This is a genomic window from Amycolatopsis sp. NPDC059021 (assembly GCF_042739895.1).
GTDB lineage: Bacteria > Actinomycetota > Actinomycetes > Mycobacteriales > Pseudonocardiaceae > Amycolatopsis.
Map to the genome: position 1 here is coordinate 42506 of NZ_JBHYIQ010000007.1, position 56455 is coordinate 98960.

Annotated in this window: 58 protein-coding genes and 2 pseudogenes (1 of these 60 only partly in view); 17 read left to right on the top strand and 43 right to left on the bottom strand. The window is 67.1% G+C overall.

Features of this window, described 5'->3' with window-relative positions; genetic code table 11:
- Positions 1–402 precede the first annotated feature (402 nt).
- From ACFWX1_RS05690 to ACFWX1_RS05710, 5 genes are read left to right on the top strand one after another with little or no spacing between them, the layout of a single operon-like run.
- Positions 403–2034, top strand: a complete 1632-nt coding sequence (locus ACFWX1_RS05690; protein WP_378384213.1) for an ABC transporter substrate-binding protein — start codon at positions 403–405, stop codon at positions 2032–2034.
- The gene (locus ACFWX1_RS05695) at positions 2031–2990 is read left to right on the top strand and encodes an ABC transporter permease (RefSeq protein WP_378384214.1); all 960 of its coding nucleotides are present in this window, start codon (positions 2031–2033) and stop codon (positions 2988–2990) included. Before ACFWX1_RS05690 ends, ACFWX1_RS05695 begins: the two co-directional genes overlap by 4 nt.
- On the top strand, positions 2983–3810 hold the full coding sequence (locus tag ACFWX1_RS05700; protein ID WP_378384216.1) for an ABC transporter permease: 828 nt from the start codon (positions 2983–2985) through the stop codon (positions 3808–3810). Before ACFWX1_RS05695 ends, ACFWX1_RS05700 begins: the two co-directional genes overlap by 8 nt.
- Entirely contained in the window at positions 3807–5411 is a 1605-nt protein-coding gene (locus ACFWX1_RS05705; RefSeq protein WP_378384218.1) for a dipeptide ABC transporter ATP-binding protein, read from the top strand. Before ACFWX1_RS05700 ends, ACFWX1_RS05705 begins: the two co-directional genes overlap by 4 nt.
- Positions 5408–6439: an LLM class flavin-dependent oxidoreductase gene (locus ACFWX1_RS05710; protein WP_378384219.1), complete on the top strand. Its 1032-nt coding sequence runs from the start codon at positions 5408–5410 to the stop codon at positions 6437–6439. The genes ACFWX1_RS05705 and ACFWX1_RS05710 overlap by 4 nt, the downstream gene beginning before the upstream one ends.
- A gap of 855 nt (positions 6440–7294) precedes the next feature.
- Here ACFWX1_RS05710 and ACFWX1_RS05715 read toward each other — a convergent pair.
- On the bottom strand, positions 7295–9193 hold the full coding sequence (locus ACFWX1_RS05715; protein WP_378384221.1) for an FAD/NAD(P)-binding protein: 1899 nt from the start codon (positions 9191–9193) through the stop codon (positions 7295–7297).
- A 195-nt stretch (positions 9194–9388) separates the two neighbouring features.
- On the opposite strand from ACFWX1_RS05715, the gene ACFWX1_RS05720 reads away from it, so the two are divergent.
- Complete coding sequence (locus ACFWX1_RS05720) at positions 9389–9691, top strand: hypothetical protein (protein WP_378384223.1); 303 nt, start codon at positions 9389–9391, stop codon at positions 9689–9691.
- Between the two features lie 82 nt (positions 9692–9773).
- A pseudogene (locus ACFWX1_RS05725) lies at positions 9774–10169 on the top strand (LLM class flavin-dependent oxidoreductase); the annotation flags it as partial.
- Positions 10170–10313: 144 nt separating this feature from the next.
- On the opposite strand, the gene ACFWX1_RS05730 reads toward ACFWX1_RS05725, so the two are convergent.
- The 4 genes from ACFWX1_RS05730 to ACFWX1_RS05745 form a co-directional block, all read right to left on the bottom strand.
- Positions 10314–10724: an Imm1 family immunity protein gene (locus ACFWX1_RS05730; RefSeq protein ID WP_378384224.1), complete on the bottom strand. Its 411-nt coding sequence runs from the start codon at positions 10722–10724 to the stop codon at positions 10314–10316.
- Positions 10721–11512, bottom strand: coding sequence for a DddA-like double-stranded DNA deaminase toxin (locus tag ACFWX1_RS05735; RefSeq protein WP_378384226.1), 792 nt, complete (start codon positions 11510–11512; stop codon positions 10721–10723). The genes ACFWX1_RS05730 and ACFWX1_RS05735 overlap by 4 nt, the downstream gene beginning before the upstream one ends.
- A gap of 225 nt (positions 11513–11737) precedes the next feature.
- Positions 11738–11941 (bottom strand): DUF397 domain-containing protein, encoded by a 204-nt coding sequence (locus ACFWX1_RS05740; RefSeq protein WP_378384228.1) that lies wholly within the window; start codon positions 11939–11941, stop codon positions 11738–11740.
- Complete coding sequence (locus ACFWX1_RS05745) at positions 11938–12795, bottom strand: helix-turn-helix domain-containing protein (RefSeq protein ID WP_378384229.1); 858 nt, start codon at positions 12793–12795, stop codon at positions 11938–11940. Before ACFWX1_RS05745 ends, ACFWX1_RS05740 begins: the two co-directional genes overlap by 4 nt.
- An 802-nt stretch (positions 12796–13597) precedes the next feature.
- Between ACFWX1_RS05745 and ACFWX1_RS05750 the strand changes: the two genes are divergently transcribed.
- From ACFWX1_RS05750 to ACFWX1_RS05765, 4 genes are read left to right on the top strand one after another with little or no spacing between them, the layout of a single operon-like run.
- Positions 13598–13975, top strand: coding sequence for a hypothetical protein (locus tag ACFWX1_RS05750; RefSeq protein ID WP_378384231.1), 378 nt, complete (start codon positions 13598–13600; stop codon positions 13973–13975).
- Positions 13976–13979: 4 nt separating this feature from the next.
- Positions 13980–14225, top strand: coding sequence for an AMED_5909 family protein (locus ACFWX1_RS05755; protein WP_378384233.1), 246 nt, complete (start codon positions 13980–13982; stop codon positions 14223–14225).
- Positions 14222–14821 (top strand): hypothetical protein, encoded by a 600-nt coding sequence (locus ACFWX1_RS05760; protein WP_378384234.1) that lies wholly within the window; start codon positions 14222–14224, stop codon positions 14819–14821. The genes ACFWX1_RS05755 and ACFWX1_RS05760 overlap by 4 nt, the downstream gene beginning before the upstream one ends.
- Position 14822: 1 nt before the next feature.
- Positions 14823–14981 (top strand): hypothetical protein, encoded by a 159-nt coding sequence (locus ACFWX1_RS05765; RefSeq protein WP_378384236.1) that lies wholly within the window; start codon positions 14823–14825, stop codon positions 14979–14981.
- Between the two features lie 53 nt (positions 14982–15034).
- Here ACFWX1_RS05765 and ACFWX1_RS05770 read toward each other — a convergent pair whose 3' ends face one another.
- From ACFWX1_RS05770 to ACFWX1_RS05920, 31 genes are all read right to left on the bottom strand, one after another.
- Positions 15035–15448 carry a hypothetical protein gene (locus ACFWX1_RS05770; protein ID WP_378384238.1) on the bottom strand — a complete coding sequence of 138 codons (414 nt, stop codon included), beginning with the start codon at positions 15446–15448 and terminating at the stop codon, positions 15035–15037.
- A gap of 364 nt (positions 15449–15812) precedes the next feature.
- Positions 15813–16322: a hypothetical protein gene (locus tag ACFWX1_RS05775; RefSeq protein ID WP_378384239.1), complete on the bottom strand. Its 510-nt coding sequence runs from the start codon at positions 16320–16322 to the stop codon at positions 15813–15815.
- Positions 16301–17272, bottom strand: coding sequence for an RNA polymerase sigma factor (locus tag ACFWX1_RS05780; protein WP_378384241.1), 972 nt, complete (start codon positions 17270–17272; stop codon positions 16301–16303). The genes ACFWX1_RS05775 and ACFWX1_RS05780 overlap by 22 nt, the downstream gene beginning before the upstream one ends.
- Before the next feature lie 286 nt (positions 17273–17558).
- Positions 17559–17930 (bottom strand): hypothetical protein, encoded by a 372-nt coding sequence (locus tag ACFWX1_RS05785; protein ID WP_378384243.1) that lies wholly within the window; start codon positions 17928–17930, stop codon positions 17559–17561.
- The gene (locus ACFWX1_RS05790; protein WP_378384244.1) at positions 17927–18376 is read right to left on the bottom strand and encodes an endonuclease domain-containing protein; all 450 of its coding nucleotides are present in this window, start codon (positions 18374–18376) and stop codon (positions 17927–17929) included. The genes ACFWX1_RS05785 and ACFWX1_RS05790 overlap by 4 nt, the downstream gene beginning before the upstream one ends.
- A complete protein-coding gene (locus ACFWX1_RS05795) occupies positions 18373–19089 on the bottom strand; it encodes an HNH endonuclease (RefSeq protein ID WP_378384246.1) in 717 nt (238 codons plus the stop codon). The genes ACFWX1_RS05790 and ACFWX1_RS05795 overlap by 4 nt, the downstream gene beginning before the upstream one ends.
- 12 nt (positions 19090–19101) lie before the next feature.
- Entirely contained in the window at positions 19102–20961 is a 1860-nt protein-coding gene (locus tag ACFWX1_RS05800) for a DNA polymerase (RefSeq protein ID WP_378384248.1), read from the bottom strand.
- An 81-nt stretch (positions 20962–21042) separates the two neighbouring features.
- Complete coding sequence (locus tag ACFWX1_RS05805) at positions 21043–23436, bottom strand: phage/plasmid primase, P4 family (protein WP_378384249.1); 2394 nt, start codon at positions 23434–23436, stop codon at positions 21043–21045.
- 169 nt (positions 23437–23605) lie between these two features.
- Positions 23606–24289, bottom strand: a complete 684-nt coding sequence (locus tag ACFWX1_RS05810; protein WP_378384251.1) for a hypothetical protein — start codon at positions 24287–24289, stop codon at positions 23606–23608.
- A gap of 55 nt (positions 24290–24344) precedes the next feature.
- Positions 24345–24737 carry a hypothetical protein gene (locus tag ACFWX1_RS05815; RefSeq protein WP_378384253.1) on the bottom strand — a complete coding sequence of 131 codons (393 nt, stop codon included), beginning with the start codon at positions 24735–24737 and terminating at the stop codon, positions 24345–24347.
- A gap of 17 nt (positions 24738–24754) precedes the next feature.
- On the bottom strand, positions 24755–25549 hold the full coding sequence (locus ACFWX1_RS05820; RefSeq protein WP_378384254.1) for a hypothetical protein: 795 nt from the start codon (positions 25547–25549) through the stop codon (positions 24755–24757).
- A 151-nt stretch (positions 25550–25700) separates the two neighbouring features.
- Entirely contained in the window at positions 25701–26273 is a 573-nt protein-coding gene (locus ACFWX1_RS05825) for a hypothetical protein (RefSeq protein WP_378384256.1), read from the bottom strand.
- 85 nt (positions 26274–26358) lie between these two features.
- Positions 26359–27147 (bottom strand): hypothetical protein, encoded by a 789-nt coding sequence (locus ACFWX1_RS05830; RefSeq protein WP_378384257.1) that lies wholly within the window; start codon positions 27145–27147, stop codon positions 26359–26361.
- A gap of 187 nt (positions 27148–27334) precedes the next feature.
- A complete protein-coding gene (locus ACFWX1_RS05835) occupies positions 27335–27592 on the bottom strand; it encodes a hypothetical protein (RefSeq protein ID WP_378384259.1) in 258 nt (85 codons plus the stop codon).
- A complete protein-coding gene (locus ACFWX1_RS05840; RefSeq protein ID WP_378384260.1) occupies positions 27589–28137 on the bottom strand; it encodes a hypothetical protein in 549 nt (182 codons plus the stop codon). Before ACFWX1_RS05840 ends, ACFWX1_RS05835 begins: the two co-directional genes overlap by 4 nt.
- Before the next feature lie 153 nt (positions 28138–28290).
- A complete protein-coding gene (locus ACFWX1_RS05845; protein ID WP_378384262.1) occupies positions 28291–29184 on the bottom strand; it encodes a hypothetical protein in 894 nt (297 codons plus the stop codon).
- Entirely contained in the window at positions 29177–30241 is a 1065-nt protein-coding gene (locus tag ACFWX1_RS05850) for a hypothetical protein (RefSeq protein WP_378384264.1), read from the bottom strand. Before ACFWX1_RS05850 ends, ACFWX1_RS05845 begins: the two co-directional genes overlap by 8 nt.
- 14 nt (positions 30242–30255) lie before the next feature.
- Positions 30256–31356: a hypothetical protein gene (locus ACFWX1_RS05855; RefSeq protein WP_378384265.1), complete on the bottom strand. Its 1101-nt coding sequence runs from the start codon at positions 31354–31356 to the stop codon at positions 30256–30258.
- The gene (locus tag ACFWX1_RS05860) at positions 31310–32224 is read right to left on the bottom strand and encodes a phage distal tail protein (RefSeq protein ID WP_378384267.1); all 915 of its coding nucleotides are present in this window, start codon (positions 32222–32224) and stop codon (positions 31310–31312) included. The genes ACFWX1_RS05855 and ACFWX1_RS05860 overlap by 47 nt, the downstream gene beginning before the upstream one ends.
- Positions 32225–32246: 22 nt before the next feature.
- Positions 32247–34574 carry a phage tail tape measure protein gene (locus ACFWX1_RS05865; RefSeq protein ID WP_378384268.1) on the bottom strand — a complete coding sequence of 776 codons (2328 nt, stop codon included), beginning with the start codon at positions 34572–34574 and terminating at the stop codon, positions 32247–32249.
- Positions 34575–34584: 10 nt separating this feature from the next.
- Positions 34585–34740, bottom strand: coding sequence for a hypothetical protein (locus ACFWX1_RS05870; protein ID WP_378384269.1), 156 nt, complete (start codon positions 34738–34740; stop codon positions 34585–34587).
- A gap of 14 nt (positions 34741–34754) precedes the next feature.
- Positions 34755–35006, bottom strand: a complete 252-nt coding sequence (locus ACFWX1_RS05875) for a hypothetical protein (protein WP_378384271.1) — start codon at positions 35004–35006, stop codon at positions 34755–34757.
- Positions 35007–35023: 17 nt separating this feature from the next.
- Positions 35024–35416: a hypothetical protein gene (locus ACFWX1_RS05880; RefSeq protein WP_378384273.1), complete on the bottom strand. Its 393-nt coding sequence runs from the start codon at positions 35414–35416 to the stop codon at positions 35024–35026.
- Between the two features lie 579 nt (positions 35417–35995).
- Positions 35996–37003: a phage tail tube protein gene (locus ACFWX1_RS05885; RefSeq protein ID WP_378384275.1), complete on the bottom strand. Its 1008-nt coding sequence runs from the start codon at positions 37001–37003 to the stop codon at positions 35996–35998.
- A 12-nt stretch (positions 37004–37015) separates the two neighbouring features.
- Positions 37016–37453 (bottom strand): hypothetical protein, encoded by a 438-nt coding sequence (locus ACFWX1_RS05890; RefSeq protein ID WP_378384277.1) that lies wholly within the window; start codon positions 37451–37453, stop codon positions 37016–37018.
- Between the two features lie 4 nt (positions 37454–37457).
- Positions 37458–37823: a hypothetical protein gene (locus tag ACFWX1_RS05895; RefSeq protein ID WP_378384279.1), complete on the bottom strand. Its 366-nt coding sequence runs from the start codon at positions 37821–37823 to the stop codon at positions 37458–37460.
- Between the two features lie 117 nt (positions 37824–37940).
- The gene (locus ACFWX1_RS05900) at positions 37941–39704 is read right to left on the bottom strand and encodes a phage major capsid protein (RefSeq protein ID WP_378384281.1); all 1764 of its coding nucleotides are present in this window, start codon (positions 39702–39704) and stop codon (positions 37941–37943) included.
- Complete coding sequence (locus ACFWX1_RS05905; RefSeq protein WP_378384475.1) at positions 39694–40986, bottom strand: phage portal protein; 1293 nt, start codon at positions 40984–40986, stop codon at positions 39694–39696. Before ACFWX1_RS05905 ends, ACFWX1_RS05900 begins: the two co-directional genes overlap by 11 nt.
- Positions 40987–41066: 80 nt before the next feature.
- Positions 41067–41291 carry a hypothetical protein gene (locus tag ACFWX1_RS05910; protein ID WP_378384283.1) on the bottom strand — a complete coding sequence of 75 codons (225 nt, stop codon included), beginning with the start codon at positions 41289–41291 and terminating at the stop codon, positions 41067–41069.
- Between the two features lie 12 nt (positions 41292–41303).
- Positions 41304–42692, bottom strand: coding sequence for a terminase large subunit domain-containing protein (locus tag ACFWX1_RS05915; protein ID WP_378384285.1), 1389 nt, complete (start codon positions 42690–42692; stop codon positions 41304–41306).
- Positions 42693–42791: 99 nt separating this feature from the next.
- Positions 42792–43250, bottom strand: coding sequence for a phage terminase small subunit P27 family (locus ACFWX1_RS05920; RefSeq protein ID WP_378384287.1), 459 nt, complete (start codon positions 43248–43250; stop codon positions 42792–42794).
- A 79-nt stretch (positions 43251–43329) separates the two neighbouring features.
- On the opposite strand from ACFWX1_RS05920, the gene ACFWX1_RS05925 reads away from it, so the two are divergent.
- Entirely contained in the window at positions 43330–44004 is a 675-nt protein-coding gene (locus ACFWX1_RS05925) for a hypothetical protein (protein WP_378384289.1), read from the top strand.
- 6 nt (positions 44005–44010) lie between these two features.
- Here ACFWX1_RS05925 and ACFWX1_RS05930 read toward each other — a convergent pair whose 3' ends face one another.
- Complete coding sequence (locus ACFWX1_RS05930; RefSeq protein WP_378384291.1) at positions 44011–44649, bottom strand: transglycosylase SLT domain-containing protein; 639 nt, start codon at positions 44647–44649, stop codon at positions 44011–44013.
- 130 nt (positions 44650–44779) lie between these two features.
- Here ACFWX1_RS05930 and ACFWX1_RS05935 point away from each other — a divergent pair, with 130 nt between their 5' ends.
- Positions 44780–45352, top strand: coding sequence for a hypothetical protein (locus ACFWX1_RS05935; protein WP_378384293.1), 573 nt, complete (start codon positions 44780–44782; stop codon positions 45350–45352).
- Between the two features lie 100 nt (positions 45353–45452).
- Here ACFWX1_RS05935 and ACFWX1_RS05940 read toward each other — a convergent pair whose 3' ends face one another.
- The 3 genes from ACFWX1_RS05940 to ACFWX1_RS05950 form a co-directional block, all read right to left on the bottom strand.
- Positions 45453–46382 carry a DNA-methyltransferase gene (locus ACFWX1_RS05940; RefSeq protein ID WP_378384295.1) on the bottom strand — a complete coding sequence of 310 codons (930 nt, stop codon included), beginning with the start codon at positions 46380–46382 and terminating at the stop codon, positions 45453–45455.
- A gap of 642 nt (positions 46383–47024) precedes the next feature.
- Positions 47025–47324, bottom strand: a complete 300-nt coding sequence (locus ACFWX1_RS05945) for an HNH endonuclease (protein WP_378384297.1) — start codon at positions 47322–47324, stop codon at positions 47025–47027.
- A 217-nt stretch (positions 47325–47541) separates the two neighbouring features.
- Entirely contained in the window at positions 47542–49266 is a 1725-nt protein-coding gene (locus tag ACFWX1_RS05950) for a recombinase family protein (RefSeq protein WP_378384299.1), read from the bottom strand.
- A gap of 67 nt (positions 49267–49333) precedes the next feature.
- Here ACFWX1_RS05950 and ACFWX1_RS05955 point away from each other — a divergent pair.
- The 3 genes and pseudogenes from ACFWX1_RS05955 to ACFWX1_RS05965 all read left to right on the top strand — a co-directional run.
- Positions 49334–50098 (top strand): annotated as a pseudogene (locus ACFWX1_RS05955) (LLM class flavin-dependent oxidoreductase); the annotation flags it as partial.
- Between the two features lie 218 nt (positions 50099–50316).
- A complete protein-coding gene (locus ACFWX1_RS05960) occupies positions 50317–51579 on the top strand; it encodes an MFS transporter (protein WP_378384301.1) in 1263 nt (420 codons plus the stop codon).
- 205 nt (positions 51580–51784) lie between these two features.
- Entirely contained in the window at positions 51785–53074 is a 1290-nt protein-coding gene (locus ACFWX1_RS05965) for a GGDEF domain-containing protein (RefSeq protein ID WP_378384303.1), read from the top strand.
- 79 nt (positions 53075–53153) lie between these two features.
- Here ACFWX1_RS05965 and ACFWX1_RS05970 read toward each other — a convergent pair whose 3' ends face one another.
- Complete coding sequence (locus tag ACFWX1_RS05970; RefSeq protein ID WP_378326224.1) at positions 53154–53567, bottom strand: DUF3151 domain-containing protein; 414 nt, start codon at positions 53565–53567, stop codon at positions 53154–53156.
- 245 nt (positions 53568–53812) lie between these two features.
- On the opposite strand from ACFWX1_RS05970, the gene ACFWX1_RS05975 reads away from it, so the two are divergent.
- Entirely contained in the window at positions 53813–54991 is a 1179-nt protein-coding gene (locus ACFWX1_RS05975; RefSeq protein WP_378384305.1) for a hypothetical protein, read from the top strand.
- 73 nt (positions 54992–55064) lie between these two features.
- On the opposite strand, the gene fbaA is transcribed toward ACFWX1_RS05975, so the two are convergent.
- Positions 55065–56096, bottom strand: a complete 1032-nt coding sequence (gene fbaA / locus ACFWX1_RS05980; RefSeq protein ID WP_378326227.1) for a class II fructose-bisphosphate aldolase — start codon at positions 56094–56096, stop codon at positions 55065–55067.
- Positions 56097–56184: 88 nt separating this feature from the next.
- A protein-coding gene (locus ACFWX1_RS05985) for a class I adenylate-forming enzyme family protein (protein WP_378384307.1) crosses the window boundary here: on the bottom strand, positions 56185–56455 show its 3' end. Its footprint extends 1208 nt past the window's final position; only the last 271 of its 1479 coding nucleotides appear in the window; its start codon lies beyond the right edge, outside the window; its stop codon occupies positions 56185–56187.

Below are 56455 nucleotides of genomic sequence, written 5' to 3' on the forward strand. Positions count from 1 at the left end.
GCGGGGTTCGCCCCCGGGGGCTGCCCCGCCCGCCCCCGCCCACACACCCCCCCCCCGCCCCGGGTGGCGCAACCGTCAATTGGCCTCGGTTGACGTCCCGAACGGAGCGTTCGCGACACGCACCCCGGACCCACCACATGCCGCGAAGGGGTCCTTCACAGCGCTCAACGCCGCGAAGGACCCCTTCACCAAGCCCCCGGGAAAGCACCCACCAGCAAAACCGCACCCCCGCACCTACTGACAAAACCTCATTGGGGCGCATTCACGGATCGTCAAGCGGGTCCGGGGAAGTTTTCAGGGAGTGGGACCCCGGCTCGGGAAGTGGGACGGGCTCAAGGGCGTGATTAGCGTGAAACGGGTCGGCGCAAGCGAAAGCGCCCCGTTCCCCGCTGGAGCCGCCCGGTGCCTGGATCACCCCTGTCCCGCGTGCGCGTCGTCACCGCCGCGCTCGCCCTGCCCCTGCTGCTGACCACGGTGGCCGCCTGTTCGGCCGCGGGCGGTGATCCCGCGGCCGACGCGGGCCCGCCCCGCCCCGGCGGCACGCTGCGGCTGGGCATTTCGTCCAATCCCGACTGCATCGATCCCCAGCAGTTCGGGACGAACGCCGCGCTCAACGTCGGCCGTCAGCTCGTCGACTCGCTCACCGATCAGGACCCGAAAACCGGTGAGATCAAGCCGTGGCTGGCCCAGAAGTGGGAGGTCAGCGCCGATTCGACGGCGTTCACCTTTCACCTGCGCGACGGCGCGACGTTCTCCGACGGCACGCCGGTCGACGCGGCCGCGGTGAAGGCGAACTTCGACGGGATCAAGGCACTCGGCGCGAAAGCCCAGCTGGCCTCCGGATATTTGGCCGCGTACAAGGCAAGCACGGTGGTGGACCCGCACACCGTGCGCGTCGAGTTCAGCGCGCCGAGCGCGCAGTTCCTCCAGGCCAGCTCGACGATGTCGCTCGGTCTTCTCGCCCCGTCCGCGTACAAGAAAACCCCGGACCAGCGCTGCCAGGGCGACGGGCTCATCGGCTCGGGCCCGTTCGTGTTCCAGAGTTTCCGGCAGAACCAGGAAATCGTGCTCGCGAAGCGCAAGGGCTACGCGTGGGGTTCGTCGCTGTTCCGCCACCAGGGCGAGGCGTATCTCGACAAGGTGAACTACAAGATCGTGCCCGAGCCGGGCGTCCGCACCGGCAGTCTCGCCTCCGGCCAGCTCGACGCGATCACCGACGTCCAGCCGGTCGACGAACCACAGTTCGCGGGCAACGGCTTCACCGAACCGGTCCGGCCGAATCCGGGCGTCGTGTTCAACCTGCACGCGAACACCACGCGCGGGGTACTCACCGACGAGAAGGTGCGCCAGGCCGTCGTCAAGGGCATCAACCGCCAGGAGGTCACCAGCACCGTCCTGACCGGGAACTACAAGCCCGCCACCAGTATTCTCGGCTCGGCGACGCCACTGCACGCGGACCTCTCCGCGCAGCTCGCCTACGATCCCAGCGGCGCGTCCGCGCTGCTCGAGGGCGACGGCTGGAAGCCGGGGCCGGACGGGATCCGTGCGAAGGACGGACAGCGCCTCACCGCGGCCGTGCAGTTCTCCCCGGTGTTCAACCAGAACCGCAGCGTGCTCGAACTCGTCCAGCAGCAGCTGCGCAAGATCGGCTTCGAGCTGCGCATCGACCAGCGCACCACCGCGGAAACCGTGCAGGCGCAGCAAAGCGGCGACTACGAGTACCTCTGGTACAACGTGACCAGGGCGGATCCGGACATCCTGCGCGGCATCTTCTCCACCAAGGCGAGCAACCGCAGCAAGCTCCCCGCCGGCAATCCGCTCGACGCCGCGCTCGACGACCAGGCGTCCACAGTGGACTCTGGAAAACGCAAGCCCGCCGCCGAGCTGGCCCAGAAACTCATCGTAGAGCACGGGTACACGGCTCCGGTGTTCGAGCTGACCCAGGTACTCGCCGTCGGCACGACCGCCCATTCGGTCGACTTCGAGGCGTCCTCCCGGCTCCAGCTGTTCGACACCTGGGTTTCCGGCTCATGAGAGCGTATCTGCTCCGCCGTGTCGGGCAGGCGGTATTCGTACTGTGGGCGGCGTTCACGCTGTCTTTCGTGATCCTCTACCTGTTGCCCGGCGACGCCGTTTCGGCGAAGCTCGGCGGCGGCGAAGGCGGCATCACCGCGAGTCCCGAACAGCTCGCGCAGGCTCGCGCGGAGTACGGGCTGGACGACCCGCTTCCCGTGCAGTACGGAAAGCGCTTGCTGTCCGCGCTGCACGGGGATTTCGGGCGCAGCATCACGACCGGCGACGACGCGGCGCACATGGTCGTCTCGGCACTGCCACCGACGCTCGCGGTGACCGGGATCGCCGTGCTGCTGGCAATCCTCGGTGGTGGCGGGATCGCCATCGCCGGGACCTACACCCGGCGGCCATGCCTGCGTCAGCTGCTGCTTTCCTTGCCACCATTGGGAATTTCCCTGCCGACGTTCTGGGTCGGGCTGCTGCTCATCCAGTTCTTCTCGTTCCGCCTGCGGCTGTTTCCCGCCCTGGGCACGCAGGGCTTCGCCTCGCTGATCCTGCCCGCGATCACGCTCGCGCTGCCGACGGGAGCGATCATCGGCCAGGTGCTCGCCAGGAGCCTGACCGCTCAACTCGCCGAACCGTACGTCGAAACCGCGTCCGCCAAGGGTGCCAGCCGCCTGAGAGTCCACTTCGGACATATTTTGCGCAACGCCGCCGTACCGGCGCTTACCGTGGCCGGGGTGGTGGCGGGCAATCTGCTCGCCGGGTCCGTGATCACCGAGACGGTGTTCTCCCGTGACGGCGTCGGCCGGGTCACCGCGGCCGCGGTGACGAACCAGGACATCCCGGTGGTACAGGCCGTGATCGTGCTGGCGGCGCTGGTGTTCGTGGTGCTGAACCTCGTCGTCGACCTGCTCTACCCGCTTCTCGACCCGCGGATCGCCGCGACGAAGGCACCGGAGGTGGCCCGTGGTTGACCTGGCACAACGCACCGGGGTCGTGGTACGCAGGCCGGGCCTCGCACTGGCCGTCGTGATCCTCGTGCTCGCGCTGCTCGCCGCGGTCGCGCCGTCGTTGTTCACCGGCTACGACCCGATCAGCGGTGTCCCGGCCCAGAAACTGCGCGGGCCGTCCCTGGCACACCTGTTCGGCACGGACGAGACGGGGCGCGACATCTTCGCCCGCGTCGTGCACGGCGCGTCGTTGTCCTTACGCGCCACCGTCATCGCCGTGCTCGTCGCGCTCATCGCCGGAGCCGCGCTCGGCCTGATCGCCGGGTTCCGAGGCGGCGTACTGGACACCGTGGTGATGCGGGTGGTGGACGTTCTGCTGGCGATCCCGCCGATCCTGCTCTCGCTCGCGCTGGTCACCGCGCTGGGCTTCGGCACGACGAATGTCGCGATCGCAGTCGGTATCGCCAATCTCGCCGCGTTCGCCCGGCTGATGCGCGCGGAGGTGCTCCGCGTGCGCAGCACCGTGTACGTCGAGGCCGCGCGGGCGAGCGGGGTGCGCTGGTCCGGCGTCCTCGGCAGGCATGTGCTGCCGAACGCGCTCGGCCCGGTGCTCGCGCTGGCGACGCTCACCCTGGGCACAGCGGTGCTGGAAGTGTCGGCGCTGAGCTTCCTCGGTTTCGGCGCGACGCCACCGACGCCGGAATGGGGCGCGCTCGTCGCGGGCGGCCGCAACTTCCTGGCCACCGCGTGGTGGATGACGACGTTCCCGGGTCTGACGGTCGCCGCGATGGTCCTTGCCGCGAACCGGCTTTCCCGCGCGCTGGACGGAGGCGACGGACGATGACCGACGAACTGCTGCGGATCCGCGATCTCGCGGTGTCCTACCGGACGAGATCCGGCGTGGTCCCGGCGGTGCGGGGCGTGGATCTGACCGTCCACACCGGACAGGTCGTCGCGGTGGTCGGCGAGTCCGGTTCGGGGAAGAGTACAACGGCGCACGCCGCGATCGGGCTGTTCCCCCGTGGCGGACGGATCGACGACGGCGAGATCACCTTCGCCGGGCGTGATCTCACGCGGCTGTCGGATCGGCAATGGCGTGGAATACGGGGCAGGGAAATCGCTCTGGTGCCGCAAGATCCCGCCGTGTCACTCAATCCCGTACACCGGATCGGCGATCAGGTCGCCGAAGTACTGCGGATCCACGGCTTCGCCGATCGGCGTACCGCGGGGGTCGAAGCGGTGGAGCTGTTGCGCAAAGCCGGGATTCCCGAACCCGAAGCCCGCGCGCGGCAGTACCCGCACGAGCTTTCCGGTGGGATGCGGCAACGGGCGCTGATCGCCGCCGCACTGGCGGGGCGGCCGAAGCTGATCATCGCGGACGAGCCGACCAGCGCACTCGACGTCACCGTGCAGAAGCGGATCCTCGATCACCTCGAGGAACTGGCCGGCGAGTCGGGGACGGCGATCCTGCTCATCACGCACGACCTCGGTGTCGCCGCGGATCGCGCGTCTCGGATCGCGGTGCTGTCCGGCGGCGAGGTCGTCGAAGAAGGCACTGCGGGTGAGGTCATCGGAGCGCCTTCGCAGGCATACACGCGGCAGTTGCTCGCCGCGGCACCGAGCATGTCCGCCGAACCACTGCGGCCGCCTCGCCCGCCGAGCGAACCGATCGTGTCGGTGCGAGGACTGTCGAAGACGTTCGCCCTCCCCGGCGGGCGGGTAGTGCGTGCCGTCGACGACGTGTCGTTCGACATTCCGCGCGGTCAGACGCTCGCGCTGGTCGGCGAGTCCGGCTCGGGAAAGACGACGACCGCGCGGATGGTGCTGCGGCTGGAAACGCCGTCGGCCGGGTCGATCACCTTCGACGGCCAGGATGTCACCGAGGTACGCGGCGAAGACCTGCGGCAACTGCGCCGACGGGCCCAGCTCGTGTACCAGAACCCCTACGCTTCGCTGAATCCGAAGTTCACCGTCGAGGAGATCGTCGCGGAACCGTTGCGTGCGTTCGGTGTCGGCACCAGGGCCGAACGGCGTGCGCGGGCGGCGGAACTGCTGGGCCAGGTGGCGTTACCCTCGACGGCGCTGCGCCGTAAGCCCGCCGAACTTTCCGGTGGGCAACGACAGCGCGTCGCGATCGCACGTGCGCTGGCCTTGCGCCCGGAGCTGCTCGTCTGCGACGAGCCAGTGTCCGCTTTGGACGTTTCGGTGCAGGCCCAGATTCTGCGCTTGCTGTCCGATCTTCAAGCGGAACTCGGGCTGAGCTATCTGTTCATCTCGCACGACCTCGCCGTGGTGCGCCAGCTTGCTGACCGGGTCGGGGTGCTGCGTTCGGGTGAACTCGTGGAAATGGGACCGGCCGCCGAAGTGTTGCATCAGCCGAAGGCCGAATACACCCGCGAACTCCTCGCGGCGATTCCCGGCCGATCTGTGCAGGAGGTCCGATGAAGTTCGGTTTGTTCTCCCTCGTGGCCAACCACCCCGACCCGGCGACCGGCAAGGCCCCGAGTCAGCACGAACGACTGCGACAGGTCGTCGATTACGCGAAATTCGCCGAAGATCTCGGTTTCGACGCATACGGCGTCGGCGAACGCCACGGCGAGCCGTTCCTTTCGTCCGCGCCACCGGTGATCCTCGCCGCGATCGCCGAACGCACTTCGCGCGTCCGGCTGCTGACGACGTTGACCGTGATCAGCGTGCTCGACCCGGTCCGCGTCGCCGAGGACTACGCGACGCTCGACCAGCTCTCCGGCGGGCGGCTGGAACTGATGATCGGCAAGGGAAACGATCCGCGGCACTTCCCGTTGTTCGGGCTTTCCGAGGAACGGCAATGGGAATACCAGTCCGAGAATTTCGAACTGCTTCGGCGGCTCTTCTACGAGGAGAACGTGACGTGGTCCGGCGAGTTCCGGACGCCCTTGACAGACGTCACCACCCAACCGCGGCCGTTCCACGAGCGGCCCCGGATCTGGCACGGCAGCGCCTCCAGCACGGAGTCGACCGAACTGGCCGCGCGGTTCGGGGACCCGCTGTTCACCGCGAACGGCTTCCACCCGAAGAAGAAGTACGCCGACCTGATCGATCACTACCGGCAGCGCTGGGCGGACTACGGCCACGACCCGGCGGACGCGCTGGTCGGCTCCGGCGCGGGCGGCCTGTATGTGGCGCGGACCTCGCAGGAGGCGCTGGACGGCTACCGGCCGTACTTCGAGGCGTTGACGAAGACCCCGGCCTACCAGCACAACAAGTCGGAGTTCACCACGCTGGAGGACAAGATCGCGAACGGCTCGGCGCTGGTCGGGAGCCCGCAGCAGGTGATCGACAAGATCGGCGACTACCACGATTCGTTCGGGCACGAGGTGCAGGCGGTCTCGGTGGACGGCCTCACCGACGGTGAGGCGCGTGCCGTGCTGGAACTGTTCGCGTCAGAGGTGATGCCGGTGGTGGCGAACCAGCTACCGTCACGCGATTGGTGAGCTGACTTGGACTCGGCCCGCCCTGCCTCCCCATCCCCTAGGCACCCCCCACCCGCCCTTGGGGGGCGTCCCTGCAACATTCTATCGCCCGGGTACGACGAAACCGGGGCACAGCGGGGAAGGCCGCCGAGTTGTCCACATCCGGGGGTGCCTGTGGACAAGCCTGTTCACAACTCGGCGGCCGAGGCGGCCACCAGCAACGATCCGCGGTGAGACTTCTCGGTATGGGCGAAATGTCTCGCTGAGACGTGCTTGGCGCCGGGCGGCTCCATGTCCGGAACGCGTCGTTGGGGACGTCGACCGTCCTCAACGACGCGTTGAGGACACGGGGACCCTGCCATGGCAGGAGTCGCGAACGGCGCGATCCCGGCGTTGAACGCCGGCAATGTACCGTTCGCGACCCGGCCGACCTGCGCGGAAATCCGTGACGGGGCACTGTGACGGTGTCTCGGACGACGCTTCGTTCGAGACACCGCACCTGACTCCATCGGTGTTCGGATGGCCCGCATAAATGACGTTGCGAACCGCCGGATGTGTCCTTTGTGGATAGTGTCGCCGTGAAGGGGTCCTTACCGGCGCTGAGTGCTGTGAAGGCCCCCTTCAGGGCGTTCGGCGCGGCATCGTCTGTCGCGAACGCTCCGTTCGAGACGTTCATCGTCGCCAACGACGCGTTCGGGACATCGCGCCGGCCCGACGGCTGGACGCAGCCGGGCCGAGGGACGCCCTTGGTGCGTACACCGCACCGAGGGACGCCCTCGCCGCACCCAACGCACCCAGGGACGCCCTTGTCGCAGTCACGCCGCGGCCCCAGCACCGGCCACCGCCACAGCCACCGCCCCGACGACAGCGAGCGCGTCAACGCTCCCCGGTCAACCGCAGAATCTCCCGCGCCACCGCATCGTTCTGCCGGAAGGACGCCGCGTTCGTCCGTGGCCGCGTGAACGCCGCGGCCGAGCGCGCACTCGTGTGCGGGCCGACGGCGAAGCGGCGTGGCCGCGCCTCGCCCGCGCCGTCCAGCATCCTCGAGTCGCTCACCCGCGTGTGGATCCGCCCGGACGACAACCGGTCCCCGGTCGTCGAATCCACAATGGACTCCTCGACGAGTTCCCCGGAATCACGCAGCTGCCGCAGCAACTCGTCCGACGCGCGCCCGACACTGGCGTCCGGCAGCCGCGCTTCGATCAACGTCCGCGCAGTCACCTCGCCGGGAAAGCTCACACCGGAGGCGGCGAACAGGCCACGCGAGGCGTCCGCCCGTACCCGCATTTCCGCGCCCACGAAGGAAACCAGTCCGGCCTCCTGTAGTGCCAGCAGTTCCTCCAGCCGCCGCGGCGGTGGCCCGCTGGCGAAGTACGAGAAGAACCCGTGGAACCATCCGTCCAGATCGGACAACTGCGACGACGCGTCCAGACGGCCGGTACCCACCAGGCCGGCGAGCTGGCCGTACACCGAAAGCAAGGCCATGAACGCGCCGAGATCGGCACTGAACTCACCGTCGGCACGCCGGGCGAGATCCGCTTCGATGTACTCCCGCAGTTCCTTGCCGAACTCCTCCGCGGAACCGGTCCGCAGTCCGGTCAGCGGACGGTCCAAAGCGGACAGATCGAGCCGGTCCTGCTCAGCGGGTACGGCTCGGTCTATCAACGACGTCATTTCCGCGGAATCCCACGGTATATCGGCGAAAGCGTCGGCGAACACGGCGAAGTCGAGCCGGACCCGGTCCGGATGCCCGGTGAACAGTTCACTGTAGTACCCCCAGGCGATCTCCTTCGCGATCACCGGCCAGACGTCGTCGCGGAAGTGAATCGGCCCAGGCGCCTCGCACAGCTTCTCTATCGCGTAGGCGTCGAAGAACTTGGGCAGCTGCAACGGTTTTCCCCGAAGCCGGTAGCCGATTTTCGCGTGATACGGCACGCCGCGCCGCGAGCCGACGTGCAGCACCGGTTCGGCGCCGCTCGGGTGATACCGCAGCCCGCCGCAGGCGAGCTCCTCGAATCGGCCGCCGCGGCCCTCGGTCAGCAGCAACATGAGATCCACGAAAGCGAGCCCGAATCCCCGTACCAGCACCGGTTCCCCGGCGGGAACGGCCCCGTAGTCGACGTCGGCGGTGTACCCGGCCGGGTAATACGCCAAGCCGTGCTGGACGGCGAAATCGGCGAGTTCGCTCTCCCGGCCGTCCGGTTCGGCGTCGAGGTGGCCCACGGTGAACATCACCGCGTCGGCGGCAACAGGCTCGTCGACACCGTCGAGCCACACCCGCTGCGGATCGCCGTCCTCGACCCGCACCGCATGCGCACGGTGCTCGACGACCTCGACACCGCCGGGCAGTTCCGCCAGCACTTTCCGGTAGAACCAGTCAAGATAGGCGCTTTGCAGCCGCCGGGTCGGGAATTCCGTGCCCGCCAGCGCGTCCAGTTCGGCCCGCACGTCGGCGGGCACCTGCGCGTCGAGCGTGCCGTCACGCACCTGACGCGCCCACTCGATGAGGGAGGGACCCGGCCGGATCGGCCCGTCGATCCGCACCGAGTCGTCGGTGAACACCGTGACGTCCTCGGCCATCGAATTCATGCGCAGCAACGGGGACTGCGCATGACGCCAGACCCGGCCCGGTCCCGGCGGGAACGGGTCGATCAGATGCACGACGAGCCGCCCGGAGAGCAGTTCCGGAGCGTTCGCGGCAAGCCTTTCGAGGACGCCGACCCCACGCGGTCCGGCGCCCACGACGGCGAGTGTGAACGGCGGATCTTCGGCCACACCCCGAAGTTACGCCGGGCAGGCGCCACGCCGGGAAGTTCCCATAGTGCGGACACCGGCGGAAAGATCCCGCAAACCACCGTGCACACGGCACCGAATCCCTGATATCTGTCCCGGCACGGAAAGGATCGCCGATGATCGCGCAGCAGAGTTCCGGCACGCTGTCTTCCGCGCGCGGACGGGAAGGTGGCAGAGGTGTCCGATGACATCGGCGGGCCGGACAAGGCACCGACGGCCAAGGACGTGGTCGACACGCTGCGCCACGGCCGCTGGGCGATCTTCTGTCACGAATGGGCCGACGACCGGATCGATCCCCCGCGCTGGCGCGAAATCGTCGACGCGGCCGCGACCGAAGCCGGGATCGACGCCGAGTTCGTGGTGATCGAGAAACGCTCGCTGACCGTCGTCTTCAACCGCGCCGCGGCGCCGTCGTTCGAGCAGGTCCGGGACTCCGTCGAGGTCATCGAGCGTTACCGCTGGCTCCGGCGTTGCTCCTGATCTTCCCAGCAGCCGGACGTCGTTGCCGTCCCGCGCGCCGAAGGCGTAGCCGTAGAAAAGAGCGACGAAATGGGGTGGCGGTATGCCGGTCGAATTCCTGGGTATCGGGGGAACGCACGACGGTTCGGAAACGCACGCGCGATCCGGCGGCGTCTTCGACAAGGAGTACACGCTGCGGTTGGCCCGCGCGCACGAGGACTTCGGCTGGGACAGGGTGTTATTCGCCTACGGCTCCGGCTCGCCCGACCCCGCGCAGGCGGCGGCGTACGTCGCGACGAAGCTCGACACGCTGCAGATCCTGCTCGCGCATCGGCCGAACGTGTCGTACCCGACCTTCGCGGCGAAGACGTTCGCCAGCCTCGACCAGATTTCCGACGGTCGCCTGACCGTGCACTTCATCACCGGTGGCAACGACCACGAGCAGCAGCGCGAGGGCGACTACCTGACCAAGGACCAGCGCTACGACCGCACGCCTGAGTTACGAACCTACACTACTTCGCAAGTAGCGTGAATTACGCCGCTGACCTGGTCTTTTGTGCTGACGAAGCCATATGTCCCTGGTGCGAAGGGCGCGTAAGCAGGTCATCAGGCCCCGGCCTTCAGCTACGCGAGAGCGCGGCTGTCAGGGCGTAGGCCCTTCCCGGGTCCACTCGACGCATGTGGGCCGCTCGCCCCCGGACGCCAGGTATTCGTGTGCCGCCTTCCGCGCGTCCGCCGCCGGGATCTCGGCGTCGTCGGGGTACTCGAACTCTCCGGTGGCGAAGTAGTACATGACTTCGCCGTACTCGGGAAGCGGGAATGTTCCGCCCTTGCTGTAGAACTCTTCGGCCTTGCCCGCGTACCGCAGCACGCCCCGGTCTCCGTCGAATCCCACCGACAGGTCCGGCTTGGCCATATCGCCATCCTGCAAGAGCTGGACGAGCTGCGGGCCGTCGAGGGCAGCCACGTCGTCTAAGAGGGCGTCCAGTTCCGCCGGGGTAGCCACGATGACAGGTGCGTCCGTGTGGCCTTCGTACCACGCTGAGAGGGTCATTCGGGGGCTCCTGTGTAGCGGTTGACGACGTAGGTTCCGTCCGCCTTGACGCCGTAGACGGTGAGTGTCTTGCCCGGGGGCAGCACAGCGGGCAACACGGTGTCACAGCCGAACGGCCCCGGGCACGGAACGTGGTTGATGGTAACGGTGACCTCACGCAGTTCCGTTCGAGCCATGCGGACAGCGAGCCGGGTTTCAACGTGCGACGCGATGGCCAGGCGGTTGAATCCAAGTCGCGTCAGGTGAGCTTGGGCGGTCTCGTAGGAGACGTCGTCCGGGTCGTCCGGGTTGGCGTCGTGCTTGCCGCTCACGATCTCCCGATCAGGCTCTGTTGACCCGTTGGCGAACCATCGGCCGTGCGTCTTCTGGCCGCGCTCAACCGGTGGCGGCAGCGCCGCGCGAGCGGCCGTGACCCGTTCGGGCTCGTCAGGCGTGGTTTTCCTCGCGGCATCGTCCGCGGCCGGCCTGGTGTGTGCACCACGAGTTGTCTCCGTGCCGGGCTGCCCGTCCGCTGGCGGAGGTGCCCCGGTGAGACTGGCCCGGTAACTCGTCAGGTCTTTCATGGTCTTGCGCACTTGCTCAGCAAGCGCGGTGGCGTCGGCTGGCACGCCCCCGACAAGCTCTTCAGCCTGGATCGCGTCGTCCGCCGTCCGGCCCTGCCACGCCTTCACAAGGTCGCTGTGAGCTTCCTTGGCCTGGTCGTGGGCCTGTTCCAGCGCAGCTACGGCGTTGCCCATCGCGTCGAGCGCAGCGGTGACCAGCCTGGCGACTTCGCCGACGTCGGCCATGGTTACCCCCTTCGCCGGTTGCTGGTGAGGATCGCACCCACCACCGACGAAAACGGCACCCGCGAGCTGTTAGGCAAGCTCCCCGCCGACGCGTAGCCTCAATCAAGGCCCCGGCGCGTACCTCCCCCTCGCGTGCCGGGGCTCTTCGTGTCGTGTTGGGCACTCTGTGCCAACGAAACGGGGCACCCGGTGTGTCCAGGTGCCCCGTTTTCACTGTTACTGCTGCTATGCGCCCTGCTCGTCGGACCTAATCGCCTTGAGCAAAGCTCGGTGAGCATCGGCCGTGATGGTCAGGTGGCCAGCACGGGGGGCTTTGCTGTCACGGATCTTGACCCGTTCACCGCCACCGCCAGTCTGAAGCTCGATGCACTCGTTGTTGCCTGTACCGCCGCTGTAACTGCTCTTTCGCCACGTGGGTTCCTCGGTCATGGTGACTTCAACATCCCTAGCTCTCGACGGAGGCCGTCCGTCGACTCTTCCGGTGACCAAGCGTCTTCGGTGGCTACATCACCGAAGGTGTCTTCGTAACGCTTGACGTCATCTTGATTGTCTATCCACTCGCCTCCGGCTGAGTGTTCGAGGTACACGCACGGCACGTCCTGCGGTCGCGGGAAGCTCAGGACTGTGAAGCTGCCCGCCATGGTTGCGTAGGCCCCGGCGGAGAGCGGGACCAGTTGCACCGTCACGTTGGCTCGCTCGCTCATGGTGAGCAGGTGCTGAATCTGTTCGGCCATGATCACCGGTCCACCGACAGGGCGGCGAATGACGGCTTCGTCAAGCAGCACGTGGAGGTGAAGCGGGTCGTCACCTTCGAGACGCTTCTGTCGCTTCATCCGAGCTGCGACGTACTGAGTGATCCGTGTATTCGGGTCGTGAAACCGGTGACCGGCCTGCATGAGCGCTTCGGCGTACGCGGGAGTCTGCAACAGGCCGGGGACCGCTATGGGCTGGAGCGTTCGGACAGACACGGCTTCGGACTCGGCGCGCACCAACGCTCGGTATTCCTTCGTAGCCCCACCGGGAAGACGGATGCGCGTAGGGCGCTGTCCGGCGTCCTCCCACAACGCGAAACCTTCGGCGGCCGTGTCCCACGACAAGTCGAAGAGCTGGACCAGGACTTGAAACGCCAAGCGCGATGGTCGCGAGCTGCCGGACTCGTATCGGCCCACCGATGTCGCAGTCACCGCCAGTGCTTCGGCAACGTCCTCCAACGACTTCCCGGCACGCAGCCGCTGAGTAGCGAGCCACTCGCCGAACTGGATCTTTCGTTGCGTCGTCGCCATGGACAGGGAGCCTAGCGTCACCGCCGCGACCAGCGATCTCACCCAAAGGGTGTATTTTATCCCTGTAGATACAGCCTTAAATTACAAGGGTCGGCGGTGGCGCTACACCCCGTCGGCGGTAGGGCGGGGGCGCGCGTCATCCCGCACGCGCCACGTGAGTGCGCGCGTCCTCGTCCGTGATCGTTGAGAGGTGACGGCCATGAAGGCTCGCCGAGACTGCCAGCGGGAAGCCGTGGACGGGCGGGGTGCTCGTCATGGGTAATCCGGTAGTCGTTGTGTTCACCGCCTTGGCGGGCCTCGCGTTCGTGGCCTTCCTCTACTTGGGGCGTCTTCGACGGCCTCCCCGCCCCGTCGAGCATGAGTACTCCGTGGACGTGATCCGACGACGCGTCGAGCTTGAGAACCGGCGCCGCGCCGAGCTTGACGGCCAACGTCGCGCCGAGCAGGAGAGGCGAGCCGCGCGCGAGCCAGTGAAAGCGCTATCCGCACAGGTCGCGCAGGTTGCTGCCCCCGCCGAGCCGTCCGCACCCTCTACGCCAGATGTGCACCTGCCGGAATCTGTGCGACGCGCGCCGGTTGAGCCGGGTTTCCTCGCGGAACACGCCCCCACTTCCGTCGACCCGCCCACCGAACGGCGCTGGATCTGCGAAGAACTTCTTCACTCGGGCGACGGTGCGCCGAGTCTTGCCCGGCCGTATGCACCTAGGCCACGCGTTCAAACGCCAGAGCAGGCCCCGGGGCGGCACGCGCTGAGGGTGCCGCAACAGCGGCCGATTGAGAACAGGAAAATTACGGAGGAAACATGCGACTTTCCGACGTCGAGCGGGCAACTGTTGCCGCTTTCATAGGGAAGGTATCCGCTCGCAGTAGCCAAATGATCCACGGTTGGAAAACGTACGGGTCGGGCTTCGACATGCTACAGACCACGGAATTCGAGTATGCGGGCGAGGCGTTCACTGTAGTTCGAGACCATGATCTGAAAGTGCGTGTCTTCAGTCGACATGAATTGTCTGCGTTCGCTGAGGCGCTCCGAAACGGTGAGTGCTCCGACGTCGAAACGGCGGGTGGGAAAATGGTACTTCGCGGCTGCGAGCATCACGGCCAGCGACCCGACAAGATCCCGGTAATTGCGGTGTCGCGGGAAACGTTTGCCGCCTTTGCGGCCGAAATTGCGGCATAGTGCCATGGTGCCCGGTGCTCCACCGGATGATCCCGAAACCCTTGTCCATGCGCACGTGATCGCTGCGGCCACGCTCCCGGCGCCGGGAGCAGGCTTCGAAGCATGGGTAAAGCATCATCGAAAGAATCGGAGTATGTATCTGCGCGTATCTGAGATAGATCACGCAAACAGAGCTGCCGCCTTGTACTGGGCACGCTTCGAGCAAGGGAAGGCAGAAATACTTTTAGATCAACTTGAAGGCGACGGATGAATCAGGAGTGGAGTGCAGCCGAAATCGAGGGCCTCGCCAAAGCGGCAGACGTGTTTCTCTTGCTGGGCGACATCGAAACAGCGATCGGTCTATCTGACGTCGCGAATCACCTTCAGGAAAAGTATGTCAACGAACAAATCAGAAGAGCAGGAATGACTGACAAGATCGGAAACCGGTTCACTGAGCTGCGCGAATCCGGTTGGATGCTCTACTATTTCGGCACGCACGACGACGTCGCAGGTCTCGGAGCCGCGCGTTTGTGGCCAAAGCACCAATATGGAGAGGTCGTCATCGTGCACAATGTGAACTACGCGGTCGCATACCGGACCGTCCTCACTCCGACATTGAAGATCTTTACGCCAGACATGGTTTTCTGGACGACCGTTGGCAGCGCCGCGAAAGTTCTGAATCAGGCGGTTCGCCTGCGTGAGCCGAAAGGCCCGCATTACAAGCAGGAACTGAATTATCAGTACGAGGCGCCGCCGTATTGCGCGGTGCCGAGCGAGTGGCCGGAACCTGTGGAGTTGCCCCCGAGGCTCACCCCGCCCGCTCCGCCCGCAGCCCCCGAATCTAGTGCGAACAACGAGAGTGCGTGACATGGCCCGTGACCGAAAGCTGAACCCGCAAGAACGCCAGTTGCTGGCAAGCGTTCTTGAGAACGTGAATAACAACGATATTGAGGCAGCGGAGGACCATGCCAAGCTGCTCGATTTGACTATCCAGGACAACGATAAGTCGGCTGACAACAATAAATAAGCAATCGAAGAGGCCCCCTCCGAGTGCCGGGAGGGGGCCTCTGCCATGCGTTGCTAGTTTTCGCACCGCTTGGGGCCGTACGCCTCATTCTGGTGTGCAAGGGTGCTGTCGTCGGCGCTGCGGACGGCGACGCTCTGAAAGTCTGTCTTCGTGTCCTTGGCGACCTTGAGCGCGGCCTCACAGATGCTCTTGGACGTCGCCTTGTCGGCTTTAGTGAGCGCGGACGTCACGATGACTCCCCGGCCGTCGAGCTTGATACCCGACACCTTGGAAGCCCATGGTGCGGACTTGCTCGCGGCCGTGAATGCGTCGCGGAGCGCGGTGCCCGTGTTAGCGGGCTGGTCTGCCGGGGCGCTTGGTGGGGTCTGCGCCGGGGCGGAGGTCGGCGACGGTTCGGACGGCTGGTTAGTGCATCCTGCGGCGAGCCCGAGCAGGCAGGCAGCGAGTACGGCCGCCGCAGTCTTCACGGTTCTGTGGGTCACATGGCCTTATCGACGAACCGCGTGACGGAGTTACGTTGTGGTGTGCACGCCAACCACGACGGCCGCGGCCGGCTCGAGTGCGTTTGATGTGCACACCACAAGGGGCATGGCATTGGGAAGGCCCCCGCTGTCGCCAACGGGGGCCTTCCGTTCAGGTTAGAACCGGCGTGTAAGTCCGTCCCGGCCTGAACGTCGAGAACGCTACCAGTGGTCGGCGGCCGTGAGTATCAAACCTTCGTATGGGGTTCAGTCACGCGAACGGGGGTCGCGGTTGTTTGTAGTGCACACACCAAGTTCCAAGAACATGAAAAGCCCCGAGCGTCCAGGCAGACGCTCGGGGCGGGAATTCCTATGCGGCGGGTTCGGCCGCTACCCATTCGGCCGCGTCGTAAAGGTCGACTTCGGCGACGTCGAACGTGGTGGCAGTGATGCGCAGGGCGGCGGCCCGGCGGGCAAGATCGGGAAACTCGCCCGGGTCGGTCGCGGGGGCCGTGTCGGCGGGCAGTTCGGCGCCTGCGAGCGTGAGCCGATCAGCCAGCCCGGCGGCGTCTTCGCGGGAGAGGATCACGCACGCGGTCGCCCCGGTGTCCAGGCCCACGGAGACGAGTAGGCCCGTGGCTTCGCCGGGGCGCAGTCCGACATACATGCCGCAGGTCTCCCCGGCCTTGTCCTCTCCGGCGAGGACGGCCCTGATCTTGTCGGCAAGCGCGCGGGCGTCATCGGCCGAGATCTCGTGTTCGGCGGTGGCGGGCTGCCCTGCGGTGGTGCGGGTCTCGTGCACCGTGAGCAGCACTCCGCCTGCGGTCGTGGCAATGCCGATGTAGTCGTCTTCGTCGGTCAGGCAGCGATAGACGCGCATGTGGTGGCCTCCTTCTGGTGTGTCGGTGGCTGGTCGCGGGTAAGGCCAAGGGCGGCGGCAGCGGCGCTGAGCTTGGCGAGTGCGGCGGAGCGCAGGCGCTTCACGTGGCGGGTCGAGAGGCCGAGCAACTCGGCCGCCTGGTCGTTGGTGACGGCCGGGCCGGTGAATCCGTGCACGGCTTCGATTACCTCGCGTTCACGGTCGTTTAGGTCGGCGTGGTCCAACATGCGGCGGACGTCTTCGGCGTCTTCGACACGGGCAAGCGCGTCGGTCGCGTCGGCGTCCGGGGTGGTGTCGGCGTAGGTGAGGCTCGCCGTGCCCGTGGGTTCGGTCCACTGCACCGACCCGCCGAACATGGAGCCGTGCACGGCCCAAAAGGTCCGCAAGGTCCAGTCGAACCGGCTTTGCGCGTACATGACCGCAGCGAGCACGTTGTATTCGCCGTCTTCGGTGAGTGTGGCGGTCAGGGCTTCGCGCAGCCTGCGCCGTTCGCGACCGGGGATCACCGGGCGGCCGGGGCGCTGCGAATCGGCAAGGTCGACCAGGGAGCGCCGGACAGCACGGCCGATGTATGGGCCGACGTTTCCGCCGAATTTGTCGGAGACCAGCCCGGAACGAATGTCTTCGATCAGTCGAAGCGCACCTTCCTGGTGAAGGTCTTCACGATCCAGCGCAGCGTTTCCGGCCAGTCGCGCGGCGGTACGTTCCAGGTCAGCCGCAACGCGGACGTACAGCGGCAGCTCTGCGGAGCGGTCTCCGGCGGCGGCAGCGGCCACCAGGGCACCGGAGGTGCGGGGGTCTTCGTGCGCCTGTGCGGCGACGGTGCTAGCGGCAAGGCGCTTGAGGTGCGCGGGCAGTGCGGCACCTTGTGCCCGCGCGGGTTTCCCGGCGTCGAGCTGGGCGCGCAGCGTCTTGACAAGCGCGTCCGGACCGGGTCTTCCAAACGACATCGATCTCCCCCCTACTTGGCGGTATTTCCTTCCAGCGGTAGCCCCCTCAGACGAGTGACGCTAGCGGGTCTAGACCACAGGGCGGGACACTGAAAATTTCTCGGATTAATCGTGTAACGCGCAGGCCAGAAGCGCGATGCTCGCGCAAAAGGTCCATTGTGGATGATCCGGATCTAAGCGCCCACCAGCGCATCGTTTATCGATCATTTGTTCGATTGCCACTTAGGGCACCCTGAGTTACCAGCCAGTCAACAGAGTGTGCCCGTCTCGCACATAGTGATAGACGTCACGTTTGACCCTGCGTTGACTTGGGCTGATTGGGTGAATTTTCAACGACTCGCCGGAGCTGCTCGGCGGGGCGGTCGAACGCGTCCGCCGCGCGCCTGGTGAAAGCGCTTGCTGTCTCGGCGTGCAACACGGCCTGTGTCGCGTGGCGGCGGACCGCGTCCAGCGCGGCATAGATGCCGGAGTCCTCGCGTGCGGTCACGACGTCTTCAACCGGCCGCCGCACTCCCTTCACGGGCACGCCCGCGAGGTACTTCGGTGCCTCGGTGGCCACGTGATCGGCGGCGGTCGCGAGACCCGCGAAGGTGTCGGCGGCCATGCGCAACCGCGCAGCGATCACCGTGAAAGGGTCGGTTCTCAGACTCACGTTCAATTCCTTTCGTTGTCGGCAATCGCAAGCAATTCGTCCGCGCGGGCAAGGTAGAAAATTGCCGCGCGCAACAGGTCCGGCGATTCCCGGAAATGGCCGATTCCGGCATTGCACGAATGACACAGCAGGGCGCGGACCGTGCCGGACGGGTGGTGGTGGTCGACCATGAGCCCGAGCGGCAACCGGTCTTCGTGGCGCCCGCACACGGCGCACCGGAAGCGCTGTTCGGCGCGCAGCTCGTCCACGGCGGCGGCCGTGATGCCGTACCGGGCGACGTACCGCCGGTTGCGTGCCGCGTCGCGGGTGGCCTGGTGACGCAGCGCGGCGGCCCGCCGTGAGCACTCGGCGCAGACGCCCCGGCGCCCATCCCTGCTTGACGCCCGCCGGTAGAAGGCCACAAGCGGCTTGACCAGCCCACACCGCGCGCACAGCTTGCCGGGCTGGTTCACGCGGCGGCCCACTCCGCCCACAGTCCCCGCACGGCGGCCCGCTGGTCCTGCGGTAGCTCGTTGAGCCTGCCGGGCAGCCACCCGCCCAGCGTCCGCCCGCCCTTGGACAGGTTGCAGTCCGCGCAGGCCGGAGCGAGGTTCCACGGCGCGTCATCCCCGGCCAGCACTAGCGGCCACACGTGGTCCAGGTGCACGGCCTTCCCGCCGCAGTAGGCGCACCGGTCGCGGTAGAGCCTGCGCAGCCATGGCACGTCATACGCGAGGGCGTACACGGCCCTCTGATCGGCACGCAGGGCGTGACCGCGTGCTCTCTGCCGGTCCCGGTAGGACGGGAAGACCCGATACGCCTGGTCGGCGAAGTCGCGGAAGTACCTTGCTGCCTGCGCGGCGAGTGCGTCCAGGCAGGCCCGGACGTCGTCGGTGACTTGTGGTGCGCACGCCAACCCGGCCCCGCGGCCGGCGAGCGGTGCTCTTGTGGTGCACACGCCAAGGGCGAGACCCTCCGTTTCGGCCCGCAGCGCGACGTGATGAGCCTCCGCGCGGCGGGCGGCCTGGCCCATGTCGCCGTACTGCGCGAGCAGCCGTGCCGTCTCCTGGCGGCGCCGGGCCTTGAAGTGCTCGCCCGCGCACGAGCGGCACAGGAACAGCTTGTGCGGCCACATCGGGTAGACCCGCACACCTTGGGTAGTGCCGCAGCGGCACCGCGCCATCATGTCCCCTTTTCCTCATGCGGCGGCCCCGTAGAGAGATCCCCACGTGCGCCCGCCGATGTCCAAATCAGTGCTGAGCGGCACGCCGTAGAAGTCGTCCACCGTCATTGCCGCCTGGATCTCGCGGCCGACGTCGGGCGCGTCGGCGGCCGGGGCCACGAACACGACTTCGTCATGAACCGGAAGCCGCAAGAATTCCGTTAGCCCGCGTTCGTCGAGCCGCAAGAGCGCTTCGGCGAGCACGTCCCGCGCGCTCGACTGCACCACGTAGTTCGTTGCCGCATAGAGCCGTCGCCGATCGAGCGGCAACCGGCGGCCCGCCGGGGTGATGACTTCCCGTGCGCCCCACTCGGCGCGGTTCTGTAGGCGCGTCGAGTAGCGCCGCACCCCCGCGTATGCCCGGTCATAGGCACGGATGGCGGCTTGGACCTGGTCGAGCGGTGCCCCGGTCTGCCGGGCGAGCGTGTCCGGGCCGCCGCCGTAGACCTTCCCGAACCCGATCCCCTTGCACACCTTGCGGTGGTACTCGGTGAAGTCCGGGCCGTAGATCAGTTCCGCCGTGAAGGCGTGCAAGTCCTTGCCCGCGTGGATCGCTGCGGTCATCTGGACGTCGCCAGACAGCGCGGCGAGTACCCGCAGTTCCACCGCCTGATAGTCGACGGTCCCGACCACGCACCCGGGTTCGGCTTGCATCGCGCGCCGGATCACCCAATCCCCGGACGGCAGTTGTTGAAGGGGCGGCCGGGAAATCGACATCCGCGCGGTACGCGCCGCCAGGCTCGTGATGTCCGGATGAATCCGGCCGTCCACGTCCCGAAGCGCAAGCATCGCGTCCGCATAGGACGTCTTCCATTTCGACGCCCGCTTCGCGCGAAGTACCGCGTCCGCAAGAGGATTCGGCTCGCGCGCGCCGATGCGTTGCCACTTGCGGTCCAGGTCCGCCAACGGCAACAACACTTCCTTGTCCACCTTGAGCGCACCGGGGTCCGTTGTCTCCGTGAGGGTTTCGCCCATGCCTTCGAGCGCGGCGGCAATCTGCGCGGGCGCGTTCACCGACGTCACCCCGAAGCGCCGGGCCGCCGCCGTCCACTCGTCGGCTTCGTCGAGCAACCGCGCCGCAAGGGATTCGGTGTACTCGACGTCCAGCAGGAACCCGCGCGCCTCCATCCGCGCGCACACCAGCGCCACCGCGTGCTCAAACTCGGCGAGCTGCCCGTACCCGCCAAACTCCACCCGCGGCCCCAGTACACCGAACAAGCGGCACGTCAGGATGACGTCGAGCCCGGCGTACAGCGTGTACAGCTCGTTGCCGAGTGGGATAGCGGCCCACCCGGTTTCCTTGGTGTGCCCGAGTTTCCGGAACTCACCGTAGAGCCCGGCTTGTGTGTCCGGCGCGTCCGGGTCGACGTGTCGAGCGGACAACGGTTTGAGCCCTTGCCCGATTCCGCCGGGGTCCTGCGGCCCGCGCGGGTCGAGCAGATGCGCGAGAATCCGGGTATCGGTGATCCGACGCCACAGGCCCACCAGGTCCACCCCGAGATGGGCGGACACGGCGAGCGCGTCGAATTTTGCGTTATGCGCCAACATGAACGGCAAGGATACGAGCGCCTCGCGCGCTGCGGCTTGTGGTGCACACCCCACGCCGGCCGCGGGGTCGACCGGAAGCACCCACGCTTCCCGCTCGGTGCCGAACTGGACCAGGCGCACGCGGAACCCGGGCGCGTAGACGTCGAGCCCGGTGGTCTCCGTGTCGAACGCAACCGGCCGATTGTGGTTGCTACGGCACCATTCGATGAACGCGCGGGCGTCCTCGGAGGTCTCGACGTTCCGGACGATGACCGGTTCCCCAGCAACCCGGTAGTGCTGTTCGTACATGAGCCCCCCTCATTGTGTGTGCAGGAAAGGCCGGGCCGCAGAGAAATCCCCGGCCCGGCCTGCCTGCTTTGGTGGTTGCGGCTACCCCGCGTGAATCTCGTCCGGCCGCGCAGCGCGCACACCGATCAACTTCTTGCCCGCGTTCGCGCGGACGCTCTTCACCTTGCGCGATTCCAGGTTGCGGGCGAATTCCCTTGGCCCCCAACGAAGAACTTGCATGACCTGTTCTTCGTCGCGCCAGTTCTGGAACATGTCCCACGCGGCCTTCTGAAGGATCGAGCCCGCCGGGTCCCGCACGAGCACGCCGGGAAGGAAGCCGTCCATCACGTCGGACTGTTGCCGGTACTCGGCCACGGCCGCGCGCACGGACGCGGGCTCACGCAGGCCCCCGGCGTACCACTCGGCCGCGCCTTGCACGGCCCATGCGAGGATGCCCGGCGTTTCGTCGAGCAAGGCCCGCGAGAGCATCGGGTCCTTGTCTGCTTCCCCGAAACTCCGGGTGAACGGGATAAGCCTTGTCCGGCGCCAAAAGCCGTCATCCTGCCCGCGCACGTCGGGCCGATAGTTCGTGGCCATGAGCATGAGCGCGGTCGGGTGGAACGTAAAGATCCCCTTGTACAACTCGCGCGCGGTGACCGGGTCCCCGGCGGTGAGTTGCTTTAGAAGGGCTTCGTTCAGCCGGAGTCCCTCGGACAGCTCGGACAGCACCGCCAGGCGGACGCCGCGCAGCGCGGCAAGGGCCGGGTTCGCCGCGCCCGGGTCGTAGCTGCGCTGATAGGCCACGGCCGCTTGTGACACGTGCCCTGTGATGCCCCGCAGCACTTCCGCCAAGGTGTTGACGAACACGCTCTTCCCGTTGCTGCCATGCCCGTACAGCAGGGCGAAGGCGTGTTCGCGGGTCTCGCCGGTGATGCCGTAGCCGATGAGCCGCCGCATGTACCCGGGCAACTCCGGGTCATCCGGGAAGACCTCCGCGAGAAACTGTGTCCATCGTGGACACTGCGCGTCCGGGTCGAAGTCGTGCCGAATGATCTTGGTCAGCCGGTCGTCGCGTTCGTGGGCGCGCAGCGTTCCCGTGCGCAGGTCTACCGTGCCGTTGGCGAAGGTCAGCAAGTGCGGGTGTGCGTCGAAGTCTTCGACTTCGTGACCGGTGATCGTGCGCAGGTGTTCCAGCGCGGCCCGGATGCCGGAATCCATGTGCATCCGCCGCGTGGTCTTCAGCGCGGCCTTGTACATATTGGATTCGTCGCCGAACTTCTCGCGGATCTCGGCAAGCTCCGCCGTCATCGCGTCCGCCACCCGGTGCCCGATGGCTCGTTCCCGGGTGGCGCTCATGACCGACCACACCGCGCCCGTCCACGTGAGGAACCCGACCCCGTCCACGTAGGCCGTGTCCTTGCCGACGATGTCCAGCGCGCGGCGGGCGTTGGCAATGTCGGTTCCCTCCATCGGCACCCGCTCGCGGCGTGGCCTGGTGGGCTTCGGCGGTGCCTGCTCCGGCGGCGTCCACGCGGGCGCGTCCGATACGGCTTGGTGCAGCGCGGCGGCGAAGCTGTCCGGCGCGGCGGCTCGCCAGTCGGCAAGGTCCTTGTGCGCGGCCGGAATCGTGAGCACGCGGGCCGTGATTCCCAGCGTGGCGAGTTGCGCCCCAAGGTTCGCGTTGAACTCGCTACCGCTGCGGTCGTTGTCCCCCGCGAGCACCAGCCGCGCGCCCGGGGCCGCTCCGTCGACCAGCTCCCGCGCGGTGCGCTCCGCGCGGGCCACCCCGGCGCCCCGAACGGCTACGGCGGCGTACCCGGCAGCCACGGCGGTGAGCGCATCGCCGGGACCCTCGGTGACAAGGACCGTGTCGAAACTCCCGGAGGTGCGGAACACCCCCGTTGCGGACCACCTCATGCCTTCGGCCGGGCTCGCGAGGTTCACCCAGCGGGCCGGGCACGCGCCCCCGATGTCCCGGCCTTGCAAACCGCGTGGCGTGCCGTGCCAGTCGAGCATCGGCACGACAAGCCGGGGGTGAGCCGTGTACGCCTGCGTCCGGAAGTCCCAGCCCGGCGTGGTCACCGTGCCGTCATCGTGGCCAAGGGACAGTTCCCGGCCCATGTCCTCGGTCACCCCGAAGCGTTCCAGGGCGTACACGGCGCTCTCAGAGCCGGGCAGGCGGCTCGCTGCGGCAGTGACGTACTGCGCGAGCGCGGCAATCGTGCCGGGGTCCAGCTCGACGGGCGGGGCGTCGGACAGCGTCGGCTCACCGGTCACCCGGAACAGGTCGGCTGTGACCAGCCCGGCCGCCGTCAGCACGGCATCGGTCGAGCATCCGGCGCGGCAGTGGACGAGCACCCGGCCGTCCGGCTTGAGCGAGACGAACAGCGACGGGCGCCCGTCCGCGTGCGCGGGACAGGTCACCAGGACTCCGCCCCGGTCGTCGAGCACGGCCCCGCCGCCGCTCAGTTGCTGGAGCAGCGCGTCAATGTGCACAGGTCCCCCTCTCTGTGTTCAGTTGGTGTGTGCACCACAAGCCCCCGACGCCGGCCGCGGTGGTGGTGGTTGGTGTGCACACCACAGGCCGCGCAGCCCGGGGAAACGAGAAAAGGCCCCCGGGACCGTCCATGTGGACAGGCCCCGGGGGCGGGTCGAGCAGGGACGCCTACGCGGCGCCCTTGATGGAGATCTCCGGACGGTGGTACTCGACGTGCCGCCCCGCCTTCGTGTCGTACTCGACGAAGGTCAGCTTCAGGTCGGCCCGCATGGGGCCGTCCGCAGCGGCAAGCGCCCGCTCGATCTCCGCTAGGTCATTGACCAGCGACCACGAGCCGGACGAGAACAGGAACAGACCAAGGTCCGGGTCGTCCCTGAGCCGGAAACGAAGACTGATGTCCGGCTTCGGGCCACGGCCCGACTTCGACATTTCCTTGCGCTTGCTCAGCTCGCGCGGGCAGCCGCACGCCTCGCCGACCTCTTCGTCCTCGGGGTGGCCCTCGATGAAGTAGGCCCCGTCGCAAATGTGGATCGGCCCGGCCTGCCCATACAGCGCCATCCGGGTACGCAGCGCGGACGCGCCCTCGATCACGACGGGCACACTCGCGGCGTCGGTGAGCACCTGAAGGTTGTCGGACTTGTCGGTGTCCCACTCCTCCGGGGTGCCGCCGTACAGCTGTGCCACGCGGTCGGCGACGTCCGGGTCATCGGTCGTCACGCGCCACTCTGACAGCGCCTGCGGGCGGCGACCGATCAGGACGCCCGAGCGGAACCGGCCGACGATGTCATCGGCGAAGGTGTTGCGCGCCTTGGGCTTGGCGTCCGGGTCGGTCTCGAAAATGCGCAGCGACAAACTGTCTCCTTACTGTCGCGTGTGGACCGCTTTCGGTCCGCAGGGGTCGAGAAACTCAGAAGCGGAACGGGTCGGACCGGTACTCGAACGGCGACAGCGGAGCGCGGAGGAACTCCCGTACCTGGCGGTCCACTTCGGCCCGGCGCGCGGTCTTGGCCCGTTCGGTGCGGGCGTCCCGGGCGGCGTCGGCCGCCTTGGTCAGTGCCTGCGCGATCTCACGCGTCTGTGACTCGGTCAGCGCGATTCCCTGGTGTTCGCCCGAGGGCGCGACGAACTTCACCGTTGCCGCGAAAACATCGCTACTGGTGACGTCCTTCACGCGCAGGGTGCGGCCGTGCGCGGTCACGAGCACCGGGAACGGGCTGATCTCTTCGACCTTCGCGCCTGCGGGCAGCGTGGCCGCATCGGGCTTCGCGGTGGTCTCGTGCGTGACTTTGTACGTGGGCATAGCGGGTTTCCCTCTCTCTACTTGGATGCGCGACGTTCGGAGCCGGTCGACTGGACGGACTCGTACAGCGGCTTGCCGATGACGGTTGCCGACTCGGCGGTGACCCAGTCGAAAACCCGCCGCAGGTTCAGGAAGTAGCCGAACACGGTTTCGTCCACACGGGCCGGAACGAGCTTCCAGCCTTCGGGCCGCAGGTGCAGCACCGCGCCCGCGTGGATCTCCGGCAACGGCACTTGTTCACCAGACTGCGTCACGATGTGGTCGGCGTGGGCGTACGCGGAAAGCTGTAGCGACACTTCCTCGTGGACGCCGGACCGCGTCGACTTCGCGTCGAGCATCACGGTTTCGCCTTCGATGTCACAGACCGCGTCGAAGGAACCGGCGTACCGGTGGCGGTCGGACCACACCGCGTCTTCGATGAAGCGATAGCGCGGCTGGTACCGGTCGTGAAACTCGTTGATCCAGCGGACGTAGGGCTCTATGTCCGGGTGCTGCCTGCCGACGCGGTCCCCACGGGCGAGCTTCTCGTACAGCGCATGAACTTCCGTGCCGACGTCGGCCGCCGCGCTGGTCGTGCGCCGATGCGCCCGCTTGAGGTAGTCCACCGCCCCGGTCGGGTCGTTGAGCGCTAGGCCCACGACCGGACCAAGGTTGGACACTGCCGCTTCGGCGGTCTCCTTGGCTGCCCAGAACGTCAAGAACGGCTTAGGCAGCATGGCTACAACGCTCGTCACGCCCGGGACCTTCTCGCGGGTGTCCGGGTGGACGTAGAAGCGCGAGCCGCCGCGCTTGATGGTTTTTACTGCGCTCACTCGGTTTCCCCTCTGCGTTGCTCTCTCCCGCTCACGTCTGCTTCAGTGGCGGCGGAGCCCCGCAGGGGGACATGGTCGGCGAAGAAAGTTCCCGGACATGACGAAGCCCCTTATCCCACAAGGGAAAAGGGGCTCGATCGTGACCGGGCTTCTACGGGGCGAGTCGGGCGCGGAGCTTCTCACACAGCTCGACCGTTTCGGCGAGCGTGGCCCGGAGTGCGGCGGCGGTGTCGCTGTCGAGTGTGGACACATCCGGAGCGTCGGCAAGCGCACGGACCAAAGTGCGCAGCTCGGTCACTCGGGCGGGCAGCGTCGCGGAGTCGTCGACACCATCACTCGCCGGGGCGGACTCGCCCTTGCGGCGCGGAGTGTTGCGGTCGTATGTGTTCAGTCCGTAGTCGGCAAGCTGTTCGGGCGTAAGCCGCTTCCGCAGCTCTAGGCCCACTTGGTGACGGACTGAGGTACGTAGCGCGGCGGTGCGCTTGCGGTCCAGGGTGGACGCTTCGTAGACGGCGTTGGCCGCTTCCCGGTACGCGTAGGACTTGCCCGCGTAGTCCGGCCGCCCCCGGCTGTCCTCGAACAGCTCGCGGAGGTCTACCAGGACCCGGGCAAGGTCCACCTTGGCATCAGCGGAGCCGAGCAGCACCGCGTCACGAACGAGCGTGCCGCCCGAGCTGATCAGCCGCTGTTGCTTGGCGGTGTAGCCCGCCGCCTGCGCATCCATGCTGCCTACCTTCTCACGAGACAGGGTCCTGGCCCGGCAACCCCGGACCAGGACCCGTGAACATGTTCACGCACCACGGAGGCGTTTAAGCCGCTTCGCCTTCATCTCGCGCGCGGAACGCCTCCCCGCAGTCCCCGCACAGGATCGGCGCCCGCTCCAGACGGCCCGGGGTGATCGGGAAGCTATCTGGCTCTTCGCACCCGCAGATGACGTAGATGCGCTTCCCGCCGCGCGTCCCTCCCCGCGCGCCACGGCCCCGGCCCGGCGTGCCCGAGCTACCCTCGCCGCCGCTCCCGCCGTTCTCGCCGGGGAGACCCTTGCCGTTCTCGAAGCGGCGACCGTCCGCGAGGTAGGCGAGCCGGGCGGCCTCCAGTTTTTCGATGGTCTTTTCGTAGCGCTTCGCGGTCTCGTCGGTGATCTCGACGTGAGAGAAGCCGATGGACGGATGCGGCGCCTTGTCTTCGGGCCAGATAAGCCCCAACTCGTTCGCGGCCTTGACGAATACCTTGTTGTGGCGGCCATTGATGTTGGTGTCATGCGCGCCGCGAGCATGGTTGAGACCGTGCGCGGCCTCGTGCAGGAGCGTTTGCATGATCCGGCGGCCTGGCAGGCCGAGCAGCTCGCCCGACACGAACAGCTCCGGCGCACCGGTCAACAGCTCGTCCAGAAGGGTCGGTTCCTTGCCCGTCTCGGACTCCTTGCCTTCCTCGTCGGTCAGCCAGCGGCCCGGCCAGTAGTGAGCCCACTTCGGGGTCTTCCCGTGGAAACCCGAGCCGGTGACCGCGACCACCGTGGGAAGTTCAGGGTGCTTGCGCTGGATAGCGCGCCACGCGGCTTCGATGGCCTTGATGATCTGCGATCCGGTGTTCGTCATGTCGCTGTCCTCCCTGGTCGGTGCGTTGCCACCACGCTAGTGCGTGAACATGTTCACGCACTCCTGTATGTGGTGCACACCACACCCGGACAGCTGCGACGGGTTGGTGTGCACACCACAAGGAAGGCCCCGCGGCCGGCTCGAGTGCGCTTGACGTGCACACCACAAGCCGGACGCGGGCCGTGCGTCAGTCGACGGGAACGGGCTTCGGCACGGGCGCTTCGTAGTCGAACTCGTATTCGTGGCTGCGCAAGCCCCGGTGCGCGGCCGGGACGGCGGTCACCCGGCGGTGGATCTCCACGCCCGCGATGAGCGAGACCAGGGCGGCGGCTACGTCGAGTACGGCACCGCCGGGCAGGCCGGGCACGAAGTGCAGCGCCAAGCCGACCAGGGCGCCCGCGAGCGAGAGCACCAAGGCCGGGTACTTCCGGATGTAAGCGGTCACAGTAGATACCTCTCCACAAGGTCACGGACGCGGTCAGAGAGCACGTCCGGGGTGGAATCGTTGATCAGGGTCACGTCCGCGCGGATGGCGTCGGACTCGGTCTCGGACACGTGCGGGTCGGGATCGGTCAGGCCGGGCCGCCGGATGCGCAGGATCACGAAGCCGCGCCCGCGCAGCTCGTGCGCCTCGTTGAGGAAGCGGACGTCCGGGACCACGACGGGGCCGCCATGGACCAGCCGGGCGCGGTCGGTCAGGGCCTTGATCCACACGTTCGGCCCGAGCATGTCCCGTGCGGCTACGCCGAGCCGCTGAAGGAACCGCCGGGCCTCCGGGTAGGCGTCCTTCGCCCGCTCCCACCCGATTCGGTCGACCACGTCCCCGAGGTACTCGCCGGATCGGACAAGCGGGCTGGTCGCGTGCGCCACGGCCTTGAGCGGGTCGGCGAACGCGAGTCGCGTGTACCCGTGATCCCGCACGAGCACCCGGGCGAGCGTGTCCTTACCCGCGCGCATCCGGCCGACGATGCCGACAGACCTTCGTGTCATCTCCTGCCCCTCTCTGTCGCTGCCACGTACACCGCCTTCAGTGGCGGTAGCCGGAGATAGGGGGACATGGCCGGGCCGGGCGGGACTTGTGGTGTGCACACCAGAGGGGGCGCCGCGGCCGGCGTCGGGCCGGTTGTGGTGTGCACACCAAGGTCAGTAGCCGAAGCCGCGCGGCGGGAGCGGCCACGCGCCCCGCTCGTCCGGGAACGGAGAGGACTCCGCCGGAGAGGGGGCCGGAAGCTGCGGGGTGTCGGACGTGGGGGCCGGGGGCGGCGGGACAGGCTGCGGCAGGACCACACGCCCGGGGGCCGGTTCGCGGCCGGGCTGGTCCGCCGCGTCGGTGGTGAGCGCCTGGCCGTGAGCCGCCACGGTGGCGGGGGTGCCTTGAAGTAGCGTCCCTTCGGCGGTCGCGGTCGGGTAGGTCGACAGCGGCGCCAGGAAGGCGTATTCCGGCTCGAAGGCGTACACCGGGTACGTGTTCTCTGTCGGCGTGACCCACGTGAGCAAGACGTTTGCCTGATCGCCGGTGAACCCGTGCCTGGTGGCGTCCTCCCACACGTCGGCCGGGCGGTTGTAGAGCACGTGGTCCTTGGTGGCCTGGACGTTGTACCGGACAACGCACTTGCGCAGCACCGACACGGCTTCCGTGTCCTGCCACTCGTCGAGCGGCATTCCGTGCAACCACGCGATTTCAAACACCTGGACGTTGAAGGCGTCCGGGTTGCTCAGGCCGTTCACGGTGAAGGTCCGCGTCCGCGTCGTCAGGTTCCCCAGCGTGGCCGAGAAGTTGAACTTCATCGACGCTTGCCCGAATACCTGGATCATGAACCGGGCCACCAAAACCGGGTACTTCGGGTTCACCAAGCCCACGGTGTAGACGGCCAACTCTCCGTCCCTCACCCGCATTTGCCGGGCCTCGGCGCCGTCTACGGTGGCGAGCCGGTCAGCGTAGGTCACCTTCCGTTCGCCACGTTCCAGAGCGCTGATGCGGTCGGACAGTGCGCGGAACTCCGCTTGCAGGGACGGCGGCAGGGCGGGGTTAGGCATGGGTTTCGTTGCCTCCGAAGACGTCGCGGGGCGCTGCGGTGAGTGTGATCTGTTCGGCGCCGGAGTCGTCGACAGACACGGACAGCTCCGTGATTCGCCACATGCCGTCGATGGGCACCAGGCCGTAGCCGCCGCGTACGGTGAGCGCGTCGCCAAGGTCGAAGTCGTCCAAGCCGGGAGAAGCGTCCGGGTACAGCACGATGGACGGCAGGACGACGGGCGCCGCGCCGATGCGGACGCGCTCTTCCGCCTTCGCCCGGAGCGTGCCGTACTCCTTGATGTCCGAAAAGGACTCGACCGACTCCAGACGCGGGAACACCTGCGACGGCGAACCGGCCGACGCCCACACCTGATCCGCTCCGTCGCCGGAACCGAGCGCGAAGGCGTGTGTCACCACGGATTTACCGCCGACGCTGGCCCCGGTGATGTCACAGTTTCGGCCCTGCTCCAGCGTGAGCGCCCGGGAGCGACCTACGACGGGGTAGTGCACGTGGAACGTGGTGATCAGCTCGTCTGCGCGCCATGTGGTGTCAAACGAGAAGTCAAACCCGTTGATCACTGCGGCGAGTTGCTCGACGGCTTCCCCGATGCCTTTGTGTTCGGACCCCTTGTACGTCCGATCCCGCTTGACGCCTGTCCGCTCCGTGCCGTACTCGATCATGCCGAGCCGGGAACCGTCGCCGTACTGCCCGGCGTGCTGAAGCAGCGCGCGGGCTATGTCGGCTTGGTCGACTTGGGTAAAGGCGGTGGTGGCGTGGTAGTGCCGGAGCCGGAAGTAGCTCATCCATCCTTCGCATTGCAGGTCCATCGTTCCGACGGCGAAGTCGGCCTTCCCGTCCCACAGCAGGCCCGACCACACCACGCGGCCGTTTCGCTCGACGTACACGGCGGTAGCGGCGCCCGTCACGATCGTGCGGGGGTTCACGTGCGCGCCCGGCGGGTTCAGTGCCACGGTGAGCGACGCGGAGCCCGGGGCGTTCAAGGTGTTGGTGTAGCTGAACCGCTCCACGGGCAACTCCCCGTGCACTGTGCCGGACAGCACGTCGCGGAACAGCACGCGATACGTCGCCGTCATGCGGCCCCGATGTCTTCGAGCAGGAACACGCGGCCTTCGTTGCCCGGCAACGTGATGTCCGGCGCGCCGTTCGCCGTCGCCGTGGCTGCGAGGGTGTACGTGCCGCTCGCCGTCACGGTGAACGTTCCGGACAGCTCGTACGCCTGCGCGGTCGTGCTGTTCTTCAGGATGCCGGACTGGCGGATGAGGGGGCTATCGGTCGAGATCGAATTTCCCGGCGCGATTCGGATAGCGCCGTTCCCGTTGGGCGGTCCAGGATTGGACGCGTAGTGGTTGGTCGACCAGGACACGCGGTATCGGCGCGAAGCGTCCAAGGGCACCGTGATCCGCTCCAGCAGCGTCCACCCCTCGAAGCGATCCTCCGTCGTGCGCTTGACCTCCGCGACAACGCCACGGGGCAGCGTCGGGTCGGTGACGCGCTGCCACACGGCCCCGGTGCTCACCCAGACTTGCCCCGCCACCGTGTCCGTCCACAGTTGACCCACACGCGCGGCGGCCGGTTTCGTCGCGCCGCTGATCACCGGTCCGGAGATGTACTGTTGTCCGCCGGTGAGTCGACGGTCAAAGCCGGACGGGTTGACGCCCTTGGACGCTGCGGGAACCGCGAAATCCCATACGACGTAGGCATTCGGGACCTCGGGCGGCTGCGGCGTCGCGGACGGCTCTCCCTTGCGGATCTCGAAAAACCACTTCCCGGCATCGGCCGCCGTCGCCGGAGGGACGGCGTAAGCCACCAGGCGGTCTACGCGGTCGCGGGTGGCGTCCGCCGGGTCGAGCGTGAGCATGGTTGCCGACGACGCTTCGACCAAATACACGCCTGTTTCGGTTGCTGCGGCCGGGATTGCTGCCCGGCCGGGCGCGACAGTGACGCCCGACGTAGACAGGGACACGGCGAAATCGGTAGGCGCGAGCACGCCGACCGTGTCCCCGATGAACCCGCCCAGGACGCGGCGGACCAGCCCGGCCGCGTACTCGGTGTTGTCACAGAACAGCGGCGGGCTGTCCATTTGCTTGACCAGAACCAAGGTTGCGGAATCCTCCTTTAAAGGTTCAGACCCACGCGGACGTCCAGCGGACCGACAACTCAGCGCCGTCACCGTCCGGCCCGGCGTCGATGCGGTAGCCACGAAACAGGAATTCGGTCAGCCCCGGCGGGCAGGTCAGCCACGCATTGCCAGGGCCGGGAGTCAGGAACCGGGGCGCGGTGCCGTTCAACAGGACTTCGTGCGTGTAGGTGTCGACGTCGAGCCATTCGCCCCGCTGAAGCACGTACCGGAACGACAGCGATTCGCCCGTCGCCAGGTTGGTTATCTGCGGATCAACCACGGGGCCACGAATAGTGAACTTCGGGTACGTGGTGAACGTGCCCTGATTGAGCACGCGGGCCACGGCCCGGTTTTGTGGTGCGCCGAACCGTAGCGGGAACCGGAACGGCGGTCGTACCCCGCCGCCAGGCGCGTTCGGGTCGAATAGCGACACCGTGCTATTCATCAGTGCGGGGTCAACGATGAGCGGGCTTGCACAATACAGCTCGACCGTGGCCATGGCGACGCCATGCGTGTACTCGACGTTGACGGGAATTTCGCGTTTGCGGACACGGGCCGACACGAACCGAACAGCGCCCCCGGCGATTCCCGGGAACCGGAACACCAGCGGGCTGTCCGGCTGTGCCGGGGCGAAGGCGGCCGTCACGGCGTCGAGTGCGGCGGCCAGCTCGGCGCGCTCGCGGCCGTACACCTCGATAGTGAGGGTCACCGTACGAGCGCCGAGGTAGTCCGACCCGCTCACTTCGCCGTGACGGCTCAATGCGGCCCGATCGGAGGTCCGCACACCCGGAAGGTCCAGCAAGCCGCCCACGGACGCGAGGGACAGCGGAGAGTCGGGGGCGCCGATAACAAGCCCCCGGTACTCCGCCATCCACTCGGCCGTGACGTCCAGGGCGGCACGCTGCGCGGCGGCGAACAAGTCCGGCACGAGTTGCATTCGGCTACCTCCCGCCGGTTCGCATGGCCCACGCGACTTCACGACCAATGGCGTACGGGTCCGCGTTTGTCTGCGCGTAGACATTCACTGTTGCGCCATTTCCTCCCTCGATGCCGGCCGCGGAGTGATTCGGCACCACTTGCGCGCCTTTCGGCAATAGAACTTGCTCCGGCCCCCGCTCGCCGACCGTGTAAACTCCGGTCGTCGAGATCGGGCCGCCCATTGCGCGAAAGGGGTTGATCTTGTCTAGGAAGCCCCGGACGTCGTTAATGCGGTCCTGGACCCAATTTAGGATGCCGCGCACCTTGTTTACGACCCAGTCGAAAGCGGCGCCGATAGCGTCGCGAATTCCACGCCCCAGGCCGGAGAAGAAATCGACGATTCCGGACCAGGCATCTTGGACGAGTCGTCCGGCCCACTGGACTTTATCGACGACCCAGTTAAACGCGCCAACCACGGCGTCAACGACCGCGCGTCCTGCCGCAGTAACGGCGCCTACAATCGCGTTCCACGCGTCGACGGTCCATTGTTTCACCGTGTCCCAATTCGCGATGATCAACGCGACCAGGGCGACGACGGCGGCGATAATCCAGCCGATCGGCCCCATGGCCATGACCCAGGCGGCGGCCATCTGCGCGCCCCGGATGAGGCTTTCCACCCCGAGGGAGATCCACCCGGCCATCAGCACGGCGAACGCGGGAACCTGCGCGGCCAACGACGCGAGAGCCTCCACTTTGGACAGCACCCACGCCCCGGCAACCTGTGCCCCGTTCGCGACCGCCTGAATGCCGATGAGCACCCACGCGGCGCCGAGCTGGACGAAGGCGGCGGCCTGAACCGCGAGCGATGCGAGTGCCTCCACTTTGGACAGAACCCATGCCCCGGCCACCTGCGCGCCTTGTAGAAGTGCCTGTACGCCAAGGCCGATCCATTGCGCAACGAGTTGCACCATGGCGGCCGACTGCATAGCCAGCGAGGCAATCGCTTCCGCCTTCGACACAACCCACGCGCCCACGGTCTGCGCGGCGCTGATCGTGGCTTGAATACCCATCGCGATGAGCGCGGGAACGAACACCGACCCGATGACCCCGGCGACGACAGTCAGCCAATCACTGTTCCGCCCCACCCAGTCCACAAAGGATCGAAGCGCCGGGACGACGGTGTCATTGACGAACCCTGCGGCCGCCGTCACCGCCGGGCCGAACACGGTAGTCAGCACGCCCGCGACTTTCTCCACAAGCGGTACCACGTAGGTGCCCAGCACGGTCACGAGCCCGGACGAGAGCGAGCGGCCGAACGTCTCCAACCGCGCCTGTGCGTTGTCGTGCAAGGCATTGCCTGCCTTGTCCGCTGCTCCGGCGACGTTGCCGAGTGCGGCGGCGGCGGTGGACGGGTCGAGCGCGTAGAGCGCGTCCTGAAGGTCTTCCGCTTGCGTGCCAAAGAGATTGACGGCGGCGGCCGACCGCTTGACCGGGTCGGGCATGGCACGCAACCGGTCTAGGGTCAAGTCCAGTGCAGCGGCGGCAGCGGGGCCACCTGCGGCGAACTTCCCCGCCATCTCCGACGCGGATAGCCCGATGGCCTGGAAGCCCTCTTCAGTCGTCTTACTGCCGTCTTTCGCCCGGATGGCGAACTCTTTCAGCGCGTCCGCGACCTTGTCCGCGTCGCGCGCTCCTGCCTGAAGTCCTTGGGACAGAAGACCGGTCGCGGTGGTGCCGTCGAGCCCCAAGCTACGGAACATGGTCCCGTACTCGTTGAGCGTGTCGAGGAAGTCCCCGGACTTGTCCACGCCGTGCTGAAATCCAGCGACGATGATGTCAAAGGCTTCGTCGGCGTTCTTCGCGAGCCCGGTACGGATCATCTGCCCCACGGCGCGGGTGACTCCGCCTAGGTCTTGGTCGAACACCTTGGCCGTGTCGCTCGCTTTCGCCGCGATGCGCTCTAGATCGGCCTGTGAGGCGTTGCCCAAGCCGTCGATGTTCTGGACGACTCCGCGAATGGCTTCGGTGATGTCCGCCATGGACTCGCCGTATCCCTTGGCGTACAAGGCTCCTGCGGCAGCGCCGTAGGTCTTCGCCTGCTCTCCGGTCGCGCCAAGTTGCGCGTTGAGCTTGTCTGTCAACGACTCGCGCGACATCGCATCTGAGATGGCGTCACCGATGCCCGCGACCGCGCCGGACACGAGCGCGAACTTTGCCGCCATGCCCGCGACTTTCCCGGCGACGTTGCCGAGTGAGACACCGAAGCCGGATACGGCCTTATCGCCGTCGTCGAGTTTCTGTGTGAGGTCGGAGACGTCGCCCAGGATGGTTACTTTGATGGGTTTGGCCATGGGCACCCCCTCACGTCATGACCGGGGTACGGCGGGTACCCGGACCGTGTCCGCCGCCTTGGCGGTTACTGGCCTTCATGTCTTTGTCCATTGCGGACACCAGCGCGTTGAACTCGTCGAGCCGCAACGTGTGCAGGTCCGCCCAGGTGAGCCCGAAGTGGGCCACCAGCCGCGCCTTAGTTACTGCGCGGCGGGCTCGGTAGGGTCCGGCTTGGCCGGGGTGTCAACGCGGATCTTCAGCTCTCCGGCCTGCTCGATGGTGAAGCCGGGGTCCTCGCGCCGCTTGACCACGAACGCGATAGCGCGCAGGAACTTCCCCTTGCGAGCGCCGGGCTTCGCCACGGATTCAATGGACGCGTCGATGATGTCTTCGACGGTCTCGATCTCGGAAATGCTCAGTTCGTCGATGTCGATGGAAACGAACTCGGACAAGGATTCTCCTGTCTCGTCTATGAACCGAGAGCGCGCCGGACAAGGCGTGTGATCCGGTCGCGGAAAACCTCGGTGTACTCGTCCTGTTTCTTGGCTGCGGTGCGGAAGAGAAATGGGTTCGGCTTGATGTGCCGCTTGGGCCACCCGAAATGGATCGGTCCGGCGTAGGGCACGCTCTTGCCCCGACCCGCCCGGACGATGGCGCCCTTGACGCTCGCGGACGGCTTGACTGTGCGGGCCAGGCGGCCGGATCGGTGCGGGGCCGCGCGGCTCGCGGGCTGCGCCACCACGTCGGCGGTCTCCCGGTGCGCCTGCGCAAGCTCCTTGCGGAGGTCATCGTCTTTCGCGCGCCGGATTGCACTGCGCAGCTCGCGCAGCCCTTCCACGCGCACCTCAAAGTCACGAGCCACGGCGGCGCCCCTTCCTTGTGGTGCACACGCCAGGTCGCCGTGACGTGCGTCGCACGGACCTGATAGAGTCCGTCTTACGGTGAACTGGGATATGTTCGTGGTTTTGGCGGATGACCACTTCCCAAGGAGCCGTGCTAAGGCGTGCTGAGGGGCACGTAGTTAGCCCTTAGCTTGTCCGGTGGAGACACTGGCCAGGTTTGACGTGCGCATTGTCGCCTGGCCGGACAGGCAGACAGGGTGTAAGGATGGCTGGCCTAGCCGAAGTGGCGGTTGTCGTCGCGAGTAGTGCCGCAGCGCTCGGAGCTATTACGCGTCCACTATTTAAGTGGTTGATTACGAGAACGCTCACCGCGAAGGCGCGTCCGGAAGACGTGCCGAAGATTGCCGAGGCGCTCCATCCGCCGGTACGGGTGAGGCATGATCGATTGGCCCAGGGGAATCAGGCTTCACCCTCGAATCCTCCAGGGGAACCAGACGCAACCGTCTGATTTGCCGCTGCTTGTGGTGTGCACACCAAGCCGCCCGGTGCCGGCCGCGGGGCCTTGGGTTGTGGTGTGCACACCAGCCGGGGAGTGGTTCTCAGTTGCCCGCCGGAGGGGCGGGAGCCGCCGGGGTCGGCTCGGTGTACACGAGCTTGAGCGCGTCTGCGGTGCCCGGGTCGAGAATCCGGAAGGGAAGCTCGATCGTGGTCACTTCGTCGATAGACGCTTCGGGAGAGTCTCCGGTGAACTGAATCGCCGGGGCCTCGATCACCAGCCCGGAAACCTTCCCGTCGCTTGCCTTCGTGGCGCCCGTGTAGGAGATGCGCAGCGACAGCACCGCGCCCGCGATGAAGTCTTCGTACAGCGGAAGCGTCGCGTCGTCGAACTCGGCTTCGATACTGCCTTCGTAGGTCGGCACGGCCGCGCGCACGGGAAGCTTCTTGAGCGGGTTTCCCCGCACGAAGCGCCGATCCGTCTTCACCCCGGTTTCGGTGGAGATGGACCACTTGGTGACGTCGAGCGGGGTATACGCGGCCGCCCCGGGCCGCTTGATCTCCACCACGCCCGTGGTCCAGTCGTAGGGGAACGCTGCGGCGGGGTAGACCGGAGCGAGCGGGGCGGCCCCGTGCGTCACGGTCTGGAAGTCGAAGCCCGTCTTCACCGAAAGCGGGTTGCCGACTTCCTGTGTGAACTCGACAGTGGTCGCGACACACCCGACGTGACGGAACGCCACGAGCCCGCCGGATGCCTTGGGGCGCACCATTTCGGCGGTGAAGCTCGTTCCGCTCGCCGTGTTCGCGGACGTGTACGTGTGCACGGTGGCCTTGCCGGATGGCTTGGCGTCGTGCCGGTCGAGGGCAGCGGCGAACAGGGTTGCGGCCCCGGCGTCGAGTACATCGCACTCGATCTCACCTTCGCCGCCCATGTCGACGATCCGGCGGCGGTCGGCTCGCGCGGTCTGAAGGCCGGTACGGAACCCGACCGACTCCACGAATTCGCGGGTGGTCTTCCAGCTATCGCCCTTGCCTTCGTAGCCGTCCACGGTGGAAGCGGCGGTGCCGTAGGCGGTTTCCGCGCCCAGGGCGATTGATGCATCTAGCGCCACTCGGGCACCCTCCTATGTGTACATGCGCGCCCGCAGGGACAGGGTCACGTCCGCTACGGCGGTCGAGCCGTTGCCGTTCTCGCCGTTGGTCACGGCGACGCGGACCGGGCGGACGTCCATGAGCCCTGAGACGCGGTGCGGGTCGAAGTCGTCGAGTACGGCGCGCTCGATCTCGGCGCGCAGCTCGTAGACGGCGGTCTCTGCCCTGATCGGGTCGCCGGGCGCGTTGGCCCAGGCCCGGACGGTCACCTCCGCCGTGATGTTGGACGGCTTGCGGCGGCCCACGGCCATGGCCACGGGCTCGATGTCGGGTTCGGTCGTGTCGGTGAACCACACGCAGCGGCTTCGGGCGTCGGCGGGTTCGGCGTAGGAGACCTGAACCCCGGTCCCGGCGAACCGGGCCTTCAGCGACTCGAACAGGGCGAGCTTCGCCGCCAGGACTACGTACATGCGCTCACCCCCACGGCGGCCGGGAGCGATAGCGGTTCAGGACCGCGTTCACCTCCGGCAGGCTCGTCGGGCGCCAGTCGCCCCCGGCTTGGGCAAGGGACACCTGTCCGAACTCGCTGTTGATGCTCAGCGCACGGTCGGGCATCCGGGAGTGGAGATCCACGGCCCACTGTCGCGCGATGGTCCGTACTGCCCACCGAATCGCCGTAGGCGGGCGTTCGGGCCATGCCTGCCCCGTGTACCCCTCCACGGTTTCCACCGCGTAGGACAGCGCTTCGGACAGGTCGGCGTCGGTGATCAGCTCGGCGTCGGCGAGCCCGTCCAGCCGCCGCAGCTCCGGCAGGGTCGCGTACTGGTCGAAAGCTGCCATGCTTCGCGGCCCCCTTTCTTGTGGTGTGCACCCCAAGGGCCACGCCCGCGGCCGGCTCGAGTACGCGTGTGGTGCGCACTACAAGCCGACCGGGGGCGTGGTGATGGGTGGGACGGATCAGGCGCCGGTAGCCGGGGCGGGCAGCGTCAGCAGCGCCGAACCGGTCGCGTCGGTGAGCGTCCCGGCCGCGCGCTGGACGAACTTGAATGACACCAGGTCTTCGGCGAAGCGGGCCTCAGTCGAGCGGGCCACCCGCAGCGGCCCGGCGAAGCGGGTCACGAAGCCCGACAAGTCCGCGAGGACAAGGCGGGTGTTGTCGTCGTCGAAACCGGAATCCCGGATGACCGGGCGGCCCAGCAAGGTCAGGGTCGAGCCGTCCGACACGGAGCGGAGCAGGTACTGGCCGTTGTTGTCCTTGAGCTTGCGCAAGCGCGAGAGCATCCGGCGCCCAGCGATCCACGAAGCCCGCTCGGCCGCAGCGGTCGGCAGCTCGTAGAACAGGTCGATGACGGAGTCCGCCGCGTCGCTCTCCTTGGTGAGTTTGGCCGGGGCCTGCTTGATCACGATTCCTGCGAGCAGCGCGGCGAGGAAGTCTCGGCCCATCTGGTCGGCGAGGTTCGGCCCGGCGTCGGCCGCCAGGAAGCCGACCAGGTCCACCGCGTCATCCTGGACAAGCTCGTACGACAGGTGGGACAGGTAGCCGTACTTCTCCGGCGTGTTGCTCACCGTGTCGGTGCCCGGGTAGTTCTCCGGCAGAGCCGCGCCCTCAACGGGCTTGGTGGTCGGGCGGACCGGGGTCACGCGCGGGAACTTCAGCGGCTCACCGGTCGTGGTGCTGATCGAGCGAGCACCAGCCCGGATGACGGTAGACCGCTCCGCGATGATCTCCACAAGCTGCGTGTAGAGCGTTTCGCTCGGCACGGCCTTTCCAGCCTGCTTGTTCGCCGCGTCCACGTTGACGCCCATTACGGCGCGGAACTCTGCGGCATCACCCGGCGCGAGGCTGCGGAGCGTGGTGTTGTCGTTGGCTCGCTCGGTCTCGGCGTTCTCGACGCGCGGGGCGCCGTGCGCGAGCAGCTCGACGGCGAGCGCGCGGGCTTCCTCGGTGCGCTGCGCGGCGGCCTCGCGCGCCTGCGCCGTGGTGGCGTTGGCGAACAGGTCCGCGAAGCGGGTGTCCAGCCGGTCGAGCAGCTCCAGAATGCGGGCGCTGGTGTCGGTCGCGCCGTCGGCGTCGGCAGCCTTCAGGGCGTGCTCAGCGCGTGCGCGCTCTTCGGCGGTCTCCTGAAGCGCAGTGGTGCTCAAAGTGGTGGTGCTCCCCTTCAGTGCAATGGTGGCGGCCGTGGCAGGCCGCGCGGTGGATGCCGTGGCGTTGCGGGCGTCGTCGAGCGCACGCAGGGCGGCGGAGGTGTCGGGGTAGGCCGGGGTCGTGACCGGTCCCAGCTCCACGACGTCGATACGGCGAAGGGTGCGGATCACTTCGCCGTCCGGGGTCTCGGTCCAGTCCTGATCGGTGCCGGGGTCGGGAAGGGAGAACGTGAACGAGCTGCCCGCCACGACACCGCGCCGGATCAACTCGGCGACGTCGCGGGCGGTGCTGGTGTCGGGAAGGTCGATTTCGTACCAACCGCCGGTGTCGTCCTCACCGACGCGCAGCCCTGCGCCCGTGCGGGCAAGGGGGGCGTCCGCGTTGTGGTTGAACGTCGCGAGCATCTCGTTACGTGCCAACGATTCCCGGCCTGCTCCGGGCTCGACGCGTTCCCGGAACCCGCCTAGGTCATGGGACAGCGCGCCGAACACGTAGGCATAGCCGCGAATCGTCGTCGTCTCACCTTCGGACCGCAGCTCGACCGGGCGCGCGTAATCGCGCCGCTCAGTGGTCAACGGGTGCGGGCTCCTTGGTGTTCTCGGCGGGGTCTCCGCCGTCGTGCTCCGCGTCGTCGGGCGCGGAGTCGTCCCCCGTGTCATCTGGGGTGGTCTCGTCCGGCTGGTCGGCCGGGTCGGTCAGGGTCTTCCCGCCGGAGAGCGACAGCGGCCCGTCCGGGGTCAGAAGTGCGAGGTTCAGCGGGAGCTGAAAGAAGTCGCCGTACTCGGTGTCCGGCGGGAGGTCTTCGAGAGCGCGGACCTCATTGCGGGTGTAGATCCCCGACGCGAGACCGACGCGGTAGGTGTCCATCCGGTCGCGCAGTGAGCCGCGCTGAATGCCGTCGATGTTCAGGCGCACGAACGCGCGTGCGTCGCCCGTGTCGGAGACGAGCAAGGCCGTTAGGGCTTCCTCGATCCGCTCGACCCATGGCCGCGTGGAGTACTGCGCAAAGCTCGTGTTCTGCTCGGAAAGCCCGCTACCCCACGACGTTGAGTTGGTCGCGTCCGCGATGAGGTGTGGCGGCACGCCGTACAGCCGCGCGATGTCCGGGACCTGGAACTGTCGCGTTTGGAGAAACTGCGCTTCGTCCGGGCTGATCGTGACCTTCTGGAAATTCGCGCCTTCGGTCAGGATGGCAAGGCCGTGGCGGTTCCCTTTGCCCCCGTGGATGGTGCGCCACGTCTGCCGCGCAGCGCGGAGACCTTCGGGGGTCATCGGGCCGGGAACGGTGACCACTGCGCCGGGTAGCGCGCCGTCCTTGAAGAAAGCCGCGCCGTACTCCAGCGTTGACAGCGCGGACCCGATGGTGAGGGACGCGGCCTTGAGCGGCGAAACTGCGCGTAGCTCCCCGGCGAGCGGCAGCCCGCGCAGGTGGATCACGTCCTTGGGATCGAGCGCGCCGACCACGTCCGCCGGTTCCTTCTCGCCCGCGACGGACAGTTGATACACCAGACGCTTACGGCCGGATCGGGTCGCGACGTAGCGCGGTTCCACCATGGACGCGGGGATGACGTCGAGCGCTACCACCCGCCCGGCCGCCCTGGACACCAGGATGTAGGCGTTGCCCTCCAACAGCAACGACGTCATGATCTGCCCGAAGAACGTAATCCGGAAGGTGTCCGGGTTCGGTTTGATCAGCCAGTCCGGCGGGGACATTGCCCGGCGACGTCCGCCGACGCGGCGGTACGTGTCCACGGGAAGCGTCGCAATCGCGTCGGCGAGCAGGCGCACGCAGGCGAAGACCGCCGATACCTTGAGCGCGGTCTCCGGTGTCAACGCCTCATCGGCCGGAGAGTCCATGCCGAACAGCTCGGCCGTGGTCGTGGCCTTCTCGACCGGAACCGGGGCGGAGCGTTTCTCCACAAAGGACAGAAAGCCCACTAGCCCACCCCCCTCGACTTCGCCACGCACACCGCACCGACCACCGCAAGCACCCCGCCCGTGATCCACCCGGCGGGGCTGTACATGAGCGCGGCTCCGGTCGTGATGGCCGACGCGCCCCCGGTCGCGAGGATCTCCGGCGTGTTTGCTCGCCAGACTCCAGTGATGCGCGCCCCGGTCTTCTTGGTGGCGGCAGCGATCCGCCCCCACATGTCATTGAGCACAGCGGCCCCCTTTCACCACGCGTCGTCTTCCTCGAAGGCGTCCCAGGGCTTGGCATCCACCAGGAACCCGTCATGTGTGCGTCGGTCCTCGCGCCACAGTTGCGCGCGGTGAAGCGCGCCGATCAGGCACACGGCGAGGTCGATTTTTCGTTTGCTGGAAGCGCTTTCCTTATGAAGGCGCGGACCCCGGCTGTCCTCTCGGACAACCGCGTTCGTGAGGTGGCGGGCTAGGGCCGGGTCGCCGGAGTGGGTCATCCGGCCTTCCACGATCACCTCATAGGCGCTCTGTGTCGCGGGCACCATCCGCGCCAGGCTGTTCGTCGGGAACTCGACGACGGGCAAGCCCTCTTCGGCAAGCTCCTGCATCGCGACTTCCCACCGGTACGGGTCGCCCGGGACTTCGGCCACGCGGTAGGTCTGGCAGATGTCCCGGATTCGTTGCTTGACCTCCCCGAGCGGGGTCCGCCAATGCGGGTCATCCGGCGGTGCTTCCCAGTGCCCGAGGACTTCGGCGTGAAGGTCCGCCAGGCGCACGCCGACGATGCCGGTGCTGTCGCCTTTCCACGCGGCGTCAACGAAAGCCACGATTTCGTCCCCGGGCTCAAGCCGCTTGTCCGGCCGCGCGAGCGCGTCCCATGCGCCGTGCGGAAGCCACGTCGAGCCGCCCCGGACGAACTGATTCAGCCGGTACATGCGGAAGTTAGCTTCAGGGGTGCGCTTGCACGCGGCGGCGAAGTCCGCGTGATTCATGATCGGCCACGACGGGTTACAGCGCTCCCAGACGGCCGGGTCGGTGTGGTCCACCGTTTCCCCGGGCTGGACTCCGTACCAGCGCGACCAGAAAGACGGGTCCTCCTCTTCGCCGGACTCGACACGGCGGCCATGCTCGACCAGGTCCGCGAAAGGACCGTCCGGCAACGGCCCCGCCGTCGAGATCACCAGGAACAGCGGCTCGTTTCGTTGCGCGGAGCCAAGAGTGAGCGCGTCGAACAGGTCACTGTTCTTCGCCTGCGCGTACTCGTCCATCACGATCATGGACGGGTTCAAGCCCTGCTGAAGCCCGGCGTCCGCCGACACGGCCTTGAACCGGCCGCCCGTTGCGTGACAGATGATCTGATCACGTTGGACAGTGCAGATGTCCGACAGAAGCGGGGACATGCGCACCATGCGTGAGGCTTCGGCGAACAGCAACCGCGCCTGATCCCTGGTGTTCGCCGCGCAGATGACCTCCGGTGCGGCGTCGCGGGTGTCCGCGCACAGGTGATACAGCGCCAGGCCCGCCGCTAGCTGCGTTTTGCCATTTTTCCGCGCGATGCCGAGAACGGCCGTGCGGTACCGGCGCTTCCCCTCCGGTGTGAGCCGGTAAATCTCGTCGATGGCCTCGCGCTGCCACGGGAGCAAGCGGAAGGGTTGCCCGAGATACGAGCCGCCAAGGGTCAGGTGCTGGACGAATCGGCGTACGCGTCGTCCCTCTGTGTTGGGGGACAACGGTTTCGCCTCCTAGTCGTCGGGGCCGCCCAAGATGTCGTCAAGAGTCGTCCGGCGTGCAGCGTTCGCCGCGATGCCCAGACGAAGGCGGGCTTCGAGGTTCAGCCCGAGAGTCGTTTCTATGGCGCGTAGCTCTTTCTCGGTGGACTCGACGTACCGCAAGGCCGGGTGAATCACGGTCTGTCCGGTGCTGCCCACGGTGGTGAGCCCGTCGATATCCACTTCGCGCAACAGCGCGGCCCGCCGGTCGTGCAACTCGGCGTACCGCTCGATCACGAAGCGGTCGGTTGCCGGGTGGTACGCGCCTTCCCCGGCCGCCCACACCGCGCGCCATACCTCGCGGCCGACGTCGCCGAGCTTTCCGGGGACACGAGGGGCACGTCCTGGAAAGACCGGTGGAGCTGCGGCGCCACCAACGTTAGTAGTACGAGGGTTTCCCGAACGATTGGCGGGTGGCTTTGCGTGGGACAACGTAGCCCTCCTCGCGTCGTATACGTCTCAGGACGAATCCCCTGTACAGTCCACACAGCAACCCGAGACTGGAGGTAAGGTGGCAGCCTTGAGAAGTGCGGAACTGCTGTTGACTCAGGGGGCGACACAGTCGCCCGCCTTGCCTTTTTGGCTGCAAATAGTAGCTATTTCCCTGGCGCCCGCACTGGGGTTCGTCGGAGTAGCGATCGGCGCACTACTTAAAGACCGTTCGGATCGCAGGCAGGCGCTAATGGCCGAGCGGCGAAGTACTTACTCAGATTACGCCGGAAATCTTGAGGCATACCTTCGATTCATGGGCATGAAGGGCCCCGGTTACCTCAGGAAAGGTGGTGACAGAATGGTTTTATTCCGCGACACTTCAGAAGAACTTGAGGGAAAACTAATCGCTTCGGCCAATAAGGTCATGTTCTTCGGTTCCACGGAGCCAGCTTCAATTGCCGCCGAAACCTGGCTTTTAATTGCACAGCTCGCCTTAGCTAGGATAGAGGTTATGAAAAATGGCTTCAATAGAGAAGCTTGGAATGAAGCTGTAGGTGACGGGATAAAGCTTTCTCTCAAATTCTCAGACGCGGCCCTAGGCGACCTTGGGATTCCGAAAAAAGAGCGGGCGCGTCGCGGAATCAACAAGTCTCGCGGCGACGACGAAATGATGCTAAAGATCACACAAATGGGCAAAGAGATTGACGAACGCGACGCGAGGCAAGCTTCGGCTGCCGACGAGGAGAGCGTTTAGCGGATGTTAGTACCCGCTGTACCCGCCGCCCGTGCGGCGTCCGAGTACGCCGGGCACCTTGCTTTCCGAGCCGTAGCGGCCACGGGCGTACCGGACTCCGGCCACGATGTTGTCTACCGGGTGGCGCATGTTGTCGTACCCGGGCAGCTTCCAGCGGTCGAACGTCGGCCGGATCGTTTGAATGAGGCCGATGCTCGGCGTGCCGCGCTTGGCGTTGATGTCCCACCCGTTGTACGCGCAGGGGTCGCCGGATGACTCGGCCGTGATGATGATCCGCAGCGCGGCCCGGTCGGTGATCGGGGCTTCCCCGGCGTACTCCAGCGCGGCGGACGCCTGTGAGATCCACCGTTCCAGTGCGCCCGCCGACGCGACACCGCAGGCGGGCATCGGGTCCTTGGCGGGCCGCGTCGGTTCGGGGTCGGGCCGTGCAGGTTCTGGCGGCGGGCCGGACGTGGTCGTGGGCGGCGGGGCCGGGGGATCGAGCGACGGCGGGGCGGGCCTGACGGGCTCGCCGGGCGTAGCCGGGGGACCGATGAACGGTGGTTGTGGTCTCGGCGTGACGGCCGGGATGTTGGACAACAGGAGGACAGCGACCAGCGCCCCGGCGGTCACGCGGACGGCGGCCGACGTGAAGCCGGTTCGCATAGATCCTTTCCAAGTCAGGGGCCGGGCCGGTGACCGCTGCGAGGACCGGGCGTGAAAGTCCGTCCCGGGGTCATCAGGCTGAGCTGCTTTGCTCGCTGAGCGGCGAGCTAGATTGGTCTACTCTGAAGCGATGGATTCTGTTGCCCAATCCACGGTGGTAGCTAGCGGCTGGCAAATAGCCAGCACGATCGCATCATCCGCCGCCGTTCTCGTAGCAATAGTTGTGACGATTATCAACTTGATGCATCGGGCAGCGGATAAGGTCGAAAAGAGGCAAGACGAAGAAGCTCGACTACTCTCTCAGGCTCGCCTGGTTGTGATAGCGGAAATCCCTTTTGAGGTAGGCTATACGGACTTCGACGTTAATTCGTACGCCTCGCAAGAGCGCGAGTATTACTCGCGGCGGTTGTCGAATCATGGAGATCGACCGATCCTTGACCTTCATTCAGAATTTTGGATCAAGGATGCGGACGGTAATTACAATTACAATTGCCGCCGCTTCTCTGTAATCCTCGCGGGGAGCGAAAAGACGATGACTATCGGAGTTAACAAAGGCGGAGCACTGAGCGCTTGGCGGTTGCGCTGGACGGATGCAGATGGGCGACAATGGTGTAAGGGGTTAATCGACGCCGATGGGCCGGTTTCGTACAATGGCGAGCTACCCGACGGCATCCCTTCGACGTCTGTATTAGGTTCTGACTGACAGCCTTACGCCAGGAGTCGTGAGAACCGCCCCGAAGCGGGGAGCACCAGACCACGGAGAGAGGGACGCGGCCGGGCTCAACCCGCCCCGGGGGCGGCGGCTATTTGCCGTCGCGGCAGCGAGCGAGCGCGACGGACAGATATTCGGGGTTCAGGTCGACACCGATAGCTCGCCGACCTGCGGCAAGGGAAGCGACGAGCGACGTTCCCGACCCACAGAACGGGTCAAGGACTGTGGAGTGCGCACCACAACCGGGGGCACCGCGGCCGGCGTCGGCCGACGTGGTGTGTGCACCACAATCCGAGGTGAACGACGCGGCCACGCAGCGAGCCGCCAGGCGCAGCGGCATCGGCGCGAAGTGCGCGCCCTTGAAAGGCTGCGTCGGCATGGCCCAGACGTCGCCGGGGTTGTGGCCCCGGTCTTCATGCCCCGGCGGGGGCCACGCGGACGTGATGCTGTTCGCCTTCTTCGGCCCCGGCTTGCGGGCACGCCGAGACGGCGTCCGATCGCCCGTGTACGGCTCGCGGACGGCGTCGAGATTGAACGCGTACCGGTCGGACTTCGCCAGGAAGAACACGTGTTCGTAGACATTGCTCAGCCGATCGGTGCCGCTGTACGGCATCGCGTTGGGCTTGGTCCACACGATGGCATTCCGCAGCCACCAGCCGTCCGCCTGAAGCGCGAAGGCCACCTTCCACGGGACGCCGATCAGGTTCTTGGGCGGTAGGCCCGTCGTGCCCTGCCGACGCGGGCCGGACTTCGAGGTGTACCCGTCGCCCAGGTTCAGCCACACCACCCCGTCATCGGCGAGCACCCGGCGGACTTCGGCGAACGTCGACACCAGCCGGGCGACGTACTCCGCCACCGTGGCTTCCTGCCCGAGCTGCCCGGCCATGCCGTAATCCCGCAGCCCGAAGTACGGCGGGCTGGTCACGACCGCGCCGACCGACCCGGCTTCGAGCGTGCGGAGCACGTCGGACGCGTCGCCCTGGTGAAGCGCGAGCATCTCGTCCTGGTGATACAGGGTCACCTGGCGCTCACCTCCGTTCGTCCAGCGCGGGAAGACCCGCCACGGGGAGCAGACGACAAGGGCCGAAAGCCCGAGAGGTGAGCGCTCGACCCGTGGCGGGCCTGGAATGGCTGCCTAACCCCCTGTTCACGGGGGTTTCAGGCACGTTTTCGAGGGGTTTTCACCCTGTTTCGGGCAGCACGAGGCCCGCCCGTGAGCAGGCAAAACGCAGGCTCACGGGCGTGTTTGTGCTGGCCAAAAATCGGACTCGCACTCAGGGCGCGTCCAGAAAGGGGCCGGGGTGATCTACGGCGCCCAGCGTGCCGAACTTTAGAACCGCTCCCCGTCGAGGGTCGCAAGGTTGGTCCGTTCGGCCGCTATCCGTTTCGGCGTCGATGAGCTGCCATAGATACATGGCCCTCCAGTGAAGGGCCACGCTTCATTTTGAGGCGTGGTTCATCTGGAGGTAGCGCATGGTTGGGCTGGAGCAGCTAGGCATCGGCGGTGGAGTTGTCGCCGTAGCAGTGCCTCTCGTGCGCGCCTTGGTGGTCGCCAGTATCAGCCTGTGGTCCCTGAGACAGGACGAAGCAGGCCGCAAGCACGCGCTTGCCCTCATTCGTGCGCTGAAGTGGACCATGCCCTTCAGACGGCGGTCAGGGTGAATCATCGCCGAAGGATCCTCCGAACGTTCTCGCCCTCGGTCTTGTCGGCATGGCACCCGACACAGAGCACCTGGACGTTGCCGGGCTCGTCACGGCCGCCGTCCCGCAGAGCAAGGACGTGGTCGACCTGGACACCGCGAGCCGGGAACACACGGCCGCAGCTTGCGCACCGTGCCCGACCTGCCCGGTTCACAGCGCGGCGAACAGCCTGCCGCACCCGGTCACCAGCGGCCCGGCGGTGGTCACCCCCGCAGCGTTCGCAACGGGTACCCCCAGGAACAGCCACCCCCGGGCAGGTCATGCACGCTCGACGCAGCACAGCCACCCCCGGGGGTCGGTGTTCGGTCTCTACATAGATCAGTGGCGGGAGGGGGACATCACGCCCCGCCTGCCCGCCACCGTGTCGAACGTGTCGATTCGAGCCCGTTTACCGAACCTTCTTAGAGAGAGAAGCCATATAGAGAAGCTAGAAACCACTTCACTTCGACACGTTCGACACCGTAGCCCGCGTCACGGCCTTACGCCGCTGCGGCCGCCTCCGCAACGGACCTTGGCGTGTGAGGAGAATCGGCAGGCTTCGGTTCGCCAACCCACCAGAACCCGAGACGGTCCAGCGACGGGCGGACGCCCCGTGTCGGCGGCTTCCGCACCCACACGTGTTCAAGGACCAGCGTGAGCATCTCTCGCTTCGAGACAAGAGAGCTACCTACCCACGCCGCTTGCATCTCGTCAGCTAGTTCCAGGAAGCTGACATCCAACGCCCCGTTTGGTATCGAGGCTAGTTCTTGTTCGAGTTCGTCAAGGCGGGCGTTGCTCTGTTCGTAACGCCGCTTGAACCTGTCCTCTCCGCGCCTTCCTCCGAACAATCCCTTCAGCTTCTCGTCCTCAAGCGTTTCCAGGAAACGCTCTTCCTCCGCTATCGCTGCCTCAAGCTCAGCGCGCCGCGCCGCGCGGTTCGGATGCTTGAGGTCCGCCCAACGTTCGGCCATGGCAACGGCGCTTGGGTCATCGGGGCTCAACGCTGCCAGCCTGGTCAAGACGGCTTGCTGTACCAAGGTTTCGAGTCCAGGGGCAGCCATGCTGTTGCCGGGGCATTGCCGTACACGACGGCCGCCCGATTCTCCGAGAACACAGCGGTAGCGCGCCTTCCACTGGCCCTTTTTTCGGAAGGGCTCGTACATCATCTTGGCCCCGCATTCGCCGCAGCGCGCGAAGTCGGCCAAGAGATACTTTGCGTCCCTTCGCTTGTGCGTCCATGAGCGTGAGGTACGCCCTTGTTCCGCCCACGTCGTGCCCGGGTTGGTCTTGCGGCGCCTCGAACCGTTCGGCCCGAACAGCTCGACTAGTCGAGCATGTTCCTCCAGAGAAACGATCCCTTCGCCGACCCGCACAGGCTTACCGGTCTCGCTGTGCCGGTAGATCTGGTCCTCATACGGCATGTAGCCCGCGAGCGTCGGCGATGTGATGATCTTGCGCAGTGTTTGCCATGCCCAGCGGTTGACGCTGTCGATCGGCTTCGCCCGCAGCTTCGCCGCCTTGAGCGGCTCGCCCTTGGCTTCGAGCCGTGCTATGCGCTCCTTGCGAGTCGCCCATCGTGGCGAGTCGAACTTCTGATCGTTCATCCACGTGATGACTCGTTGGCCTGACTGTCCGGCAAACAAGCGGTCGACAGCTTCCCGCAGCATGGGGGCCTCCACCGGGTGCTTCACAAGCTTTCGGTCATCCGTCACGAGGGAGCCGCACGGACGCGCTCCAAGCCAACGTCCGTTGTCGCGCTCGTAGACGCGTAGGTCACCGACGCGTGTCGAGGTGCTCCGAGACTCCTCACGCGCTTGGTGGGCGGCGAACGAAAGTTGAAGCTCCCATCCGATGTTTTCGGAGTCGATGCCGTCCGCGATGGAGATAAAGCGACATCCCGTCTCGTAGACAACTCGGATGATCTCCGACGCCTGCGGGATACCTTGCCGGGTCGCGCGGTCGACCTTGAACACGATCAAGACATCCACGCGGCGTGCGCGAAGATCCGCCAACGCTTGGTCAAATCCGGGCCGTACGACGTGGGCGTGGTAGCCGGACTTGTCTTCGTCCTTACGGACGACGATGTCCGTTGCACCGATCAACTCAGCTCGCGCGGTGCACTTGATCTCTTGGCGCGGGATAGACGTAGTGGTGTCCGTAAGATCTGAAATTCGCAGGTACAGGCAAGCCCGTAGGCGCCTCTCACGCTGCGCAATTGCCGTCATGCTCGCTCCCTCCCGTACGCCCTGTTCAGGGGCGGGTAGGGCGTGCACGGGGACACGTGTGGTGTTCCGCGACTCGTGCACCCGCGAGTACATCCGGATCGTCAAGCGCGCGTGGACCTCGTCGGAGCCGTTCGACCACGAAGGCGAGTACTACCGCTTCGCCGACTTCGTCAGCGACATCCGTCCGGTCCAGCAGCCGAGGCCGAACGTGTCGTTCGGCGGATCGTCGCCGGCCGCGTACGCCGCCGGTGGCGCCGAAGCCGACATCTACTGCCTGTGGGGCGAGCCGCTCGCGCAGACGGCAGAGCAGATCGAAGCCGTCGCCAAGGCCGCGAAGGCGGCGGGCCGCGGCGAGGTCCCGCGCATCCAGGTCGCGTTCCGCCCGATCATCGCGCCCACCGAGGAACTCGCCTGGGAGAAGGCGTATCGCACGGTCGGCGCGATCAAGGAACGCACCGCGGGCGGTCAGCCGCTGACCCGGCGCCACCGGCTGACCGATCCGGAGAACACCGGTTCCCAGCGGCTGCTCGAGATCGCCGAGCGCGGCGAGCGGTTCGACCGCGCGCTCTGGACGCCGACCGCGACCGCGACCGGCGGCGCGGGGAACTCGAACGCGCTGGTCGGGACGCCGGAGACGGTCGCGCAGGCCTTGCTGGACTACTACGACCTCGGCGTCGACATCCTGTCCGCGCGCGGCTACGACATGCTCGGCGACACGATCGACTTCGGCCGCCACGTCATCCCGATCGTCCGCGAAGAAGTCGCGAAGCGTGACGCCGAACGGACAGCCACCGGCACACCGGCGCCGGACGCGCTCGCCGTCGACGGGTGATCAAGAGGTTCTTGATCACGATTACCGAACGTCTGCGATCGGAAAACTTCGGTAGCAGGCGAGATACCGGCGAAAGAACCTAGAGATTCACCAACGCCACACGAGACACTGACCCCGGCAACTCACTTATCGTGACTAGGTGGTGACGACTAGCCCCCGCAGGTCTCCACCTGGTCACCGGTGCAGTACGGTCTGCACACGAAGCCGGGGAGAAAAGCATGGCACCACCGTCGGCCCGGGTCACATTCCGCGAGGTTTTCGGCGTTCCCGAATTCCGAGCGCTGTGGTTCGGGGAGCTGTTGTCGATCGCGGGCGACCAGCTCGCCAGGGTGGCGCTGTCGATCCTGGTGTTCACCGGCACGAATTCCGCGACGCTCACCGGTCTGACGTACGCGCTGACGTACGCGCCTTCACTGCTCGGCGGCGTCTTCCTCACCGGCCTCGCCGACCGCTTCCCGCGCCGCAGCGTGATGGTCACCGTCGACCTGATGCGGGCCGCGCTGATCCTGCTGGTCGCGATCCCGGGGCTGCCGTTCTGGGCGATGTGTGTGCTGGTCGGCGCGGTTTCCCTGCTGAACCCGCCGTTCAAGGCGTCCCAGCTGGCGCTGCTGCCGCAGGTGCTCGAGGGCGACCGGTTCGTGGTCGGCATGGGCATCCGCAGCATGACCGTCCAATCGGCACAGTTGCTCGGCTTCGCCGGCGGCGGCGCGCTGCTCACCGCGCTCGACCCACGACTGGCCCTGGTGCTCGACGCGGTGACCTTCGTCCTTTCGGCGGCGTTCGTCCGGTTCGGCGTCCACGCGCGGCCCGCCGCGGCGCCGAGCAAGGAAAAACGCAAGTCGTTCTTCGCGAGCCTCGGCGCGGGTGGCCGGATCGCGTTCGCCAACTCCGCGCTGCGCACGCTGGTGATCTTCACCTGGCTGATGGGCCTGCTCCCGGTCTACGAGGGGATCGCGGCGCCCTACGTCTCGGCGTCGGGCGGTGGCCCGCAGGTGATCGGCCTGCTGCTGGCGGCCGACCCGATCGGGAGCGTCATCTTCACCTTCGTCTACACCCGGTGGGTGCCCGCGCGGGTGCGGCCGAAGCTCATCGGACCACTGTCCGCGCTCACCGCTGTTCCGCTGTTGCTCTGTTTCCTGCAGCCGGGGCCGGTCGTGTCGATCGTGCTGTTCATCGTGTCCGGCGGCTTCGGCACGGTGGCGTTGCTGCAGGCCACGGCGTCCTTGACGCTCGCGGTGCCGGACGAGCACCGGGCGCAGGCGATGGGCCTGTCCAACACCGGGCTGACCACGATGATGGGCATCAGCCCGCTGATCGGCGGTATCCTCGCCGATCAGGTCAGCGCCCAGACGACCGTCGGCATTTTCGGGGTCGCCGGGATCGTGCTGACGGTGCCGTTGGCACTCGCGTGGCAGCGGGCCGTGCTCGCGGAGCCGAGCCGCTGGATCGATGAAGAAGCCGCACGCGCCGAACACGCCTAACGTGCCCCGCGCGTGAGGCTCTACCTGCGCGACCTCTGCGGTGCGCTTGCGGTCACTGGTCTTTGCCGCGCATCGCTGGCCACCCTTCACTCCGGCGTCAGGGAAAAAGTACACACTCAAAGCCCTTGTGGACAGGCGGCGAACGGGCTGAAACTGTGCGTGAGTGTTTTGTAACCGGACACCCGCGCAAGGGGTTGGGGGAAAAATGGTCACATCGGGGGAACACACTGGACAACGAGTGATTTCTGGTGTTGCCGAGTGGGCGCTGTGGTCACGGCCGCGCCGCTGGATTGCCGCGACACTGAGCGCACTGGCCGTGACGCTTGTCTGGACCGCAGTCAGCACGCTGGTGATTCCGGTCACGTGGAAGCATGTCGGACTCTTCGCGCTGCTGGCCGCGCTCGCGGTGACACAGTCCGAAGTCACCCGCCGTATCGAGCGCCAGCGCCGCATCCTGAGCAATGGCCCCCACGTCAACATGACGTCGGTGTGGCTGCTCCCCGGCGGCCTGCTGCTGCCCGCCCACCTCGTCGCCGCGCTCGGCGTCGTCCTGTACGTCTACATGGCACTGCGTAGCTGGCAGGGCATCCGCCCCGCGCAGCCGCACCGCGTCGCGGCCAACGCGACGACGATGATCCTCTCCGGATGTACGGCAGGGCTCGTGGGGGATTTTCTGCCCGCCACCAACGGAGTCACGATTGTTTGCGCCGCCGCGCTCGCCTTCTTCGTCGTCAACACCGCGCTCACCGGTCTCGGCCTCTACCTCGCCGAGCCCGAATCCGCGACGCCTGAATCATGCCTCGGCGGAATGGACGACAACCTGCTCGAACTGTCCACTTTGTGCGTCGGCGGCCTGCTCGTGATGGTGCTGCAGAACGAGCCGCTGCTCTCGGTGCTGGTGATCCTGCCGCTGTACGTGCTGCAGCGGTCCGTGCTGGTCAAGCGGCTCGAGGAACTGGCGACCACGGACCAGAAGACGCAACTGCTCAACGCCACGACCTGGCAGGACGGTGCGCAGCGGGAGATTTCCCGCGCCGAGCGCGAGGGGGGCGGTTTCGGCGCGCTCATGATCGACCTCGACCACTTCAAGCGCATCAACGACACCTACGGCCACCTCGCGGGTGACGACGTCCTCAAGGCGGTCGCCGCGGTGGTGAAGGCCGAGACCAGGGCGCACGATCTCGTCGGCCGCTTCGGCGGTGAGGAATTCGTCGCGCTCCTGCCCGCGACGTCCAAAGAGGACGCCATCGTGACGGCCGAGCGGATCCGGCAGCGGGTCAGCGAACTCGTTATCGACACCAGGACCAACGAGGGCGAAACGGTGGCGATCCAACGCCAGACGGCGTCGATCGGCGTCGCGTCGTATCCGCTCGACGGGTCCAGTGTGGAGGAGGTGATGGCGTCCGCCGACGCGGCCGTTTACGCCGCCAAACATGGCGGACGCAATCGCGTGGTCGGCTCGGTCGCGTCACCCGCACTCGCCGCGGTGGCTTGATCTCAAGTCTCTGAAGGCCACCATGAGGGCGTTCAAGTCCCTCATGGTGGCCTTCAGAGCATTGTGACCCGGGGGCGCGTCAGGCGAGGCCGGTGGCTTCGGCGGCGGCCGGGTCGGAGTCGGTCAGGAACTGGCGGCAGCGGTCGTACTCCTCGGATTCGCCGATCTTGCCCGCGGCACGGGCCAGCGCCGCCAGCGCGCGCAGGAAGCCCTGGTTGGGGCGGTGCGACCACGGCACCGGGCCGAAGCCCTTCCAGCCGGCGCGGCGCAGCTGGTCGAGGCCGCGGTGGTAGCCGGTGCGGGCGTAGGCGTACGCGGCGACGGCGTCGTCCGCGTCCAGGGCCTTCTCGGCCAGCGCGGCCCACGCCTCGCTGAAATACGGGTGCTCCGCGGCGACGGTCGCCGGATCGGTCCCGGCGGCCAGCGCGGCCTGTGCGGCGGTGTGCTCGGGCAGCAGCGTCGGCTCGGGGCCGAGCAGGTTGGCGTGCGTCATACCCGCCATTCTGCCCAGACCCTCACCGGCCTAGAAGAAGAGACTCCCGAGCACGCCGCCACCGGCGAGCACGAGCGCGGCGATGACCACCGCGGCGACAACACGTTTGGGCATCATGGCCGGACACCATGCCGTCCCTGGCGGGTCCGAGGCAAATCCGCCACCCCTACGGGTGAACCCTGGTTTTCGCGGTATCTGCCACGTTTTCCGCCCGGACGTCCGGATGAGCAGGGATGATGGCCCCCATGACAAAGGCAGGAGACGTCACCGGGGCCCTCGGACCGGACGTCGTTCCCCGCGGTCCGATCGGGAAGACGAAGCTGTTCTTCCAGCGGCACTGGCACCGCGGCGCACCGGGCACGCCGACGCCGGACTGGGTGCTGCGCTTCTGCTACGGGATGTGGCTGGCCGCGTTCGCCTTCAAGCTGCTCGGCTCGTCGTGGGACATGTCGTGGCATTTCATGTGGCTGCGGGACGACCTCGCCCCGCCCCACCTGATCAACACCGTCGGCACCGTGATCATCCTGGTGCTGGTGGCGATCCACAGTTACACGGGCATGGGCTGTGACAAGCGCTCGCTGCGGCTGATGCAGATCGGGCTCGTCGTGTTCCTGGTCGCCGCGCCGCTCGACGTCATCAACCACCGCGTCAACGGCCTCGACCTGACCGCGTGGAGCCCGTCGCACATGATGCTGTACCTGGGCACCGGCATCATGCAGGCCGGGGTGCTCGACGGTTGGCTGAAGCTGTCGAAGCCCGGCAGGTTCCGCACCGGCGTGCTGCTCGCGCTGTGGGCGTTCTTCCTGGAGAACACGTTCTTCCCCAACGGCCAGCAGGAGTACGGCATCCTCGGGCTGCGGGCCTGGGAGCGCGGGACGCCGGAGGCCGAGCCGACGCTGCTGGACTTCGCCGCGAACCAGATCGGCCACCCCGTCGACCGGACGGCGGTCCTGCACTTCACGATGCCGATCCCGGAGTGGGTCTACCCGCTGTGGGGCATCGGCGTGATGGCGCTGATCCTCGCGCTCGCCCGCAAGACCGTCGGGACCCGCTGGGCGGCGACGACGGTCGCGGCCGCGTACGTGGCCTACCGCGCGGTGATGTGGCCGCTCCTGCTCGGCATGGGCTTCCCGGTGTCGACCGTGCCGTTCTACCTGCTCGCGGTCGGCCTCGCGATCGACGTCGCCTACCGCATCGGCCGCGAGCACGTGCTGCTCACCGCCGGGATCGGCGCCCTGCTGGTCACCGCGTTCGGCTACGGCGCGCTGTGGCTGCAGGCGCAGTTCCGGCCGTGGATCCTCGGCGACGCGCACACCGAGTCCGCGCCACCGCTCGCGTACTGGACGGCAGGGGTCGCGCTCGTCGGCGTCTTCGCGCTGTGGGCCGCCGCGACCAGGCTGCCCGCGCTCCGGCTCCGCAAATAGCTGAAGGGGACTTTCGTCGCATGCGATGCGAGGAAAGTCCCCTTCAGCTCGTCTAACGCGAGGAACGTCCCCTTCAGCTCAGCTTGTTGCCCGCCGAGCCGAGGGACTGGGCGGCCTCGACGACGCGGGCGGCCATGCCGGCCTCCGCGGCCTTGAGGTAGCTGCGCGGGTCGTAGACCTTCTTGTTGCCGACCTCGCCGTCGATCTTCAGCACGCCGTCGTAGTTCTTGAAGAAGTGGTCCGCGATCGGGCGGGTGAACGCGTACTGCGTGTCGGTGTCGACGTTCATCTTCACCACGCCGTACGACACGGCCTCGCGGATCTCCTCCGGCAGCGAACCGGATCCGCCGTGGAACACCAGCTCGAACGGCTTCGACCCGGCCGCGAGGCCCAGCTTCTTGGCGGCCGCTTCCTGACCGCCCTTGAGCACGTCCGGGCGCAGCTTGACATTGCCCGGCTTGTACACGCCGTGCACGTTGCCGAAGGTCGCGGCCAGCAGGTAGCGGCCGTTCTCGCCGGAGCCGAGCGCGTCGATCGTCTTCAGGAAGTCACCCTCGGCGGTGTACAGCTTCTCGTTGATGTCGTGCGCGACGCCGTCCTCTTCACCGCCGACGACGCCGATCTCGACCTCGAGGATGATGTTCGCGGCGGCCGCCTTGGCGAGCAGCTCCTGGGCGATCTCCAGGTTCTCGTCGAGGTCGATCGCCGAGCCGTCCCACATGTGCGACTGGAACAGCGGGTGCTGACCGTTCTTGACCCGCTCCGCCGAGATCTCGATCAGCGGCCGGACGAAGCCGTCCAGCTTGTCCTTCGGGCAGTGGTCGGTGTGCAGGGCGACGTTGACGTCGTACTTGGCGGCGACGACCTGCGCGAACTCGGCCAGCGCGACCGAGCCGGTGACCATGTCCTTGACCTTCTGGCCGGACGCGAACTCGGCGCCGCCGGTGGAGAACTGGATGATGCCGTCGCTCTCCGCCTCGGCGAACCCGCGGATCGCGGCGTTCAAGGTTTCCGACGAGGTCACGTTGATGGCCGGGTAGGCGAACTCGTTCGCCTTGGCCCGGTCGAGCATCTCCGCGTAGACCTCGGGGGTGGCGATGGGCATCGTTGTCCTCCTCGGAAGGGCTCTGGCTCTCGGGCGCATCGTACGAGGTGGACCGGCACGGCACACCGGTCCCATGGCCTCGCCCACATCATCCCGCAGCGGCCCGCAGCAGCTTCAGGTCGGGCTTGCCGACGTCGGTGAGCGGAATCTCGTCGACCAGATGCAGCGCGTGCGGTGCGTACATCGCCCCGAGCCGCTCGGTGACGAACTCGCGGACCTCCTCGATCGTGAGCGTCCGGCCGGGCGCCGGCGACACCGCGACGTGGATGCGCTCCATCCGGTCCTCGTCGGATACGCCGTACACCGCGACCTGCGCGACAGCGGGATGCCCGAGCAGAACCTCTTCGAGTTCGCCGGGG

Coding starts and splice junctions, on each gene's coding strand:
- ACFWX1_RS05695 (WP_378384214.1), top strand. CDS start 2,031: ATGAGAGCGTATCTGCTCCGCCGTGTCGGGCAGGCGGTATTCGTACTG.
- ACFWX1_RS05705 (WP_378384218.1), top strand. CDS start 3,807: ATGACCGACGAACTGCTGCGGATCCGCGATCTCGCGGTGTCCTACCGG.
- ACFWX1_RS05710 (WP_378384219.1), top strand. CDS start 5,408: ATGAAGTTCGGTTTGTTCTCCCTCGTGGCCAACCACCCCGACCCGGCG.
- ACFWX1_RS05730 (WP_378384224.1), bottom strand. CDS start 10,724: ATGACCCTCTCAGCGTGGTACGAAGGCCACACGGACGCACCTGTCATC.
- ACFWX1_RS05735 (WP_378384226.1), bottom strand. CDS start 11,512: ATGGCCGACGTCGGCGAAGTCGCCAGGCTGGTCACCGCTGCGCTCGAC.
- ACFWX1_RS05740 (WP_378384228.1), bottom strand. CDS start 11,941: ATGACCGAGGAACCCACGTGGCGAAAGAGCAGTTACAGCGGCGGTACA.
- ACFWX1_RS05745 (WP_378384229.1), bottom strand. CDS start 12,795: ATGGCGACGACGCAACGAAAGATCCAGTTCGGCGAGTGGCTCGCTACT.
- ACFWX1_RS05750 (WP_378384231.1), top strand. CDS start 13,598: ATGCGACTTTCCGACGTCGAGCGGGCAACTGTTGCCGCTTTCATAGGG.
- ACFWX1_RS05755 (WP_378384233.1), top strand. CDS start 13,980: ATGGTGCCCGGTGCTCCACCGGATGATCCCGAAACCCTTGTCCATGCG.
- ACFWX1_RS05760 (WP_378384234.1), top strand. CDS start 14,222: ATGAATCAGGAGTGGAGTGCAGCCGAAATCGAGGGCCTCGCCAAAGCG.
- ACFWX1_RS05765 (WP_378384236.1), top strand. CDS start 14,823: ATGGCCCGTGACCGAAAGCTGAACCCGCAAGAACGCCAGTTGCTGGCA.
- ACFWX1_RS05775 (WP_378384239.1), bottom strand. CDS start 16,322: ATGCGCGTCTATCGCTGCCTGACCGACGAAGACGACTACATCGGCATT.
- ACFWX1_RS05780 (WP_378384241.1), bottom strand. CDS start 17,272: ATGTCGTTTGGAAGACCCGGTCCGGACGCGCTTGTCAAGACGCTGCGC.
- ACFWX1_RS05795 (WP_378384246.1), bottom strand. CDS start 19,089: ATGATGGCGCGGTGCCGCTGCGGCACTACCCAAGGTGTGCGGGTCTAC.
- ACFWX1_RS05800 (WP_378384248.1), bottom strand. CDS start 20,961: ATGTACGAACAGCACTACCGGGTTGCTGGGGAACCGGTCATCGTCCGG.
- ACFWX1_RS05815 (WP_378384253.1), bottom strand. CDS start 24,737: ATGCCCACGTACAAAGTCACGCACGAGACCACCGCGAAGCCCGATGCG.
- ACFWX1_RS05825 (WP_378384256.1), bottom strand. CDS start 26,273: ATGGATGCGCAGGCGGCGGGCTACACCGCCAAGCAACAGCGGCTGATC.
- ACFWX1_RS05830 (WP_378384257.1), bottom strand. CDS start 27,147: ATGACGAACACCGGATCGCAGATCATCAAGGCCATCGAAGCCGCGTGG.
- ACFWX1_RS05840 (WP_378384260.1), bottom strand. CDS start 28,137: ATGACACGAAGGTCTGTCGGCATCGTCGGCCGGATGCGCGCGGGTAAG.
- ACFWX1_RS05845 (WP_378384262.1), bottom strand. CDS start 29,184: ATGCCTAACCCCGCCCTGCCGCCGTCCCTGCAAGCGGAGTTCCGCGCA.
- ACFWX1_RS05865 (WP_378384268.1), bottom strand. CDS start 34,574: ATGGCCAAACCCATCAAAGTAACCATCCTGGGCGACGTCTCCGACCTC.
- ACFWX1_RS05890 (WP_378384277.1), bottom strand. CDS start 37,453: ATGTACGTAGTCCTGGCGGCGAAGCTCGCCCTGTTCGAGTCGCTGAAG.
- ACFWX1_RS05895 (WP_378384279.1), bottom strand. CDS start 37,823: ATGGCAGCTTTCGACCAGTACGCGACCCTGCCGGAGCTGCGGCGGCTG.
- ACFWX1_RS05905 (WP_378384475.1), bottom strand. CDS start 40,986: ATGGACTCTCCGGCCGATGAGGCGTTGACACCGGAGACCGCGCTCAAG.
- ACFWX1_RS05930 (WP_378384291.1), bottom strand. CDS start 44,649: ATGCGAACCGGCTTCACGTCGGCCGCCGTCCGCGTGACCGCCGGGGCG.
- ACFWX1_RS05935 (WP_378384293.1), top strand. CDS start 44,780: ATGGATTCTGTTGCCCAATCCACGGTGGTAGCTAGCGGCTGGCAAATA.
- ACFWX1_RS05945 (WP_378384297.1), bottom strand. CDS start 47,324: ATGACCTGCCCGGGGGTGGCTGTTCCTGGGGGTACCCGTTGCGAACGC.
- ACFWX1_RS05950 (WP_378384299.1), bottom strand. CDS start 49,266: ATGACGGCAATTGCGCAGCGTGAGAGGCGCCTACGGGCTTGCCTGTAC.
- ACFWX1_RS05960 (WP_378384301.1), top strand. CDS start 50,317: ATGGCACCACCGTCGGCCCGGGTCACATTCCGCGAGGTTTTCGGCGTT.
- ACFWX1_RS05965 (WP_378384303.1), top strand. CDS start 51,785: ATGGTCACATCGGGGGAACACACTGGACAACGAGTGATTTCTGGTGTT.
- ACFWX1_RS05970 (WP_378326224.1), bottom strand. CDS start 53,567: ATGACGCACGCCAACCTGCTCGGCCCCGAGCCGACGCTGCTGCCCGAG.
- ACFWX1_RS05975 (WP_378384305.1), top strand. CDS start 53,813: ATGACAAAGGCAGGAGACGTCACCGGGGCCCTCGGACCGGACGTCGTT.
- fbaA (WP_378326227.1), bottom strand. CDS start 56,096: ATGCCCATCGCCACCCCCGAGGTCTACGCGGAGATGCTCGACCGGGCC.